Below are 56,081 nucleotides of genomic sequence, written 5' to 3'. Positions count from 1 at the left end.
GCCGTGCCCGCCGCACCCACACCCGCCGGTGGTCAGCTGACCGCGCAGCTGACCGCCGGTGCCGCCGGGTTGCCGCCGGTCGAGGACGCCAGGAAGCCGAAGCCGGCGGAGGCGCCCGGTGTCAGGCCGCCGTTCCAGCTCACGTTCCGTGCGGTGACCGTCGTGCCGGCCTGGGTGACCGTGGCGTTCCAGGCCTGCGAGACCTGCTGTCCGCTGCCGAGGCTCACCGTCGCGGTCCACGCCGTGGTGGCCGCTGTCGTGTCGTTGCGGACGCTCACCTCGCCCTGGAAGCCGCCGGTCCACTGCGAGACGATCCGGTAGGTCGCCGTGCACCGTCCGTTGCCGGGCGGGGGTGTCGACGGTGACGGCGACGGGGTCGGGGTGGCCGAGGGGGTCGGGCTCGGCGACGGGGTGGGCGGGACGGCGCCGCCGAGCACCCGCGCGAGCACGGGTTGGAAGCGGTTGGCCATCTTCCGGAAACCCGCGTCGTTCGGGTGCACCCCGTCGCCGGTGTCCGTGGCCGCGTCGAAGCCGGTCCACTGGTCCACGACGACGATCGGTGACTGGGCGGTGGTGAGAGCGGCGGCCCAGCCGGGGATCCGGTTGTTGAGCGTGACGGTGTCGGCGGGGCAGGTGGCGCAGCCGTGGTGCGGGATGATCTGCGACACGATGATCTTCATGGCGGGGTTGTTCGCCCGCATCTGCCCGACCAGTTTGGTGAATGCGGCGAGGATCGTGTCCATCGACTGCCAGCCGCCCCAGAGGTCGTTCGTGCCGAGGTGCATCACGACGACGTCCGGCCGTGCCGCGCTCAACCAGGGCGGGAGCTGGTTGTTGTCGGCGATGCCGACGGCGGAGAAGCCGCCGTGGCCCTCGTGGTCGCCGTCGTAGGAGAAGCCGTAGTTGCAGCTTCCGCCGTCCGAGGCGCTGCCGACGAAGTCGATGTTCGAGTAGCCGGCGGCCCGCAACTGGTTCCAGAGCAGGGCGCGCCAGCAGCCGGGGCCCGCGGTGATCGAGTCACCGAGCGGCATGATCCTGGTCGCCGCCGCCGCCGCCGTGTGGGGCGCCGACCGCACGGGGGTTCCCGGGAACGTCACCGTGAGCGCCAGGGCCGCGGTGATCGCGGCCAGCACCGCGTACCGAAGGGATTGTCGTGTCATCGGGAGCCGCCCTACGGCGTCACGGTGAGCAGGTGGGCCCGGTAACCCTCGCCGTAGCTGCGGGTGGGGGTGCCGTTGTAGTCCTCGATCAGCACGTTGCCCCCGCTGCACCCCCACGGGTTCCAGGTCCACGCGGTGTAGCCCAGCCGGTTGCGGTCCAGCCAGGTCATCAACCGGTCGATGTAGTCGTGGGCGCAGGTGTCCTGGCCGATCTCGCCGGCGTGCACCGGCACCTGCGCGGCCACCGGCGCGATCTGCGTGTCCCAGCAGGTCTCGGTGACACAGGCGTTGAAATTGTACGAGTGCCACGAGGCGACGATGTTGTTGCGCGGGTCGGTCGGCTTGAAGGCCAGCCACTGGGTCAGGTCGTTGGTCCAGGTCAGGCCCGGCACCAGCAGCACGTTGGTGGCGCCGGTGGCGCGTACCGCGTCGACCAGGTTCTGCATGCCGGCCACCTGGTAGTCGATGCCGGTGCAGGTGCCGCCGTCGCGCAGGCACCGCCACGCGGCCGTCATGTCCGACCAGTTGTTGGCGGCGTCCGGGTAGGGCTCGTTGAACAGGTCGAACAGCACCGCGTCGTTGCCCTTGAACGCGTTGGCCACCCCGGTCCAGAACTGCGGCGTGTACTGCCGGCTGGGCATGGGCTTCTGGCAGGTGGCGTTCACGTCGGAGCAGGCCGAGATGTTGCCGGTGTACTGGCCGTGGGTCCAGTGCAGGTCCAGGATCGGGTTGATCCCGTTGGCGACCAGCAGGTTCGCGTAGTCCTTCACGGCCTGCTGGTAGGCGGCGCCGCTGGGCGAACCGGAGAGGCCCAGCCAGCAGTCCTCGTTGAGCGGGATCCGGACCGCGCGGATGTGCCACGCCTTCATTGCGTCGACCGAGGCCTGGTCGACCGGGCCGCTGTCCCACATGCCCTTGCCCTGCACGCAGGCGAACTCCCCGCTGGCCCGGTTGACGCCGAGCAGTCGGTAGGTCGCCCCGCCGGCCGTCACCAGTCGGTTGCCGGAGACCCGCAGGCTGGGCGCGGCGCCGCCCGGCGGTGGGGTGGTGGGCGGCTTGGTCGTCGGCGGCGTGGTGGTCGGCGGGGTGGTGGTCGGCGGGCCGGTGGGCGTGGTCGGGGAGGGCGTGGTGACCGCGCCGGTGCAGGTCGTGCCGTTGAGCGCGAACGAGGTGGGTACCGGGTTCGCGCCGCTCCACGATCCGTTGAAGCCGATCGTGGTCGACGCGCCGGTGCCCAGCGAGCCGTTCCAGCTCAGGCTGACCGCCGACACCCGGGTGCCGGACTGGGACCAGGTGGCGCTCCAGCCCTGGGTGACCCGTTGGCCGGCGTTGGGGAAGTCGAACGTCAGGGTCCAGCTGGTGAGCGCGGAGCCGAGGTTGGTGACGGCGACGTTGCCGCTGAAGCCGCCGGTCCACTGGCTCTGCACGGTGTAGCCGACCGCGCATCCGGTGGTCGCGGCCGAGGCGGGAAGCGTGACCGCCAGCAGGCTGGTGGCCATCAGGGTGCCGGCTGCCGCCGACGCCAGCAGGGCATGACGACGTGTCATGGATGCTCTCCTAAGCGATAGAGGGGAGCGTCGATGGGAGCGCGCCTCGGAGCTTTGTTTATTAACCTCATTAAGTCAAGCTGATCGATGTCACACCGGTGGCGCGGCGGTCGTGCCCCGGGCGACCACGGTCTCGGTCGCGCACCACCGTTCCGGCACCGACTCGCCGTCGACCAGCCGCAGCACGGACTCGCCGACCAGCTCGCCGAACGTGTGCACATCGAGGCTCATGGTGGTGAGCGCGGGCGATGCCAGGCGGCAGAGGCTGGAGTCGTCCCAGGCGATCAGGCTCAGGTCGCCGGGCACCCGGACGCTCGACTCCTTGGCCGCGTGCAGGCCCGCGACCGCCATCAGGTCGTTGTCGTAGATGATCGCGGTGGGCGGATCGCCCCCGGTCATCAGCTGGGCGGTCAGCCTGGCCCCGGCCTCCTCCGAGTAGTCGCCCTCCACGACGACGGCCTCGACGGCGGCGTCGGCCGCGGCGGTCAGCATCGCGGCCGTGCGGGTCCGGGTGTGCAGGAGCGCGCCGGGCCCGCTGATCCGGGCTATCCGGCGATGCCCGAGATCGGCCAGGTGCGCGAGAGCCGCGCGCATCGATCCGGCGTCGTCGCGGCGGACCGCCGGATTCCCCCGGGTCGGCTCACCCGCCACCACGACGGGCAGGCGCAGCTCCCGCAGCACCGCCGGCCGGGCGTCGTCCACCGACGGGTTCACCAGCACGACCGCGTCGACCAGCCGCTGCCGCGCCCAGCGGCGGTACGCGTCGATCTCGGCGGCGTGGTGGGCGACGACGTGCAGCAGCACCGATCGCCCGTCCGTGGCGAGCCGCTCCTCGATGCCCGCGATGAACTCCATGAAGAACGGCTCCGTGCCGAGCAGGCGGGGTGGCCGGGCGAGCACCAGGCCCACCGCGCTCGTACTCCACGCGTCGTCCACTCCGTCCGCCCCCGATTGCTCAGCTGGCCGATTCGGTGAGCCGGGCCCGCTCGTCGGCCACCTGCTCGATAGGGCGCGGACCGTGGCTCAACGGGACGAGTTCGGTCTCGAGGACCAGGGCGGCGGCGCCGACCGCAGACGCGGTGGCGGCGGACCGGGAGAGCCGTACGTCGACGGTGTGCGTGCCCCGGGCGAAGGACGCGCGCAGTTCGTGCCGGACGATCGGGAGGTAGACCGAGCCGGCGGCGGCCAGGCTCGGCCCGGTCAGCACGAGTACCTCGAGGTCCATGAGGTTCGCCAGCGTCCGGGCGGCGGCGCCGACGTGCCGGGCCGAGCGCTCCAGCAACGCCAGCGCGTGCGGCTCGCCCCGGCGGGCGGCGCGGCTGATCGCGGCGAAGTCGGCGACCACCGACGGTCGCCCGGCGCCCGCGGCGAAACCCACCGCCCGGGCCGCCGCCGGGTCCGACCGGGCGGCGGCGACCACCGCGGCCGGCCCGGCCAGCGCCTCGACGCACCCGCGGGCTCCGCACCAGCACCGTGGACCGTCGGCGGACACGCACACGTGTCCCAGTTCGCCGACGTTGCCGCTGGGGCCCCGGTAGGTGACGCCGCCGATGACCAGGCCGGCGCCGATGCCGGTGCCCATGTAGAGGGCGGCGGCCGAGGTCGCGGCGCCGAATCCGCCCGTCCAGTGCTCGCCCAGCGCCGCCGCCGTCGAGTCGTTGTCCAGCACCACCGGCAGCGCCGTCACCCGCTCCAGCGCGGAACCCAGCGGGAAACCGGTCCACTGCCGCATCGCGGGCGCGAGGCCCACGTCCGGTGGGCCGCCGATGCCCCGGGCGGGACTGACCGGGCCGGGGAACACCAGGCCGACGCCGAGGATCCGGCTCCGCTCCACCCCGACACCGTCGATCAGCGCGGCGATCGCGGCGGCGATCCGGGCGACGACGACCGCCGGACTGTCGGCGCCGGCGCCGGGGCGGGAGATCCGGGCCACCACCGTTCCGCCCAGGTTGGTCAGGGCGTACGTGATGACACCGTGGTCCAGGTGCACGCCGACGGCGTAGCGGGACGCGTGGTCGAGCTGGAGCAGCACCCGTCGCTTGCCCCCGGTCGACTTCGCGTGCCCGGTCTCGACCACCAGGCCCTCGTTGATGAGCTTGCGGACGAGGGTGGAGATCGTCGGCGCGGTGAAACCGGTGACCTTGATCAGGCCGACCCGGCTGATCGTGCCGGCCGCCCGGATCGCATCGAGAACGACTGACTTGCTGCTCGCATGCGGCTTGCTCGCTGCTGGTCCGCTCACTGCTTCTCTGCCACGGCTGTTCGGTCGGCCGAGCAGAGCATACAGGGATCCCGATGTCGTGGGAGAGCCCGCGAGGACAGCGATGACATGCGTCGACGATCACCCCTCGCGGCTCCGGCGAACCCGCGTCGCGGCGGTGGACCGAGCGGGCGCCGCGGCCAGGGACGGCCGCGGCGCCCGCGCTTCGTCAGGCCGGGGCCCCGGTGACCGAGGTGCCGGCCCTGGTGATGCGGTACGTGATCTTCGCGCCGCTCCAGAAGTGGAAGGTGAGGGTGACGGGGCCGTCGTTCACCTCGGCGAAGAACTCCGGCTTCAGGATGATGGTGCCGGCGGTGTAGTCGGGTTGGAAGTGTCCCCAGAACTCCTTGAACGGCGTCCAGTTGGCCGGTCCGGCGGGGCTGCCGTCGGCGTAGGTGGCCTCCATGGTGGCGAGCTGGTCGCCGCGGAACTGGGTGGGGACGGCGAAGGAGCTGGTCGTGCCGGTGGCCGCCGACTGGGTGGGCGGTTCGGAGCTGATGACGTCGATCCGCCAGGGCACGCCCTGGGAGAAGCGGGCCTCGATTGTGGAGTTGACGCCGTACGCCCGGTTGCCGACCAGGCGGGTCAGTGCCGCCGGGGTGAGCGTGAGGGTGGTGCCGGAGACGGTGTAGTCGGTGCCGCTGGTGAGCTGGGTGCCGCCCTGCCAGAGACCGCGGAACGTCAGGCCGTTGAGGTTGAGCGTGAGCGACTTGGCGGTGATCGTGCCGGTGCGTGGCACGTACACCTGGTCGGTGGAGGCGGTGCCGGAGCGGGTGGTCCAGCTCGCCTTGAGCATGTCGTACACGCCCTGGTCGCGCCAGCGCAGCTCGGTGCGGTTCAGGAACTGGCCGGCGTCCCACAGCATGGTGGTGAGGTTGCGGGTGCGGGCGTGGTAGCCGACCGCTTCGAGGAACTTCAGGAACTCGCCTCGTTCGATGATGCCGGGTCGGGTGTGGTCCCAGGAGAGGAGCGCCCACTCGCCGATGATGACGGGAATGCCGCGGGCGACCAGGGTGTCGCGCAGGCGGTCGAAGGTGCCGACCAGGTCCTGCTCCACGTTCGTGTCGTACCGGGTGCCGCCGGCGATGTTCACGCTGAACGGCCACCAGCCGTAGAAGTGCACGGTCGCGGCGAGGTTGGGGTCGTGCAGTTGCTGGAACCCGGCGGCCAGCGCGTCCAGGCGGACCTGTTCGCCGCTGGTGTGCAGGGTGGGCAGGACCAGCAGCCGGGTGGCGTTGTTGCCGCCGGTGGCGCGCACGAGGCGGACGAACTCGGCGTTGAGTTCCCGCGTCGCGGTGTCACCCTGCTCGTCGGTGACGTCGGCGAACTGCGGCTCGTTGATGCTCTCGAAGACCAGCCTCGGGGAGTGGTCGCGGAACGTCGTGGCGATCTGCGTCCACAGCGCCCGGTACCGGTTCGTCACGCCGGCCCGGTCGGTGGGATAGGTGTTCAGCCACTGCCAGGAGTCGTGATGCAGGTTGACCATCACGTAGAGGTCCTCGGCGAGCGCCCAGTCGACGATCTGGCGGACGCGGTTCAGCCACGCCGCGTCGATGGTGTAGTCGGGCGCCGGGCCGTGGTGGTTGCTCCACGTGATCGGGAGCCGGATGCTGCGGTAGCCCTGCGACCGGACGTGCCGCAGCAGCGCCTGGGTGGTGAGCGGATTGCCCCAGGCCGTCTCGTCCGGGATCGCGTCGAGCGTGTTGCCGAGGTTCCAGCCGGGTTGCATGGCGGCCACCGTGGCCGCCGGGTTGCCGGCCGGGGGAGGGGTGGTCGGTGGTGTGGACGGTGACGTCGTGGGCGTCGCGGTGGGGGAGGGGGTCGACGACGGGCTCCCGGTCGGCGACGGCGTGCCGCCGGGGCCGGTGCAGGCGACGCCGTTGAGGGTGAAGCCGGCCGGCGCGGTGTTGGCGCCCGACCACGACCCGTTGAACCCGAAGGACACGGTGGCGTTCGTACCGATGGCGGCGTTGTAGCTGACGTTCGTCGCGGTGACCTGGCTGCCCGACGAGGTGACCGTGGCGTTCCACGCCTGGGTCACCCGCTGCCCGGACGGGAACGTCCACGCCAGCCGCCAGCCGTTGACCGGGTCGCCCAGGTTGGTCACCTCCACCGCGGCGGTGAAACCGCCGGGCCACTGCGACGGCACGGTGTACGCCACGCGGCAGCCGGCGGCGGCCTGGGCGCCCACGGCCACCGTCATCGACGCCACCAGCAGCGCCGCCACGCTGCCGGCGAGCATGCCGAGACGTAGGCGGGCTCTTCGCATGTTCTGCAGACTCATCGCGCTCTCCTGCGGTCGGGAATCGGTCGTGCGGGGCGGTGGGCCGCCGGCGTCCGCAGCGGGCGCAGCCTGACGAGCGAGGACACGGAAGCCTCGGGGGTCATGACGAGCGGCTGGGCGCGCGACGGCGGTCGGGGTCCGTGCGGGCGCCCCGGCGGTCGCGGCGGGGTGGGCTCTCGCGGACGCTGCCCTCTGCCTCCGCCGGTTGCTGCATGGCTCCCGCAGCCGTGGAAACTTTCCAGCCCGGATGGAAAGTTTCGAGCCGGACGCTACGCCTGCCTTCGACCTACGTCAATGTCATGCCGGCTGCTCGGGGTCTGCGCACGGCATCGCGTCGGGCGGCGGACAGGACGGTCCCGGAAACGATCGATGGCCGGCTGGAAATTTTCTCGGCCGGGAGCGACCATGACCGTCGATGCGGATATCCTGGCGACTCGGACAGGTCGGGACCGGCGTGGGAAGGAGTCAGGTTGTCGCACGCCGAGTCGGACGAGGCGCTCGCCGAGCGGGACGACCAGGCCGGCGCTCCGGGCCGGCCCGTGACGATCTCCTACATCGCGGAGACCGCCGGCGTGTCGATCCCGACCGTCTCGAAGGTCATCAACGGCCGCTCCGGCGTGGCGTCGGAGACGCGGGCCCGCGTCGAGGCGTTGATCAATCGGTTCGGATACCGCAGGCCACCGTCCTCCACCCGCAGCAACCTGGTGGAACTCGTCTTCGACCAGCTGGAACACATGTGGGGCGTCGAGGTCATCCGCGGCGTGGAGCAGGCCGCCCGGGAGAATCGGGTGGGCGTCGTGCTGACCGAGTTCGGTCCGGAGCGCAGCGCGGTCCGCTACTGGATCGACGACACGCTCGCCCGCCGGCCGGACTGCGTCATCTCGGTCGCGCAGTTGTCGGGCGAGCAACGCGACCAGTTGCGGGCCCGAGGCATCCCCTTCGTGGTCTTCGACCCCACCGGGGAGCTGCCCGACGGGGTTCCCTTCGTCGGGGCGACCAACTGGGCGGGCGGGCGGTCCGCCACCCGGCACCTGATCGAGTTGGGGCACCGCCGGATCGCCATGATCGTCGGGCGGGACCGGATCCTGTGCTGCCGGGCGCGGCTCGACGGCTACCGCTCCGCGATGGAGGCGGCCGAGCTGCCGGTCGGCGCCGACCTGGTGGAGCGGGCCGAGCTGACCGCCGAGGGCGGCCGGGCCGCCGCGCTACGTCTGCTCGGGCGCGCCGACCGCCCGACCGCGATCTTCGCCAGCAACGACCTGCAGGCGGTCGGGGCCTACCACGCCGCGCGTCAGCTCGGGCTGCGGATCCCGGCCGAGCTGAGCGTGGTGGGCTTCGACGACCTGCCCATCGCCGCGCTGGTCGACCCGCCACTGACCACCGTCCACCAGCCGCTGGCCCAGATGGCGGTGGCCGCGACCGAGCTGGCGCTCGCCCTGGGGCGCGGCGACCGGACGCCGAGCACCGGCATCGAGCTGGCGACCACGCTCACGCTGCGTCGCAGCACCGCCGCACCGGTCACGACTCGGTCAGCAACGGGTGACGCGCCACCGCGCTGATCGCCTCCAGGTCCGAGCGGTCGGGCGCGGGGCTGCGCCACTCGGCGAGCAGCACGGTCGCATCGTCCTGCAGGCAGTCGTCCTGATGTTCGAGGATGGCGTGCACGAGCCGGCGAGCGGTCTCGGGCAGGGGCAACCGGTCGGCGAAGGCCCGGGTGGTGAACTCCACCAGCCGGTCCATCCCGAAGGCCTCGCCGTCGCGCGTGCGGGCCTCGATGATGCCGTCGGTGTAGAGGAGCACGTGGTCGCCGGGTTCGAGAGCCTCCTCCACCACCGTCGGGGGCCGCCGGTCGCCGAGGGTGACCGGGAGGGCGGTCGGGGTGGGCAGGACCTTGGCGACCTTGCCGCCGCGTAGCACGATCCCGCTCGGGTGGCCCGCGGAGATGACCCGCAGGACGCCGGTGCGCTGGTCGAGCTCGGCCAGCACCGCGGTGATCATCCCGTACCGGTCGTGGGCCCGGACCGTGTTGTCGATGAGGTGGTAGGTGTCGGTCAGGTCGAGGCCGGTCCGGCGGGCGTTGCGGTAGGCGGCCAGCGCGATGGAGACGAGCACCACCGCGCGCATCCCGCCGCTGGAGCCGTGCCCGGCGGCGTCGAACAGCGCCAGGTGCGCGATGTCGCCGTTGACCGCGTAGTCGAACGCGTCCCCACCGACGTCGTAGCACGGTTCGAGGATGCCGCTGATGATCAGGTGTCCGGTGGAGAAGGTCAGCGGCGGCAGTTGCGCGCGCAGCATCTCCGCCGCCAGTTGCATGGGCTGCCGTCGCCGGATCAGTTCGATCCGGTCGCTGTAGAGGCTGCGCGTGGTGATCAGCTCGGCGAGCAGCGTCGCTACCGCGCCGCAGTCGTCGAGGCCGTCGTCGTCCGGCGCGGAGTCGGCGACGACCTCCAGCACACCCATGCGTTCGTTGCCGTCGACCACCGGCACCCAGACGCGCACGCCGTCGTCGTCGCCGCTGCCGACGCAGGTCGACGCCGTGCTGAAGGCCCGCCCGGCGAGGGTGCCGTCGACGTCGATCGGCTCGCGGGCCGGCGCGCTGCCGCCCAGCAACGGCAACAGCAACCGCTGCTGGTGATCCACCAGGTAGATCACCAGGACCCGCGCGTCCAGCAGGGGCGCGGCCCGCATCGCCATCTCCGGAAGATCGTCCGGGCGGGCGTGGTGCGACTGCTGCAGCAACTGCCGCAGCGACTCCAGGCTGCTCACGCGCGTCCTCTCCGGCGTCACCCCAGGCGGAGGGGTGGCTCAGCCATTAGACAGGACGACACCGACAGGACGGCAAGCGGTCAGGGTCAGAACGTTCCGACGATCTCGGCGGCCACCCGGGCCAGGGTGTCGCCGCCGGCCGTCTCGTCGAGGAGCCCGGCCACCACCGCGTCGGCGGTCGCCGGGCTGAGCACGCCCTCGGCGTTGCGCCGGAGCCTGGCGGCCACCTCGTCGGCGGTGAGCGGATCGGTCGGATTGCCGCGGGGCGTTGCGCACCGCGGCCGACCCCGTGGCGCCGGGCTGACCCCGTCGGCGCGTAGCCCGTGCGAGGCGCGCGGGCCCCGCACCGGTCAGGTCGGGGAGTGGGGGTCGTTGTACCGGTCGGCGACCTCCTGGCCGGACAGCTTCTGGATGGCGGTCATGATCTCGTCGGTGACGGCCCGCCGGACCGGCCCGGCGCTGCCGCCGGTCTGCCGGGTGAAGCGCAGCGGCGTGCCGAACCGCACGGTGACCCGCCCGGGCCGGGGCAGTCGGGCGCCCACGGGTTGGATCCGGTCGGTGCCGAGCAGGGCGACCGGGACCACCGGGGCGCCGGAGGCCAGCGCGAGCCAGGCGACCCCGGTGCGGCCGCGGTAGAGCCGCCCGTCGCGGGACCGGCTGCCCTCCGGATGGATGCCGAACGCGCGCCCGGCGGCGAGGACGTCGAGCGCCACCCGCAGGGACGCCTGGGCCGACCGGTGCCCGCCCCGCTCCACCGGAATGGCGTCGATCCCGGTGAGGCAGGTCCGGGTCAGCCATCCCTTCACGCCCGGCTGCCGGAAGTATTCGTCCTTGGCCAGGAAGGTGACCGGGCGGGGCGCCACCAGCGGGATCACCACGCTGTCGAGGAAGGAGAGGTGGTTGGCGGCCAGGATCACCGGGCCGTGTCGCGGGACGTTGTCCCGCCCTTCGACCACCGGCCGGAAGGCGAGCCGGCCCAGCGGCGTCAGCAGCAGTCGAGTGCCGGTCTGCGTCAGCACGTGATCCTCCGATCGAGGTGGGCTGCCAGCGCGGCGCGCAGCAGCGGTTCGACGTCGTCGTCGCGCACCATGAGCTGGAGGCTGCCCCACTGCCAGAGCGCGGCGATGCCGTGCAGGTTGGCCCAGAGCGCGCCGGCGACGACCGGCGCCGTGGGTGTGCCGGCCAGGTCGGGTCGGGCCCGGGAGACGAGGTCGACCAGGACGCCGAAGAGGTGGTTGCTGGTGTCCCGCAGCCCGATGCCGTTGCCCCGTAGCAGGTCGTGCCGGAACATCAGCGCGAACATGCCGTGGTTGGCGCGCGCGAACCGCAGGTAGGCGCGGCCCAGGGCGAGCAGTTGGCGGTGCGGATCCGGGTCGGTGTGGTCGATCGTCTCGGCGACCTCCCGCCCGAGCTGCTGGTAGCCCTCGCGCGCGATGGCCGCCAGCAGGGCGAGGTGGGTCGGGAAGTGGCGACGTGGCGCGCCGTGCGAGACGCCGGCCCGGCGGGCGATCTCGCGCAGCGTGAGCGCGTCGGGACCCTCGCGTTCGAGCAGGTCGACGCCGACGCGCACCAGGCGGGCGCGGAGGCTGCTGTCCGGCTGCGGCATGGATCGTGTCTACCACCCCGCGTAGACACTGTCTACGGGTTCGCGCTTTCACTCAGTGAAAGGCCCGCTGCCCGGTGTGGCCACCGCACGGGATGATCCCCGGACATCGACGTTCGTCCACGAGGGGGTCGGCCGCATGGTCTTCGCGCGGAACCAGTGGTACGTGGCGGCCTACGGCAGCGAGGTCGGGCGGGACCTGCTCGCCCGCACGGTGCTCGGTGAGTCGCTGGTGCTCTACCGCACCGGGGCCGGGGAGGCGGTGGCGCTCGCCGACCGGTGCGTGCACCGGCGCTACCCGCTGTCGGAGAGCCGGCTCGACGGCGACACGATCGTCTGCGGCTACCACGGCTTCACCTACGACCCGACCGGCGCGTGCGTCTTCGTGCCGGGTCAGCAGCGCATCCCGCGCACCGCCCGGGTCGCCTCCTACCCGGTGGTGGAACAGGACTCATTCGTCTGGGTGTGGATCGGCGACCGGGAACGGGCCGATCCGTCCACGATTCCCCGCGCGCCGTGGCTGACCGACCCGCGGTACGCGGTGGTGCGGGGGATGGCGCCGCTGAACGCGCGGTACGGCCTGCTGGTGGACAACCTGATGGACCTGTCCCACGAGACCTACCTGCACGGTGGCTACATCGGCACGCTGGAGGTGGCGAACACCCCGATCACCACCGAGGTGGACGACGAGCGGGGCGTCGTCCACGTGAGCCGACACATGGACGACGCCGAGTGCCCGCCGTTCTACGCCCGCTCCACCGGGATCCAGGGCCGGATCACCCGGTGGCAGGACATCGAGTACCACCCGCCCTGCCTCTACCTGCTGCACAGCCGGATCGCGCCGCAGGGCCACCACCCACCCGCCGAGGGGGAGGACACCGGGGCCTTCCACGCCGAGATCGTGTACGCCATCACCCCGTCGACCGAGAACACCACCTACGACTTCTGGGCGGTCGCGCGCGACTTCGCGATCGACGACGAGTCGGTCAGCGAGTACCTCCACCGGAGCAACCACACCGTGGTCATGCAGGACGTCGCGGCGCTCGACATCCTGGAGCGGGTGATCGCCGCCGAACCGGACCGGTACCAGGAGCTGAGCATCAACATCGACACCGGCGGCCTGGCCGCCCGGCGGCTGCTGGCCCGGATGGTCGAAACGGGGAAGGCGGGAGCGGCGCGGTGAGTCCCCGCACCGGGGACCGGGTCTACCGGATCCACTGGATGCCCGGCGCCGACACCCTGCGCGGGATCTGCCACTGCGGCGCCGAGCGCGTCGCCGAGGATCCGGTCGACCTGTGGGAGTGGCTGCTCGCCCACCCGCGGGGGCACCGGGGGGCGACCGTGCCGACGCCCGGCCCGGCGAGCCGGCCGGCGGTGCCGGTGTGACCGGCGACGACCTGGCCGGTGCCGAGCTGGTGGTCGCGGGCCGGGACCGGGTGGCGACCGGGGTCGTCGCGCTCACCCTGTGCCGGCCGGACGGCGGCGAGCTGCCCGGGTGGACGCCGGGCGCGCACATCGACCTGGAGCTGGGCGCCGGGCTGGTACGCCAGTACTCGCTCTGCGGCGAGCCGGCGGACCGCTCCGCCCTGCGGATCGCCGTGCAGCGCGAACCGGACGGGCGCGGCGGCTCGCGGTGGGCGCACGAGCGGTTGACCGTCGGCGCGACGGTCCGGGTACGCGGGCCCCGCAACACCTTCCGGCTGGTCGCGGCGCGGCGTTATCTCTTCGTCGCCGGCGGCATCGGCATCACCCCGATCAGACCGATGGTCGCCGCCGTCGACGACGCCGGCGCCGACTGGCGGCTGGTGTACGGGGGACGCAGCCGCGCCACCATGGCGTTCGCCACCGCCCTGCGGGAGCGGTACGGCGACCGGGTGAGCCTGCACCCGCAGGACGAGACCGGGTTGCTCGACCTGGCCGGGTTGCTGGGCCGGCCCGACCACGGGGTGGTCTACTGCTGCGGCCCGGAATCGCTTGTCGCAGCGGTGGAGGAACGCTGTCGTGACTGGCCGCCCGGCCGCCTGCACGTCGAGCGCTTCACCCCGGTGGTCGACGCTGGCGGTGCGGAGACCACCTTCGAGGTCGAGCTGGCCCTCTCCGGGCGGACCGTGACCGTGCCGCCGGGCACACCGATCCTGCGGGCGGTGGAGGAGGCCGGCGTGCCGGTTCTCTCGTCCTGCCGGGAGGGCACCTGCGGCACCTGCGAGACCCCGGTGCTGGCCGGCGTGCCGGAGCACCGGGACAGCCTGCTCACCGAGCAGGAGCGGGCCGCCGGGGACACGATGATGATCTGTGTCTCCCGGGCCCGTACGCCCCGACTCGTGCTGGAGCTGTGACCGGCGGCGTGTGGACGGCGATGATGGTGGGGTGCGCGCGGAGCCGGGGCGGTCGGTCACCAGCAAGGTGCTGGCGCTGCTCGACGCGTTCGGCCCCGACGGCCCGGCGCTGACGCTGAGCGAGCTGGCCCGTCGCGCCGGGCTGCCGCTGTCCACGGCCCACCGGCGGGCGGCGGAACTCGTCGCCTGGGGGGCGTTGGAGCGCGGCGACGACGGGCGGTACCGGATCGGCCTGCGGCTGTGGGAGGTGGGCTCGCTCGCGCCGAGGGGTCTGGGGCTGCGGGAGGTGGCCCTCCCGGTCATGGAGGACCTGTACGAGGTGACCCATGAGAACGTCCAGCTCGCCGTCCGGCAGGACCTCGAACTCGTCTTCATCGAGCGGATCGCCGGGCGGCACGCGGTGCCCGTGCTCACCCGGGTGGGCGGCCGCTTCGCGTTGCACGCCACCGGCGTCGGGCTGGTCCTGCTCGCCCACGCGCCCACCGAGGTCCAGGAGCGGGTGCTGGCCGCGCCGCTGGAGCGGTACACCGAGCTGACCGTGACCGACCCGGGGCGGTTGCGCCGTCGCCTCGCCGACGTGCGCCGCGCGGGGTACGCGGTCAGCGACCGTCAGGTCACCATGGACGCCCTCTCGGTGGCCGCGCCGATCCGCGGGCCGGAGGGTGTGGTGGCGGCGATCTCGCTGGTGGTCGCGCACGACCGGGCTGATCCGGTGGCCCTGGCGCCGTTGGTCCAGGCGGCGGGCCGGGTGCTCTCCCGGGCGTTCGGCGACTCCCGCCGCGCGGGGCGGCGCCCCACATAGACATATTGCAAAACGTTGACGCTCGGTCAGAATTTGCATTACGTTTCCCCTGCGCCGCCACGGCTCGTGCTCGGATCGGCATCGAGAAAGGGAGCACCCATGTCACTGGACGGCAAAGTCGCCATCGTCACCGGATCCGGCCGGGGTCTCGGCCTCGCCTACGTTCGGGAGTTGGCACGACGGGGCGCGGCGGTCGTGGTCAACGACGTCGACGAGGAGGCCGCGGCCGACGCCGTGGCGGCCGTCCGGGCCTCCGGCGGCCGGGCCGTCGCGGTGGTCGCACCGGTCGGCCCGACCGGGACCGCCGAGGAACTCGTCAGCACGGCCGTCGAGCACTTCGGTCGGCTGGACATCCTCGTCACCAACGCCGGCGTCCTGCGCGACACCGTGCTGTGGAAGATGACCGACGACGACTTCGACACGGTCATCGAGGTGCACCTGCGCGGCACGTTCACCACCGTGCGCGAGGCGGTACGGCACATGCGGTCCGCCGGCCAGGGCGGTCGGATCATCTGCATCGGGTCACCGACCGGCCAGCGGGGCACCTTCGGCCAGACCAACTACGCGGCGGCCAAGGCGGGCATCGTCGGCATGGTCCGTACCTGGGCGCTCGAGCTGGCGCGGGCCGGCATCACCGCCAACACCGTCGTTCCGGTCGCCGCGACCGGGATGACCGCCACCGTCCCCTACTTCGACGCGGCGGTGCGAGCCGAGGCGAACGGCGAGCCGATGCCCACGTTCTTCCGGCACGATCTCGGCTTCGGCACCGCGGACGACGTGGCCGGGCTGATCGCGTTCCTCGGCTCCGACGCGGCCGCCTCGGTGACCGGGCAGGTGATCGGGGTGGGCGGTGACCGCTTGCAGGTGTGGACCCATCCGGAGGCGGCGCTGACCGCGCACCGCGAGGGCGGCTGGACCTACGACGCCCTGGTCGAGGCGTGGCCCTCGACCTTCGCCGGCGCCACGCAGAGCGTCGGTGAACGCTTCCCGGAACTCCCCGCCGAGTTCGTGCCGGCGACCTCCTGAACCGGCCGCCCGGACCGCCCGACGAAGGTTGCCGCCCATGTACCGACCCGCGATCGACCTCGACAGCGTCACGGCGATCGACATGCACGTGCACATCGAGGTCGACGACCACGGTCACGCCGCACTGCCCGAACCGCTCGTGGCGGCGGCGTCGAGATACTTCCGGACCGACGCGCCCCGGCCCGCGGTCGACGCGGTGGCACGGTACTACCGCGAGCGCGACATGGCCGCCGTCGTCTTCACCGTGGACGCGGGCACCCAGCTGAAGCACCCGCCGCTGTCCAGTGTGGACATCGCCCGCGCGGCGAGCGAGCACGCCGACGTGCTCATCCCCTTCGGTTCGGTCGACCCGCGCACCGGCGAGGCGGCCCTCGAACTCGCCGCCCGACTGATCGAGGAGGAGGGCGTACGCGGATTCAAGTTCCACCCCACCGTGCAGGGATTCGACCCCGGCCACGACGAGTACGCGGCGCTGTGGGGTCTGCTGGAGCGCGCGGGCGTCCCGGCGCTCTTCCACACCGGCCAGACCGGCATCGGCGCGGGCCTGCCGGGCGGCCACGGCCTGCGGCTCGGCCTGTCGAACCCGATGCTGCTCGACCCGATCGCGGCCGACTTCCCGGACCTGCAGATCATCATGGCCCACCCGTCGGTGCCCTGGCAGGCCGAGGCGCTCTCGGTGGCCACGCACAAGCACAACACCTGGATCGACCTGTCCGGCTGGAGCCCGAAGTACTTCCCGGCCGAGCTGGTCCGCCACGCCAACTCCCTGCTCAAGGGGCGGGTGCTCTTCGGCACCGACTACCCGTTGCTCACCCCCGACCGGTGGCTGCGCGACGTCGCCGCCACCGACCTCAAGCCGGACGTGCTTCCGGGCATCTTGAAGGACAACGCGGTCCGGCTGCTCGGCCTCGCCCGGTGACGACGAGAGGAAGCGCCATGACGACCACCATCGCCTACGACCAGCTTGCCGACCTGGCCGGCGCCGATCTCGGGCCCACCGCCTACCGGACGGTCACCCAGGGCCAGGTGAACCTGTTCGCGGACGCCACCGACGACCACCAGTGGATCCACGTCGACCCCGAGCGGGCGAGGACCGGCCCGTTCGGCGCGCCGGTCGCGCACGGCTTCCTCACCCTCTCCCTGGCCGTTCCCCTCTGGACCGAGTTGCTGGAGGTCAAGGGCGTGTCCACGAAGGTGAACTACGGCCTCGACCGGGTGCGCTTCCCGGCGCCGGTGGTGGTCGGGTCCCGGGTGCGCATGCGGGCCACCGTCGTCGAGGTCACCGAGGTCCGCGGCGGCTACCAGCTCACCGTCGACCAGACGATCGAGGTCGAGGGCGGGACCAAACCCGCGGTCGTCGCGCGCGGGCTGTACCGCTTCCACGCCTGAAACCCGGGAGGCGATCATGCACCAGCACGGGATCGGCGCCTGGGTGGCCAAGCGCCGGCTCAAGTCCCCGGACAAGGTCGCCCTCATTCACGGCGACCGGTCGACCATGACCTACGGCGAGTTCGCCGACGCCGCCGACCGGATCTCGGCGATGCTGCTCCAGCGGGGCGTCGGCCGGGGCGACGCCGTCGCCTACCTGGGGGAGAACAGCCCCGAGCTCCTCCAGGTGATGTTCGGCGCGGCGCAGGTCGGGGCCGTCTTCGTGCCGGTCAACACCCGGCTCGCGCCACCCGAGATCGCCCACGTCGTCGCGGACTCCGGCGCGCGGCTGCTGATCCACGACCCGGACCTCGCGGCGCCGGTCGCCGCCGCCGTGCCGGCCGCCGGCACCCCGCACGTCATCGTCACCGGCGACGGGACCGCGGACCAGCCGGGCCTGGCCCGACTGGCGCGGGCCGCCGCCGGCTTCGCCGGCCCGGTCGACACCGACCACCGGGACCCGGCGGCGATCATCTACACCTCGGGTACGACCGGCCGCGCCAAGGGCGCCGTGCTGACGCACGGGAACCTCACCTGGGTCGCGCTCAACTGCGTGGTCGACTACGACGTCGTCTCGACCGACGTCGCGCTCATGATCTCGCCGCTGTTCCACGTCGCCTCGCTCGGCATGGGCGCCCTGCCCGTCTTCCTCAAGGGCGCCACCATGGTCCTCGAGAAGGGCTTCGAACCGGGCCGCGCGCTCGCGCGCATCGAGCGGCACGGAGTCACCATGCTCAGCGGCGTGCCGACCACCTACCAGCTGATGGCCGACCACCCGGCGTGGGCCACGACCGACCTGTCGACGTTGGCGAAGCTCACCTGCGGCGGCTCGGCGGTGCCGACCCGCGTCCTCGACGCGTACGAGGCGCGGGGCCTGTCGTTCTCACAGGGCTACGGCATGACCGAGGCCGCGCCGGGCGCCACCGCGCTGCCGCCGGCGATGACCCGCGCCAAGCAGGGCAGCGTCGGCGTGCCGCACTTCTTCACCGACGTGCGGATCACCGACGCGACAGGCGCCGTGGCGCCCCCCGGCGCCGTCGGCGAGATCGAGATCGCCGGCCCCAACGTCTTCCCCGGCTACCACGGGCTGCCGGACGTCACCGCCGAGGCGTTCACGGCCGACGGGTGGTTCCGCTCCGGCGACCTGGGCCACCTCGACGCCGACGGCTACCTCCACATCTCCGGCCGGCTCAAGGACATGATCATATCGGGGGGCGAGAACATCTACCCGGCCGAACTCGAACAGCTGCTCGCCGAGATCGACGGGGTGACCTCGGCGGCGGTCATCGGGGTGCCGGACGAGCGCTGGGGGGAGGTGCCGTGGGCGATCGTGACCGTACGCCGGGGGGCGTCCCTGGACACCGACACCGTGCGGGCACATCTCGACGGCCGGCTCGCGCGCTACAAGCTGCCGAAGAACGTCGTCATCGTGGACGAGTTGCCGCGGACCGCGTCGGGGAAGGTGCGGAAGACCGAGCTGCGGGCCCGCTTCGGCGGGTGACCCCGGGCGCCGCGACGAGGTCGGCGAACTCCGCGGCGGACGCCTCGGCCAGCTTCTCGTGCGTCCGGCGGTAGATCTCCGCCGAGCGGGTGGCCGGCCACTGCGCGTCCATGAACTCGGCCGGCAGCCTCGGGTCGGCGCGCAGCAGCGCGAGCCAGTCCGCCACCAGCATCGTCCGCACGGTCAGCGCGCCGGGCGCCATCGTCGTCGCGGCCGGTTCGTCCCACACCTCGATGAAGGCGAGGTGCTCACGCCGGATCGCCTCGATGTCCCAGGCGGCGCGCACGCTCTCGCCGATCGGGAACCCGTCGAGTTCGCGGGCGTGGAACGCCACCACGGAGTGGGGCGGGAGGTCCTGCCGCAGCGGCTCCAACGAACCGGCGAGGTCGACCTCGCCGGGCGCCAGCCACAACCCGTCCCGCAGCGGCGCGAAGCCCTCCCAGGTCAGGGTCGAGCGCAGCCGGTGCCGCAGCATCCGCTGCCCCTCGGGGATGGAGAAGGTGACCAGGGTCCACCCGCTGCCCTGGGGGTCGAACGGGTGCGGCCCGCGTACCCGGTCCTTCGCCTCGCGCAGCACCGCGGCCCCGTGCTCGGTCAGCGAGAACAGGGTCTCCCGGCCGCTGCGGGCGCGGGCGAGGATGCCGCTGTGCACGAGGCGGTCCAGGGTCGCGCGCGTCGCCGGCGCGGCGACGCCGGCGCCCTCCAGCACGCCGATCAGGGCGCTGGCCCGGATCGGCCCGGTGGCGCCGTCGACGACATGCTCGCCGAAGAACGCGAGCAGCAGTTGCTTCGGCTGACGACTACGCACAGCCCTCCCTCTCGGTGACGCCGTGGTGGTGGCCCCGGTCATCGAGCGGATCGCGGGGCCACCGCCGGTCCGCGCCTGGCCCGCTGGATCTGGTCGTAGACGTGCGTCCGCAGTTCCGTGAAACGGGGCAGGGCGCGGGTCGTGATCTGATCGCGCTCCGGCGGCAGGTCGATCGTGAGGTCCTCCCGGACCCGGGTCGGCGACGTGGACAATACTAGAACCCGCTGGCCCAGATACACCGACTCGTCGATGTCGTGGGTGACGAAGAGGGTCGAGATCCGGCGGGTGGCGTGCAGCTCGCGGACCAGGTCCTCCAGGTCCGCGCGGGTCTGGGCGTCGACCGCGGCGAACGGCTCGTCCATGATCAGGACCTCCGGCTCGTACGCGATGGCCCGCGCGATCGCCACCCGCTGCTGCATCCCGCCGGAGAGCTGCCACGGGTGGCTACGCGCGGCGTGCGCGAGGCCGACCGCCTCGATCGCGTCGGCGACCAGCTTGTCCCGCTCGGCCCGGGAGAGCTTCTTGTGCCGCAGCGGAAGCTCGACGTTGCCGCGCACGGTCAGCCACGGGTAGAGGCTGCGACCGTACTCCTGGAAGACGACGGCCATCGCGGGACTCGGCCCGGTCACCGGCGTGCCGTCCATCTCGACCAGGCCGCTGGTGGGCCGCAGCAGGCCGGCGAGGCACTTCAGCAGCGTGGTCTTGCCGCACCCGGACGGCCCGACGATGCAGACCAGCTCACCGGCGTCCATGGTGAAGCTGATGTCCCCGATCGCCTCCACGTCCCCGGTGGTGGCCGGGTAGACCTTCCGCAGGTGCTCCACCCGCAGCAGGTTGCTCCGATCAGGCACGGTTGGCCTCCCTGACTCCGTGGTACCAGCGCAGGACGCGCCGTTCGACGAGACCGAAAGCGACGGCGAGGAGGACGCCGACGAGACCGAGCAGGAGGATGCCGCTCCACATCTCGGCGATGAGGTAGTTGCGCTGGAAGTAGGCGATCCGGTAGCCGAGCCCGGAGGACGAGGCGAACATCTCCGAGATGACCATGAGGATGAGCGCGACCGAGAGGGCCTGCCGGACGCCGGTCATGATGCGGGGGCCGGCGGCGGGCAGCACGAGGAACCGGAGTCGCTCCCACCAGGTGATCCGGAACGAGGTCGCGGTCTCGGTCATGACGCTGTCCGTCGCCCGGACCCCCTCGATCGTGTTCAGCAGGATCGGCCAGAGCGCGCCGGAGACGATCACCGCCACCTTCATCGTGTCGGTGATGCCGAGCAGGAGCATGACCACCGGGATCAGCACCGGCGGCGGGATGGCCCGGAAGAACTCCAGCAGCGGTTCGAGGAGGTCGCGCAGCCACTGGAGGAGGCCGATCACGGTGCCGGCGGCGACGCCGAGCACGATCGACCCGGCGACGCCGATGCCGAGGCGGTACAAACTCGGCAGCACGTCCTCGACGAAGGCGGGACCGACCCAGGTGTCGACGAAGGCCGCGGCGATCTCCGACGGGCCGGGAAAGAACCCGCTCGTCGCCCTGGTCGCCACCAGCCCCCAGACCACCAGGAGGAGCATCGGCAGCCCGAGCGTGTGGAGGAGACCCGCCGCGACGCGGGATCCGACACCCGGGCCGCGCGGCGCGGCGGCGATCCGGCCGGGGTACGCGGTCACCGCGCCTCCTCGCCCCGGACCGACTGGTGCCAGTACAGCGCCCGGCGTTCGACGAACCGGAAGACGAGGTTCACCGCGAGCCCGAGCAGACCGGTGACCACGACGAGGGCGTACAGGCCGGGGGCGTCCCCGGCGGACCGCGACAGCTCGATCATGCGACCGAGCCCGGGGTTGCCGATCACCATCTCCGCGGTGACGGCGAGGATGAGCGCGACCGCCGCCGCGAGCCGCAGGCCGGTCATGAGGTAGGGCAGGGTGGTCGGCAGGACGAGGTGGGTCAACTGCTCGCGCCGGGTCAGGCCGAAGCCGCGGGCGGTGTCGCGAGCGACCACGTCGACGTCGGCGACGCCGTAGATCACCTGCACGAACACCTGCCAGAACGACGCGTAGACGATGATGACGAGGGCGGCCCGCATCTGGATGCCGAACATCAGCACGGCGAGCGGGATGAGGGCGACCGACGGGATCGGTCGCAGGAACTCGACAGTCGTGTGCGTGGCGCGCCGCAGGAACGGCACCAGGCCGACGACCGTGCCGAGGACGACGGCGGCGACCGTCGCCACGGTCAGGCCGATCGCCCAGGACGTCATGGTGCTGCCCAGTCGGCGCCAGAAGGCGAGGTCGACGAGTTGTTCGGACAGCCGTGCCAGCACGTCGGTCACGTACGGCAGGTACTGCGGGTCGGTCAGGCCCAGGGCCGGGATCGACTGCCAGAGGGCGAGGAACCCGGCCAGGCCGGCGACGCCCAGCAACGCCTTGCGTGACGCGCGCCGGCCGCGGGCGGGAAGGACGACCATGTCGGCTACTGCTGTTGGACGAGGCGGTCGAGGTCGGGCCGCTGGTCGAGCACCTTGTACTTCTGCGCGAGATCGGCGAGCGTCCGCAGGCTCGACCGGTCGACCTCCCACCCGAACGCCGGCAGCCGCACCGACTCCGCGACCGGCGGGGGCAGCTCCAGGTTGTCCTTGATGGCCTGCCGGACGGCCGGCTCGTTGGCCGGGTCCTGGGCCCACTCCAGCGTCTTCTTCATCGCGGCCGAGAAGTCCGCGACCAGTTCGGCGTCCTTCTCGATGCGCTCCTTCGTGGCTATCGTGGTGAGGGTGGCCAGGCCGGGCACGACCGCCTGGTAGGGCTCGACGACGACGGTGTCGCCCCGGCTCCGCAGCTGCGTGACGAAGGGCTCCGGCACCCACGCGGCGTCGATGTTGCCGGCCTGGAGCTGGGCCGGTGCGTCCGGGAAGGCGACCTCGACGAACTTGACCTTGGACGGGTCGCCGCCGTCCTTCTCCACCGCCGCCATGATCGTCACGTCGCCGGCGGCGCCCAGGCTGTTGACCGCGACCCGCTTGCCGGCGAGGTCGGCCGGCCGCTTGACGCCGGACTTCGCCGAGGCCACCACCGCGTTGATGTCGTCGCCGTCGGCGTACGAGGAGGCGTAGTTGCCGATGATGACGACGCCCAGATTCCGCAGATCGGCCCGGAACGGGCCGAAGGGCTGGCCGATCGCGAAGTCGATGTCGCCGTTGGTCAGGGCGGGAATGGCCTGCGCGCCGCCCTGGGCGGGCAGCACCTCGACCTTCAGGCCGCGTTCGGCGAAGATGCCCGCCTTGATGCCGCCCCACAGCGCGGCGGTCTCGGTGATGGGCAGCGCCGCGACCCGGACCGGACGCAGTTCGCCCGAGTTCTGGTCGGACGGGGCGGACGCGTCGGAGTCGGTGCATCCGGTGAGGGCGATCACGGTGGCGGCGATCAGCCCGAGAGCCATGACCTTCTTCATTGACGGAACCCTTCCTGGGCGGGGGTGGTGGGTGCGTCGGAAGCCGGCGGATGCCTCGGATCTACAGGTGCACTACCGCTGGGTGGGGGCACGCCGCTGTGCTGGAAATGGTCAGTCACGTCGATATCGAAAGTCAAGAAATTCTGACGCCCGTCATGGATAAGTTAAACGATGGCGGTCAGACCTCGGGTCGGCCCACGTAGTTCTCGGCCAGGCTGGTGGCGTAGGCGCGGGAGGTGGCGACGTACCTCAACGTGGCGGTCTGCAGCTTCGTCTCGTACGGGTCGTCCCGCTCCAGCCGGTGCAGCATGGACGTCATCCACCAGGAGAAGTGCTGGGCCCGCCAGACCCGGCGCAGCGCCGTGGCCGAGTAGCTCTCCAGCAGGTCCGTGCGCCCCCGGTCGTACCAGGCGGCGAAGGCGTCCCCGAGCAACGCGACGTCGGCGAGGGCCAGGTTCATGCCCTTCGCCCCGGTCGGCGGCACGATGTGCACCGCGTCCCCGGCCAGGAACAGCCGCTCCCACCGCATCGGCTCGACCACGAAGCTGCGCATCGGGGTGACGGACTTCTCCAGGATCGGCCCCTCGTTGAGCGACCAGCCCGGCACCGTCTCCAGCCGGACCCGCAGCTCCGCCCAGATCCGTTCGTCCGGCCACGCGTTGACGTCCTCGTCCGGAGCGACCTGCAGGTACAGCCGGGAGATCTCGGGTGAGCGCATGCTGTGGAGCGCGAACCCCCGCTCGTGGTGGGCGTAGACCAGTTCCTCCACCGCCGGCGCGGCGGCGGCGAGCACGCCCAGCCAGGCGAAGGGGTAGGTCCGTTCGTACGTGGTCAGCACCCCGTCGGGCACGGCGCCGCGGCTGACCCCGTGGAACCCGTCGCAGCCGGCCACGAAGTCGCAGCGCAGCTCCTCGTCGCGTCCGTCCCGGCGAAGGTGGACGACCGGCGAGTCCGAGTCGAGACCGTCCAGGCGTACGACCTCGGCCTCGAAGAGGATCGAGCCACCGGCCGCGAGCCGGGCGGCGATCAGGTCCTTGACCACCTCCTGCTGCCCGTAGACGGTGATCGCCCGGCCGGTCAGCTCGGTCATCGGCACCCGGTGCGACTCGCCGGCGAAGCGCAGCTCGATGCCCTCGTGCCGCAGTCCCTCCCGCCGCAGCCGCTCGCCGAGGCCGGTGCGGTGGAGCAGGTCGACCGAGCCCTGTTCCAGGACTCCCGCCCGGACCCGGTGCTCGACGTGGTCGCGGCTGCGGCTCTCCAGCACCACGGACTCGATCCCGCGCAGGTGCAGCAGGTGCGACAGCATGAGTCCCGCCGGCCCGGCGCCGACGATGCCGACCTGGGTACGCATCTTTCGCTCCTCCGCGTCTCAGAACGGGTACCGCGCGATGGTGCCCCGCACGGTCACCCACTGGGTCTCGGTGAACGCCTCGACGTTCGCCGCCGGCCCGCCGAACCGGGACCCGGTGCCGGAGGCGCCGACCCCGCCGAACGGCGCGACCGCCTCGTCGTTGACGGTCTGGTCGTTGATGTGCACGTTCCCGCTGGGAATCCGGTCGGCCAGCGCCAGCGCCCCGGTCACGTCACGGCTGAGGATGCCCAACGACAGGCCGTACTCGGTCTGCGCGGCCAGCGCCACGGCCTCGTCCCGGTCGGCGAAGGTGATCACCGGCGCGACCGGGCCGAAGACCTCCTCGGCGTACGCCGGGGTGGCGGGGGTGACGTCGGCCAGCACGGTGGGCCGGTAGAACAACCCCTGGTAGGTGCCCCCGGCCGCCAGCCGGGCGCCCGCGTCGACGCTCGCCGTGACCAGTGAGTGGATCTTGTCGCGCTGGTGCTCGTCGATGATCGGGCCGAGCGCCACCTGCTCCTTGGCCGGGTCGCCGACCGGCAGCTGGTTCGCCCTCTCGGTCAACTGCTCGACGTACCGCTCGGCCAGGCTCTCGTGCACCAGGTGCCGGCCGGTGGTCATGCAGATCTGCCCCTGGTGCAGGAAGGACCCCCAGGCGCCGGCGGAGACCGCGAGGTCGAGGTCGGCGTCGTCGAGCACGATCAGGGCCGAGTTGCCGCCGAGTTCGAGGTGCGCCCGCTTGAGGTGGCGGGCGGCGGCCTCGCCGACCCGGCGGCCGGCCGCGGTCGAGCCGGTGAAGCTGATCACCCGTACGTTCGGGTCGGCGACCAGCGCCTCGCCGGCCTCGACCCCGCCCGGAAGCACGTGCAGCAGCCCGTCGGGCAGGCCGGCCTCCTGGAAGACCCGGGCGATCGAGACGCCGCCGCAGACCGCGGTACGGGTGTCCGGCTTGAGCACCACGGCGTTGCCCAGGGCCAGCGCCGGGGCGACGGAACGGGTGGCCAGGATGAGTGGGAAGTTGAACGGCGCGATGACGCCGACGACGCCGACGGGCAGCCGGCGGGCCAGACTGAGCCGTGGCTGCGCGCTCGGGATGATCTCGCCGAGCGGGTGCGAGGCCAGCGCCGCCGCCTCGTAGCACTCCTGCGCCGCGGTGTCGGTCTCGACACCGGCCTTGGGCGGAACGGACCCGGCCTCCCGCACGATCCAGTCGCCGATCTCGTCGGCGTGCCGCTCGAACAGTTGCCCGGCCCGCCGCAGCACCGCGGCCCGTTCGGGGTAGCCGGTGGCTGCCCAGGCGCGCTGGGCGGCGGCGGCGCGGGCGCAGGCGCGCGTGACGTCGTCGGCGTTCGCCACGCCGACCTCGCCGATCTCCTCCCCGGTGGCGGGGGACCGCACCGGGGCGGTGCCACCGGCCGACGCGATCCAGTCACCACTGTGGAGCGTTCCGTGCCAGATGGAGGGGTCGAGCAGGGTCATGGTGGTCCTCCTGGGAGCGTGGGGGGTCCGCTCGGAAGGGTCTCCGACTGTTCGCTGACCGAACGGCTGTTCTCTTCTTGAACCTGGCACGTGACCCGGCCCGCGTCAACGGCGTTGACGGATGTCGCTCTCCGCCGTTACGTTCGATGTCAGCACGGCAGTCCGCATCGCGAACACGGCGGGGGAGGCGCATGGCGAAGCTCGTCCCGCTCGCCGACGCGGTGGCGGACCTGGTCCGCGACGGCGACGTGGTGGCCCTGGAAGGTTTCACCCACCTCATTCCGTTCGCCGCCGGTCACGAGATCATCCGTCAGGGACGGCGGGATCTCACCCTGGTACGGATGACCCCCGACGTCGTCTACGACCAGCTCATCGGCGCCGGGTGCGCCCGCCGCCTGGTCTTCTCCTGGGGCGGCAACCCGGGTGTGGGCTCCCTGCACCGCTTCCGGGACGCCGTGCGGCACGGCTGGCCGCGTCCGCTCGAACTGGAGGAGCACAGTCACGCGGGCATGGCGAACCGCTACGTGGCCGGGGCGTCGGGGTTGCCGTTCGCCGTCCTGCGCGGCTACACCGGCACCGACCTGCCCCGGCACACGACCACCATCCGGTCCATCACCTGCCCCTTCACCGGGGAGACCCTCACCGCCGTTCCCGCCCTGCGTCCCGACGTGACCGTGGTGCACGCCCAGCGCGCCGACCGGGCCGGCAACGTGCAGATGTGGGGCATCACCGGGGTGCAGAAGGAGGCGGTGCTCGCCGCGCACCGGTCGCTGGTCACCGTCGAGGAGATCGTGGACGAGCTGTCGCCCGTCCCCGGCCAGGTCGTCCTGCCCGGATGGGCGGTCACCGCGGTGGCCGAGGTTCCCGGTGGCGCGCACCCCTCGTACGCCCAGGGCTACTCGACGCGGGACAACGACTTCTACCGGGCCTGGGACGCCGTCAGCCGGCGCCGTGACACCTTCCGTGCCTGGCTGGACCAGCACGTGCACCGGGTGGGCGCCCCGTGAGCGAGGCGGACTGGACCGCGGACGAGATGATGACCGTCGCCGCGGCCCGACAACTGCGCGACGGCGCCGCCTGTTTCGTCGGGATCGGGCTGCCCAGCACCGCGGCGAACCTCGCCCGGGCCACCCACGCCCCGAACCTGGTGCTCGTCTACGAGTCCGGCTGCCTCGGCGCGAAGCCGGACCGGCTTCCGCTGTCCATCGGGGACGGGGTGCTCGCCGACACGGCCGACGCGGTGGTGTCGGTGCCCGAGGTGTTCAACTACTGGCTCCAGCCCGGCCGGATCGACGTCGGCTTCCTCGGCGCCGCGCAGCTCGACCGGTACGGCAACATCAACACCACGGTCATCGGCGCCGACTACGACGCCCCCGAGGTCCGGCTGCCCGGCGCCGGCGGCGCCCCGGAGATCGCCGCCTCCTGCGGCGAGGTCGTGGTGATCGTCCGGCAGAACCCGCGGACGTTCGCCGCGCGGGTCGACTTCGTCACCTCGGTCGGGTACGGATCGGGCCCGGGCGACCGCGAGCGGCTCGGCCTGCGGGGCGGCGGTCCCCGCCTGGTGGTCACCGACCTCGGCGTGCTCGAACCCGATCCGGTCACCCGCGAGCTGACGCTCACCCGGTTGCATCCCGGCGTGACCCGGGAGCAGGCGCGGGCGGCCACCGGCTGGGACCTCGCCGTCGCCGAGCCGCTGATCACCTGCGAGCCGCCGACGGCGCGCGAACTCGCGGTGCTGCGGGCGCTGGAAGCGACCAGACACCGGGCGCCGTGAGCCCGACGGGAGAGGACACATGACCCAGCACACCGTCCACCAGTCCGGCGGCCGCCTGGTGCTGCCGCGCTACCGGCGCGACGACGTCGACGCCCATCCACCCCTGCTCAGTCCCGGCTACCGGTCGACCGTGGCGCGGGCGCCGAAGCACCCGCTGGCCTACCTGCCGCAGCGACTGACCGAGGTCACCGGGCCGCTGCTGGGGGAGGGGCGCCTCGGCGAGCTGGACCACGACCTGACCCGCCAGCACGACGGCGAGCCGCAGGGGCAGCGGATCATCGTGCACGGTCGCGTCCGCGACGGCGACGGCCGGGCGGTGCCCCACACTCTCGTCGAGATCTGGCAGGCCAACGCCGCCGGCCGGTACCGCCACGCGTCGGACACCTGGCCGGCGCCGCTCGACCCCCACTTCGACGGGGTCGGCCGGGCACTCACCGACGGCCAGGGACGGTACCGGTTCGTCACCGTGCAGCCCGGCGCCTACCCCTGGCGCAACCACGACAACGCCTGGCGGCCGGCGCACATCCACTTCTCGCTGTTCGGCCGCGCGTTCACCCAGCGGCTGGTGACCCAGATGTACTTCCCGGGCGACCCGCTCTTCTTCCAGGATCCGATCTTCAACGCGGTCCGCGACCCGGACGCCCGCCGGCGGATGGTCGCCCGGTACGACCACGCCACCACCGCACCGGAGTGGGCGCCGGCGTACGAGTTCGACATCGTGCTGCGCGGCCGGGAGAGCACCCCCTTCGAGGACGGGGACGACGATGAGTGAACGCCTCGGCGTGACGCCGTCGCAGACGGTCGGGCCGTACCTGCACATCGGTCTGCGCTGGCCCGACGGCCCGTACGTGGTGCCCGAGGGCACCCCGGGCGCGTTCTGGGTCCGCGGCCGGATCGTCGACGGCGCCGGAGCGCCGGTGGTCGACGCGATGGTGGAGAGCTGGCAGGCCGACCCGGACGGCCGGTTCGACCATCCGGACGACCCGCGCGGAGCCCGGCCGCCCGCGCTCCCGGGCTTCCGGGGCTTCGGGCGCGGCGAGACCGACGCCCAGGGCTGCTACCGGCTGCTGACCGTCAAGCCGGGTGCGCTGCCCGACCCGGACGGCGGCGTCGAGGCACCCCACCTGACCCTGTCGGTGCTGGGGCGGGGGCTGCTGCACCGTCTCGTCACCCGGCTCTACTTTCCCGACGAGCCGGCGGCGAACGCCGCCGATCCGGTGCTGCGCGGCGTCGACCCGGACCGCCGGGACACGCTGCTGGCGAGCGCCGCCCCGGACGGACTCCGCTTCGACATCCACCTGCAGGGTGACCGTGAGACCGTCTTCTTCGCCGTCTGACAGTCTGCTCGGCGGCCTCTCCGGCACCCCCGACGTCGACACGGAACTCAGCGACGCGTCCCTGCTCCAGGCGATGCTCGACGTGGAGGCCGCGCTCGTCCGGGCCGCGGCCGACGCCGGCGTCCTGCCCGAGGCGGCGGCCGACGCGATCGTCGTGCGGTGCCGCGCCGAGCGCTACGACCCGGCGGCGCTCGGCCGGGCCGCCGACGCCGCCGGCAACCCGGTCGTCCCGCTCGTGCGCCGGCTGACCGCCGCCGTGCCCGAGCACGCCCGGGCCTGGGTGCACGTCGGCGCGACCAGCCAGGACGTCCTGGACACCGCGCTGGGGCTGGTGGCCGTGCGGGCGCTCGGGCCGCTGCTGCGTCACCTCGACGCCGCCGTGGACGTCGCCGCCCGGCTGGCCGAGACCCACCGGGACACCGTGATGGTCGCCCGGACCCTCGGCCAGCAGGCGGCGCCCACCACGTTCGGGCTCAGGGCCGCCGGCTGGTTGACCGGTCTGGCCGAGGCCCGGGACCGACTGCGGCAGGCGGGCGCCGCCCAGCCGGCGCAGCTCGGTGGCGCGGTCGGCACCCTGGCCGCGTTCGGCCCGGCCGGCCCCGAGGTCGCCGAGCGGTTCGCGGCGCACCTGAGCCTGCCCGTCGGCCCGCTGCCCTGGCACACCCGCCGCCAGCCCCGGCTCGACCTGGCCGCGGCCCTCGGTGGGCTCCTCGCGGCCGCCGGCAAGGTGGCGCTCGACGTCGGACTGCTCGCCCAGACCGAGATCGGCGAGGTCACCGAGGGTGGCGACGGGCGCGGTGGCTCCTCGGCCATGCCGCACAAGCGCAACCCGGTGGACTCGGTCCTCGTCAGCGCCGCGGCGCGACGCGGTCCGGGTCTCGTCGCCACCCTGTTCGCCGCGGCGGTGCACGAGCACGAGCGGGCCGCCGGCGCCTGGCACGCCGAGTGGGAGCCCCTGCTCGACCTGCTGCACCTGGCCGGCGGCGCCGCCGGCCGCTGCGCCCGGATGCTCGCCGGGTTGCGGGTGCGTCCGGAGCGGATGCGGGCGAACCTCGACGCGACCGGCGGTCTCGTGCTCGCCGAGGCAGTCGCCGCGCGCCTGGCGCCCGCCGTCGGTCGCGACGTCGCGCACGACCTGGTCACCCGGGCCGCCGGCGAACCGTCGTTCCGCGCCGCCCTGCTCGCCGAACCCGGGATCCGCGCCCACCTGTCCGAGGCGGAGGTCGACGAGGCGCTCGACCCGTACCGCTGGCTCGGCTCGGCCGGCCGGTTCGTCGACCGTGCCCTGGCCGCCGCCCGGGGAGCCGACCAATGACCTCCCGGCTGCACACCAGCGTGGACGGCCCGGCCGGCGCGCCGGTGCTGCTGCTCGGCAGCTCGCTCGGCACCGCCGCCGAGATGTGGCAACCCCAGGTCCCGGCGCTCGCCGAACGGTTCCGGGTGATCCGGTACGACCACCTGGGCCACGGCCGCTCGGCGGTGCCGCCGGGGCCGTACTCGCTGGGTCTGCTGGGCCGGGAGCTGCTGCGCACGCTTGACGGTCTCGGCGTGCCGTGGGTCCACTACGCGGGGCTGTCGCTCGGCGGCATGGTCGGCATGTGGCTCGCCGCGCACGCGCCCCACCGGGTGCGGCGGCTGGCGTTGCTGTGCACGTCGGCGTCGCTCGGCCCGCCCGGGCAGTGGCGGGAGCGGGCGGCGACGGTACGGGCGGCCGGCCTGCCGGCGATCGCCGACGCGGTGGTGGCCCGCTGGTTCACCCCGGGCTTCGCGGCGGCCCGGCCGGACGTGGTCGCCGATTTCCGCGCCCTGCTGACCGCGACGCCCCCCGCCGGATACGCCGCCTGCTGCGAGGCGATCGCCGCCATGGACCTCCGCCCCGATCTCGGCCGGATCGGCGCGCCGACGCTGGTGATCGCGGGAGCGGACGACCCGGCCACCCCGGTCGAGCACGCCCGCCGCATCGTCGGGCGCATCCCGCGGGCCCGGCTGGCCGTGGTCGGCGCGGCGGCGCACCTGGCCAACGTCGAGCAACCCGAGCGGGTGTGCCGACTCCTGCTGGACCACTTCGACGAGGAACCGGGTGACCGATGAACGACCGCGAGCGGCACGAGGCGGGCATGACGGTACGCCGGCAGGTGCTCGGTGATCCGCACGTCGACCGCGCGATCGCCGGCACGGACGAGTTCACCGCCGACTTCCAGGACCTCATCACCCGCTACGCGTGGGGGGAGGTGTGGAGCCGGCCGGGCCTCGACCGGCGTACCCGTAGTTGCGTCACCCTCGCCGTGCTCGCCACCCTGCACCACGACGAGGAGTTGGCGATGCACGTCCGGGCCGCGCTGCGCAACGGACTGAGCGCGGAGGAGGTGGCGGAGGTCCTGCTCCACGTCGGCGTCTACGCTGGCGTACCGGCGGCGAACCGGGCGTTCAGGGTGGCCGGGGAGACCTTGCGGCGGGAGGCCGGGTGAGCGTGCGCGACGAGGCGGCGAGGTCGCCGGAGTTCGTCCAGTCGATGGAGCGCGGACTCGCGGTGATCCGGGCGTTCGACGCCGACCACCCGCAGCTCACGCTCAGTGAGGTGGCCAGGAGGACCGGGTTGACCCGGGCCGCGGCGCGCCGGTTCCTGCTCACCCTGGTCGAGCTGGGCTACATGCACACCGACGGCCGGCTCTTCTCGCTGCGGGCGCGGATCCTCGAACTCGGCTACGCGTACCTGTCGAGCCTGAGCCTGCCCGAGGTCGCGCGCCGGCACATGGAGGCGCTTGTCGCGCAGGTGCGCGAGTCCTGCTCGATGTCCGTGCTCGACGGCGACGAGGTGGTCTACGTCGCCCGCGTCCCGACCAAGCGGATCATGACCGTGGGGATCAGCGTCGGGACCCGCTTCCCCGCGTACGCCACGTCGATGGGCCGGGTGCTGCTCGCCGCGCAACCGGCGGACTGGTTGGGCGACTACCTCGCCACCGCCGAACTGCGTCCGTTGACCCGGCGCACCGTCACCGACCCGGTGAAGCTGCGCACCGTTCTGACCAGGGTCGCCGCCCAGGGCTACGCGATCGTGGACCAGGAGTTGGAGGAGGGGCTGCGGTCCCTGGCCGCGCCGGTCCACGGCGAGAACGGGTCGGTGGTGGCGGCGGTGAACGTCTCCGCGCACGCCACCCGAGGGTCGTTCGAGGTGATCCGGCGGGATCTGCTCCCACCGCTGCTGGCCGCCGCGAGGCGGATCGAGGAGGACCTGCGGGCCGGTCCGAGCCGGACGTGGGCGGCGGCGGGGGCCGTCACCGGGTGACCAGACCGTGGGCGGGGTCGTAGCGGACCGGGATCGGGTCGGCGAGTTCACCGACGAACTCGCCGTCGACGTGGTCGACGAAACCGATCAGGGACCAGCCGCCGGCGTCCGGGACCAGCCGCGGCGCGTACAGGTGCGGCAGCGCCACCGGCCGGGCCGCCGCCACGTCCCAGGGACCCCGGACCGTCGGTGCGTCCACCACCCAGAGCTGGTGCGTCGATCCTCGACCGGCCGCGACCGCGTTGGTGCAGAAGAGCAGCAGCGGCTGCCCGTCCACCACGGCGACCTGCGGCACCTCCAGGTGGCCGAAGCCGGCCGGCGCGGACAGCGGCGGCCGGACCGTCCAGTCGAGCAGGTCCGGTGAGGTGGCGTGGCCGAGGACGCCCCGCTCGTCGGCGGCTCCCTGGTTGGCGCGGGCGGTGACGAGCATGTGCCAGCCGTCGCCGTCGGGGTCGGGGAAGACCCAGGGATCGCGCCAGGCCTGCTCGTACCACATCTCCCGGTCGAGCACCTCGTACCAGGCGGGGTCCGCCTCCACGACCGGACCGTCGCCGTGCCGCCGCCAGGTGACCAGGTCGTCGGAGACGGCCGACCCGATCCGCTGGACCAGCCCGTCCTCGGCCCGGCCGACGCCGGTGTAGAACAGGTGCCACCGCCGGTCCGGGCCGCGGACCACGCAACCGGTCCAGGTGGCCAGGTCGTCCCAGCCGGGCGCGTCCGCGGGCACGAGCGCGTCGGCGACCAGCCGCCAGGAGCGCAGGTCGGTGGAGACGGCGTGGCCGATCGAGGCGCGCCGGTGGCGGCGGTGCGGATCGAGCAGGGCGCGGGAGGCACGCAGGAAGAACACGTGCCACGAACCGTCGTCGTCCTGGGCGTACCAGCTGTCCCACACCCAGTGGTCGGGCAGACGTAGCATGGCGGGAAAGCTATCAGTGAATCGGTTTAGCGGCTACCGCCCGATCGTCAGCCGGCAGGCGCGGCGACGGAGCGGCGGCGGCGCAACGGCATCGGCACGTACGCCGGCTCGTGACCGTCGCCGTCCAACAGCCACTCCACCGCGCGGCGTCCCATCTGCTCGTGCGGCAGCGCGGCGGTGGACAGCTTCGGGCGCAGCCAGGTGGCGATCGGATCGTCGTCGAAGGAGATCACCGAGAGGTCGTCCGGGATGTTCAGGCCGGCCTCGCCGAGCGCCTGGTAGGCGCCGAAGGCGAGCCGGTCGTTCATGCAGATGACGGCGCTCGGCCGGACCGGCCGGCGGAGGAGCGCGCGGGTCGCGGCGTAGCCGTGTTCCGGCTGCCACTCGGGGCAGAAGCCCTCGGTCAGCAGCGAGACGCCGGCGGCGGCCAGCGCGCCCCGGATGCCGCGCAGCCGGGCGGCGGCGGCCAGCGAGATCTCCGGGTCGCGCTCCTTGTCCCGGTTGCGGCCGATCAGGGCGATCCGGTCCCGGTGGCCGGCCGCGAGCAGGGTCTCGGCGACCGTGGCGCCGGCCCGTTCGTCGTCCGGCAGCACGCACGGCAGTTGCTCCCCGCCGGTGGCGTTGAGCAGCACCACCCGGCCGCCGAGGATCGCCGGCGGGACCGTCAGCCGGCGGGTCGCCATGGCCGCGTAGATCACGCCGTCGACCTGGCGGTCGAGGATCGCCTCGATCGCGTACCGCTCGAAGGCCGCGTCGCCCTGGGTCTCGGTGATGAGCAGGACGTGGTCGCGCTCGCGGGCCGCGTCCAGCGCGCCCCGGATCAGGCCGCCGGCGAAGCGGGTGGTGGCGACGATGTCGGAGACGAACGCGATGGTGGCGGTCTTGCGGGTACGCAGGCTGCGGGCGGCCACGTTGGGCCGGTAACCCAGTTCCTCGGCCGCGGCGAAGACCCGTTGGTGCGCCTCGGCGGAGAGCCGGGTGCCCTCCCGGCCGTTGAGCACCATCGACGCGGCGGTCTTGGACAGTCCGGCGCGCTCGGCGACGTCCGCCAGGGTGGCGCGGTTGTGGCCCATCAGTCCTCCGATCCCGGCGATCCGTCCGCCGCTGCCCATCATGATGCGTCCGGTCGCGGCACCCGTCGCCGGTCCCCCGGAGGCCCGCTCGTGAACGCGTCGTGTCCGGACCGTTGCCGACTCCTTCTTGACAGCCTCAGCTCACCCACGCATGCTCTGCTAAATCAGTTTAGCGAAGCCGTTCCGCCGTGACATAGGAGGCCCGACGTGCCGGAGTTCCCGAGGATGACCCGCCGCCGGTTCGCAGTGCTGGCGCCACTGCTCGCCGTCGGCCTGGCCGCCACCGCCTGCAGCCCGCCCGGCGGGGAGCAGACGACGCCGAACGACGCCGCCGCCGACGTCAGCACCGAGCTGGGGTCGGAGAAGATCACCCTGGAGATGTACGCCGAGACCGGCTTCCCGCTGGCCAAGGCGCTCGCCGACGAGTTCACCAAGCAGCACCCCAACGTCACGTTCAACGTCCGCGAGGACCAGTTCACCGTCATCGTGGAGAACGCGCCCCGGGTCCTCGCCTCGGACAACGCGCCGGACATCATCCGGCTGCCCACCATGGTCGATCTGGTCAAGGACGGGCTGCTGAAGAACATGGACCCCTACTACAAGGCGTACGGGTGGGACAAGTTCCCGGCCTCGCAGCTGGTCCAGCTGCGGATCGCCGAGGGCGGCGTCCGGGGCGAGGGCTCCCTGTACGGCATGGGGCTGGGCTACAGCGTGACCGGCGTGTTCTACCACAAGGACCAGGCCGCGAGGATCGGCATGACCGAGCCGCCGGCCACCATCGCCGAGTTCGAGGAGCTGCTGGCCAAGGCGAAGGCCGCGAACCTCCAGCCGATCATGCAGTTCAACAAGAACACCGCCGGCATCAACTTCCCGCACCAGGCGTTGCAGAACCAGTACGGCGACCCGACCCGCATCGCCGACTGGATCTTCCAGAAGCCGGGTGCCACCTTCGACACCCCGGCCGCGTTGAAGGCCACCCAGACCATCCAGAAGTGGGCCCGGGCGGGCTACTTCCCGAAGGACGCGAACGCCGTCGACTACACCGCGATGATGGGCGAGTTCGGCAAGGGCAACGGCACGTTCATGTTCAACGGTGACTGGGAGTCGGCGAACCTGGACAAGCAGCTGCCCGGCAAGGTGGGCTTCTTCCTCTTCCCGGGCGAGGCCGCCGACGCCAAGCGGGTGGCGATGTCGGCGCCGAACACCTTCGGCGTCGGCGCCAAGGCCAAGCACCCCGACGCCGCCGCGTTCTTCCTCAACTGGGTGCACACCAACGACAAGGCCCGGGAGATTTCGGTGAACGTCGGCGGCTCGTCCCCGGGCGGCCCGGCCGACCTGCCGCTGCCGTCGGTGAAGGAGGGCACCGTGCTGGCCGAGACGCTGAAGGCCGCGCAGCAGCTCGGCGCCGACAACGGCGCGGTCGACTTCACCGCGAACGCGACCGGCGGCATCTTCGCCTCGGCCATCACGCCCGAGATGCAGAAGCTGATCGCCGGCCAGCAGACGCCCGAGGGGTACGTGAAGGCGGTCCAGGCCGAGTATCAGAAGGAACTGTCCCGATGACGTCCACGCTCGGTTCAGCCGTGCGGCCCCACCAGAAGCGGTGGGGCCGCACGGCCCGGTGGAGGGGGTGGCTGTGGGTCCTGCCCGCGCTGCTCATGTACGGGTTCTTCGTGCTGCGCCCGCTCCTGCTCACCGTGCAGTACTCGCTCTACCGCTGGAACGGCATCGGTGCGGCGCGGTGGGTGGGGCTGGACAACTACGTCACCGTCTTCACCGACCGGGACCTCCTGAAGATCATCGCGAACGCGTTCATCCTGATCATCTTCTTCAGCTTCGTCCCGGTGGTGCTGGGCCTGGTGGTGGCCAGCCTGGTCCGGCGGATCGCCACCGGCCCGGCCGGCGCGATGGTGCGTACCGTGCTCTTCCTGCCCCAGGTGATTCCCCTGGTGGCGGCCGGCATCGCCTGGAGCTGGATGATGTCCGGCAGCGGCCTGGTCAACCAGGTGCTGCGGGCCGTCGGACTGGGCTCGATCACCCGGCCCTGGCTCGGTGAGTTCGACACCGCGCTGCCGGCGGTGGGCGTGATCGGCGCCTGGGTGATGCTCGGCCTCTGCACCATCCTGCTGGTCACCGGCATGAGCAAGATCGACCCGTCGCTCTACGAGGCGGCCCGGATGGACGGCGCCGGCTCGATCCGGGAGTTCTTCGCGGTGACCCTGCCCAGCCTGCGCCAGGAGATCGGCATCTGCCTCACGGTGACCGTCATCGCGGCGCTGGCCAGCTTCGACATCGTCTACATCTCCACCAGCGGCGGTCCGGGCATCGAGACGACCGTGCCGGGCCTGGAGATCTACCGGCTCGCCTTCTCCCAGCGGCAGGTCGGGCTCGCCTCCGCACTGGGCGTGGTGCTGATGCTGCTGGTCCTGGTGTGCGTGCTGCCGATCCAACGGCTGACCCGGGGAGAGAAGCCATGAACCTGACCGGTCGCGGTGAGCGGCTGACCGGACGGATCTTCCTGATCGCGCTGGTCGTCGTCACCCTGTTGCCGTTCCTCAGCATGCTGTCCGCGGCCCTGCAGCCGCGCGGCACCGTACCCACCGGCCTGGCCTGGCCGTCGGATCCGCAGTGGGGCAACTTCGCCGACGCCTTCACCGCCGCGAACATGGGCGCCCTGCTGAAGTCCAGCATGCTGATCGTGGCCGGGGTGGTGCCGTTCGCCGTGCTGATCGCGACCATGGCCGGCTTCGGCCTCGGCCACCTGCGGGTGCCCGGCGGCCACCTCGCCTTCGGACTGCTGCTGCTCGGCCTGACCCTGCCCTTCGAGGCCGTGGTCACCCCGCTCTACTACCAGATCCGCGACCTGGGCCTGCTCAACACCCGATGGGCGATCATCCTGCCGCTGATCGGCCTGTACATGCCGTTCGCGGTGTTCTGGATGCGGGCGCACTTCATCAACGTGCCGCGGGAGCTGTCCGAGGCGGCGCGCGTCGACGGCAGCAACACCTGGCAGCTGTTCTGGCGGGTGCACGTGCCGCTGGCCCGACCGGCCGTCGCGTCGCTGACCATCCTGCTGTTCCTCTGGACCTGGAATCAGTTCCTGCTCGCCATCGTGCTGGTGGACGACGCCACCAAGCGGACGATGGCCGGCGCGCTCGGCGCCTTCCAGGGACAGTGGGGGACCGACCTGGTGTTGCTCTGCGCCGGTTCGCTGCTCATCATGACCCCGACTCTCATCGTGTTCGTGATCTTCCAGCGGCAGTTCATCAAGGCCCTGCTCCAGGGCTCCGTGAAGGGATGACGAGTTGACCGACCCGCAGATCCACGGGCACGCCGACGACGGCTTCGGCCGGGTCGCCGACGTGTTCCGGGCCAACTTCACCAGCCGGGGAGAGGTGGGGGCCGCGGTCGCCGTCCACGTCGCGGGCCGCCCGGTCGTCGACCTGTACGGCGGGCTGGCCGATCCCCGGTCCGGCCGGCCGTGGACCGCCGACACGCCCGCGGTCGTCTTCTCCGTCACCAAGGGGATCATGGCGATCTGCGCGTACCGGCTGGTGCAGGAGGGCCGGCTCGACCTGGACGCGCCGGTCACCCGCTACTGGCCCGGGTTCGGTCGGCAGGGCAAGGGTGAGATCCCGGTCCGTTGGCTGCTCACCCATCAGTCCGGGCTGCCGGCGCTGGACCCGCCGTTCACCCGGGCCCAGGTGCTCGCCTGGGACCCGGTGATCGAGGCGATCGAGGCGCAGGCCCCGCTGTGGCGACCGGGCACCGCGCACAGCTACCACGCGATGACCTACGGCTGGCTGGTCGGCGAGGTGATCCGCCGGATCACCGGGGAGCTGCCCGGCGCCTGGTTCGCCCGCACCATCGGCGAGCCGCTCGGCCTGCGTACCTGGATCGGCCTGCCGCCCGCCGAGCGCGACGCGGTCGCCTGGATGCTGGCCCCGACCGGCGTTCCCGGGCCGGCGGACCACCCGGTCGCCGAACGGGGCATCACCATGGGCGGCGCGTTCGCGTTCCCCGCCGACGACACCGGCCTGGTCAGCTTCAACGACCCGGCCATCCAGGCCGCGCAGGTCCCCGGCGCGGGCGCGGTCAGCACCGCGGCGAGCCTGGCCCGCCTCTACGCCGCCTGCGTCTCGGAGGCCGGCGGGCCGCGCCTGCTCAGCGCCGCGTCCGTCGACGACGCCCTCACCGTCCGCGCCGCCGGCCAACAGGTGTACGGGCACCCGGACGCCGGCCACCGCTGGGGGACCGGGTTCCTGGTGCACTCGGCGCCGCGCCCGATGGCCGGCGAACGCAGCTTCGGCCACGACGGCGCCGGCGGGCATCTGGCCTTCGCCGACGACACCCACCAGCTCGGCTTCGGCTACGTGGTGAACCAGATGGGCGGCGTCGACGACGAGCGGGCCAACCTGCTCAGCGCGGCGGTGCGCGACTGCGTGTCCTGACCTCGACGCCTGTGACATCGGGTGTGAGCCGGCTTACCTCTCGGCGAGACGGGAATCAGTCCCGTGGGCAGGGGCCTGAACCCAGGTGTGACTGTTACGCCGAATTCCCCCTCGACGCCGGGTGACCTGATGAGCCGCGGGCAGCGACTGCGGCTCGTCCTGGTCCTCGGGTCGCTGATCGCGGTGGGTCCCCTGACCATCGACATGTACCTGCCCGCGCTGCCCGCGATCGTCGCGGACTTCGCGACCAGCTCGGCGGCGGTCCAGCTGACCCTCACCGGCACGCTCGCCGGGCTCGCCGTCGGCCAACTGCTGATCGGGCCGCTGTCGGACGCCGTCGGGCGGCGACGCCCGCTGATCGCCGGGCTCGCGCTGCACATCGTGGCGTCGTCGCTCTGCGTTGTCGCGCCCGACATCGCCGTGCTCGGCGCGCTGCGGGTGGTGCAGGGCCTCGGCGTCGCCGCCACCGCGGTGGTCGCGATGGCCGTGGTCCGCGACCTGTTCAGCGGCGCCGCGTTCGCCACCCTGCTCTCCCGGCTGCTGCTGGTGATGGGCGCGGCGCCGATCCTCGCCCCGACCCTGGGCGGGGGAGTGCTGCGCTGGACGGACTGGCGCGGAGTGTTCGTCGCCCTGGCCCTCTTCGGGGTGCTGCTCGTCGTGGTCGCCTCGATCGGCCTGCCGGAGACCCTTCCGCCCGAGCGCCGCCGACGTGGCGGTGTCGTCGCGACGATCTCCCTGTACGGGTCGCTGCTGCGCGACCGCGTGTTCGTGGGCCTGGTCCTGGTGGCCGGCCTGGCCATGGCGGCGCTGTTCGCGTACGTGGCCGGCTCGTCGTTCGTCCTGCAACAGGGCTACGGGCTGGACGAGCAGCAGTTCGGGCTCGCGTTCGGGGCGGGCGCGGTGGGGCTGATCGCCGCGACGCAGTACAACGTGCGGTTGCTGCGCCGTCACCCGCCGCAGCGGATCCTCGTCGCCGCGCTGGGCGTGGGGACACTGGCCGGGCTGGCCCTGGTGGGGTTCGCCGCGACGAATCTGGGCGGGCTGCCCGCCCTGCTGGTGTCGCTGTGGGTGGTGCTGGCGGCGGCGGGGCTGGCGATGCCGAACGCCCCGGCGCTGGCGCTGTCCCGGCACGGCGAGGCGGCCGGCACGGCGTCCGCCCTGCTCGGCGCCGTCCAGTTCGGCGTGGGCGCGGTGGCCGCGCCGCTGGTCGGCGTGCTGGGCACCGGGGCGGTGGCGATGGCCCTGGTGGTGGCCGGCGGGATGGTGGCGGCGCTGGCCGTGCTGCTGGTCGTCGTACGTCCGGCCCGGCTCGCCGGCCTGGAACCGGCGCCGGCGGTCGTGGTCGCGCACTGACGACGGGGGACGGGGCCCGGCGGTCGGCCGGGCCCCGTCGCCTCCCGTGCTCTCAGCCCTTGCGCCACCGCTGGTTGGGGGTGCCCGAGCAGTCCCACAGCTGGAGCCGGGCGCCGTCGGCGGCGTTGCGGTCCTTGATGTCCACGCACCTGTTCGACTGGGGGTTGACCAGGTCCCCGGCCGCGGTGAGGGTGAACTGCTGGGCCCCGGTGCCGTTGCAGGCGTAGAGCTGGACGATCGCGCCGTTGGCCGTCGCGCCGCCGTCGACGTCCATGCACTTGCCGTTCTGGCTGCGTACCGCCGAACCGTCGAACGTCCACTTCTGCGCGTTGGTGTTGTTGCAGGTCCACATCTGCAACGGGGCGCGGTCGACGAAGTTCGAGTTGGGCACGTCGACGCACTTGTTGTTCAGGCTGCTGACGATCGCGGTCGAGGTGCTGGTGGCGCCGCCGCCGAACGGGCTGAGGATCAGCCCGGCGGCGCGGGGGTCGCCGTCGTGCACCAGCGACTCGAACGCGCCGACGTCGTCGAAGGCGAACGCGTACGCCTTGCCGTCGGCCATGTTGGCGTGGATCAGCCGGGCGTACTGGTTGGTGGGGGAGTTGCGGTAGAACGCGGCGGCGTCGGTGCTGGGCTGGGTGTCGACGGTGCCGAGGGTGCCGCGGTTCAGCGCGGCGCAGAGCGTACGCGAGATCGGGCCGACCACCTGGTCGTTCGGCGCGGGCAGGTCGCCGTCGCAGCCCCAGACGCTCGCCGACGAGGGCCGGCGGAACGAGGCGACCGCCTGGCCGTTGCCGTTGGTGAAGGTCATCGTGTCGCCGGATGTCCGGCCGAAGTACCGGACGTTCGGCTGGTCGGTGAAGGGCGCCACGGTGAGCGTCCTCGTGGTGTAGGCGTTCCAGGCGGCGGCGATGTAGGAGTCGAGGTAGGTGGCGCTGAGCAGCCCGGCGCCGGCCGCCTTGCCGGGGGCCAGCACGCGCAACACGGTGCCGTCGGAGCGGGTCTGGACGGTGTTGGCCCAGCCGGACTGGGCCCGGATGCCGTCGATGACCGCGTTGCGCCCGTTCGCCACCACGTCGCCGGTCCGTCTGGTGACGCCGTTGGCGCCGGTCACGGTCACCGCGTGCGGCACCGCGAACATGTCCACCTGCGAGCTGTTGAGCCAGAGGCCCGCGTCGTTGTAGGTGAACTCGCTCCAGTCGAAGAGGATGTCGCGGTTGGCGTCGCCCGCCGCCCAGGGGGCGGGCTGGACGAGGCCGTCCGGGGTGAGCAGGAACGACAGCTTCTGGCCGAGGGCGAAGTAGACCCGGCCGGAGAAGCCCCGGGGGAACTGGATGGTGGTGCTGCCGCCGTTGCCGGGACCGGGGATGGAGGCGTCGGGCGCGGGCGACGGCGGGATCTGCCCGCCGGTCCAGGGTACGAAGGCGCCGGCCGCGGTCACGTAGCCGAGCCGGCCGGTGGACAGTTGGGTGCCGATGACGTAGAGGTGCACGGCGTCGGCGCGTCCGGTGGTGTTGGTGACGGTGACGGGGAGCAGGTTCGGGCCGACCGCGTGTGCGGGCGCGGCCAGGGGTGGGCCGCTGCCCAGCGCGACGAGCAGGGTGGACGCGGTGGCGAGCAGCCGTTTCCGGAGACGCATGGGACACCTCGTGGTGGTGGAAGGTGGGAGAGAGCGCTCTCTCAGCGTCTAATCGGAAACAATGTTTGTCAATATGTCATGGTCGGCGGATTGTTCGGCCGGCGCCGGGCGAACGCGTCCAGGCGACCCCAGCGGCCGGGCACGTCCAACAGGGCGATGTGGTCGAACGTCGCCGGCGCTGCGCCGGCCCGCGGACCTGCTCGTCGGGCGGCGCCGGGGAGATCGTCGGATAATGGGTCGATGACGAATCCCGATCTCGATCCCGAGGTGTACCCGCCGCTCGACCCACGTGAGGACGTGCCGGACGATCCCGGCGAACTCCTGCCGGACGCCCCGGACGAGCTGCCGGAGGCGCCGGTCGAGCCGATGCCCGACGACGGGGAACCAGGCGGCGTGCCCGAGCCGGCCTGACCCGCCGATCAGCGATCCGGCCCAAGGCATCGTCGACGCCCGGGTGATCGTGACCTGTCCCGGCCGCAACTTCGCTGCAGGAATACATGCGGCACACCGAGCTGACCGACGAGGTCTTCCCGCACGGCTACCACTTCGACGGCGGCTACCTGCATCCGGCCGAGACGCCCGGCCTCGGGGTGGACATCGACGAGGAGGCCGCGGTCCGCTACCCGTACGCGCCGGCCTGCCTGCCGGTGAACCGGCCGACCGACGGCACCGTGCACCCCTGGTGACCGCGTCCGCGGGTCAGTAGATCCGGCGGCCGTGCGCGTCCGGCACCCCGGACTTGCGGAAGAAGTAGGTGTTCACCTGGTCCCGCCACTCGACGGCGCTGCGGAACTGCTCGTCGAGGCGCTCGGCCACCCGGTCGTGGACGGCCTGGTCGAGCGCCCCGGCCAGCAGCCGCCACCGTTCCCGCATCGCGGCCACCTCCTCGACGCCGGCGAAGTGCGTGTCGTAGATGTGCTGGATCACCGTGCGGCCACCGCGCAGCACGTGTCCGTAGGGCACGTGGTGGAAGAAGAGCAGCAGCTCGTCGGGGCACCGCTCACGCGACTCGTACACCTCCGACCACGGCTCCGGATACTGACCGGTGAAACCCGTCCCGGTCGCCCGGGTGCGGTCCACCCCGACACCGTCGCGATCGGCGAAGTGGTAGGTGCCCCACGGGGTGTACTCGTACCCGTCCACGTCCGGTCCGTAGTGGTGCCCGGGCCGCACCATGAAACCGACGCCGAGCGGCGCGGTGTAGCGCTCGTAGGTGCGCCAGGAGTCGTCCATGATCGCGTGCAGCGTCCGCCGCACCAGCTCCGGATCGCCGGTGGTGACCGGCAGCCAGGTCAGCTCGATCCATTCGTCGAGGATCGCGCCGGGGTCCAGCCGCGGATCCCAGGCGAGGCGGCCGAAGGCGTACAGGTTCGCCTGGGCCAGCGGGTGCCCGGTCCAGAACGGGTCGTCGCCCACGTTGGCCACGGCGACCAGGCCGCCGCCGGCGATCACGTCCGCGACCGTGTCGCCGGCCGCGCCCCACGGCGCGAACCGCAGCACCTCGCTCCACCAGGGGCCGAGATGACAGACGTGTCGTTGCTGGCCGGTGTACTCCTGCGTCACCTGCAACTCCACCGCCAGCCGGGTGGCCGGCATGGCGGCGAGCACCGGCGACACCGGCTCACGTGCCTGGAAGTCCAGCGGCCCGAACTTCACCTGCAGGACCACGTTGTCCCCGAACCGCCCGTCGAGGGGCGCGAAGTGGTCGTGGGCGGCCCGGGCCCGATCGGTCGACCGGTCCCGCCAGTCCTGCCGGTGGTCGTAGACGAACGCCCGCCAGCGCACCACGCCCCCGTACGGGGCGAGCGCCCGGGCGAGCAGGTTCGCGCCGTCCGCGTGGTCACGCCCGTACGCGAACGGGCCCGGCCGGCCCTCCGAGTCGGCCTTCACCAGATAGCCACCGAAGTCGGGGATCCGCTGGTAGACCCGCCGGGTGGTGGCGGCCCACCAGGCCCGCACCCGTTCGTCCAGCGGGTCCGCCGTGGGCAGGCCGCCGAGCACCAGCGGAGCGGCGAAGGTCACCGAGAGATGCACCCGGATGCCGTACGCGCGGAGCACGTCGGCGATCTCGGCCACGTCGTCGAGCCGGTCGGTCAGCAGCCGCGCCTCGGTGTCGTGCACGTTGACGTTGTTCACCGTGACCGCGTTGACGCCGCAGGCGGCGAGCAGGCGTGCGTAGTCCCGGATCCGGTCCGGCTCACGCCGCGCGACGCCGTCCTGCCAGAAGACGGAGCCGCCGGCGTAGCCCCGCTCGACCTGGCCGCTCACCGGATGCACGGCCACGTTGTCCCAGTGGTCGAGTATCCGCCGGGCCAGGGCGGGTTGGTGCCGCCGCGCCGGACGGTCGTCGTCGAACGCCGCCGTGCCGAGCCGGACCACGTGGAACAGCCCGTACAGCAGGCCGGCCGGCGCGTCGGCCAGCACCACCGTCACGCCGTCCACCCGGGCCAGCAGGAACCCCTCGTCGCCGAGCGACCCGTCGCCCGTGCCGTCCACGGCCGGCGTCGCGCCGAGGCGGGCCGCCTCCGCCGCCGCGTTCGCGATCGGGCCGGCGGCGCGTGACGCGAGCACCAGGTCGGCGTCGACGTCCCAGGGCGGGGAGTGCCAGACCCGCCCGCCGTACCGGGCGCAGGCCTGCGTCACCTCGTCCAGGACGGTGCCGACCAGCGGACCGCCGCCGTGCACGAGCACGTCCCGGGCGCCGAGGGCCCGGAACGCCGCCGGCGGCAGCCAGGCCGCGTGCCAGGTCGACGCGCCGGCGTCGGAGGACGCCCGACCGGTGAGGGGAACGCTCATGTGGTGAACTCCGTCCGGATGCTGTCGACCATCGGATCGCCGATCCGCAGGAGCGCCAGCACCAGGAGCGCGGCCAGCAGGGCGAGTACCGCCTCGGAGAAGACCGCGGTGACGCCGGCGGCGGCGGCCAGCAGCACCGCGTTGCCGACCGTGACGCCGGGTTTGCGCACCAGGAAGTACACGGCCAGCCGGAGCGTGTCGCGGGTGCGGAAGGTGAACAGCGAGACGATCACCAGGGCGTTGACCCCGACCAGGACCACCCCCGCTCCGACCAGCACCAGCGGGACCGCCCACCAGCCGGGGACGCCCGCGGCGGTCAGGTTGGCCAGGTTCACCGCGATGACGGTCAACCACAGCAGCGTCGGCGCCCAGACGCGTAGCACGTCCGCCAGGTTGGCCCGGTAGGCCCGGCGGAACGCGGCGGCGGGACGCAGGTCGGTCAGGTCCGGGCGTTGGTGACGCAGGGTGTGCAGCGCGGCCGAGACCGCCGGACCGACCGGCAGCAGCGCGACCGCGACCAGCGGGAGGTTGCTGCTGTCGCGGTCGAGCAGCACGAGCGCGGCCAGGCCGGGCAGGACGCTCAGCAGGAGCAGCAGCTCGACCACGAGCAGGGTGTGCACCGTCGCGGCGGCCCGCGACAACGGCCCGTCGCCGAACTCCCGCCGGCCGGTCACGACCGCGTCCCGGCGGGACCGGTCGGCGCCGGGTCGAGCAGCCGGTCGTCCCACCACGGCGGGGTCTCGTCCACCACCGGGGTCAGCTCGACCAGGGTCACCTCGTGCCGGGTGAGCGTCAGGTCGAGGTCGACCCGCCCGGCGGTGACCGGCAGGGCCCGGTGGCTACGGGCCGGCTCGGCAGCCTCCCGCAACGCGTCGAGCTGCCGGGGCCGGGGCGAGTGCGGGCTGCCCAACTCCCGCCAGGCCGCCCAGGCGTTGCCGGCGTCCTCGCTCACCGACGAGCGGAGCAGGAACGCCGAGACCGTGCCCGGCCGGCCGATCGGGACCGACAGCGCCACGGTGTGCCGCTCGGGCGCCGGCTCCCGGCCGGTGACGTCAACCGGGGCCCAGGCCAGCACCGCGACCCGGCCGTCGGGGTGCCGGGTGACGAGGTGGTCCGTTCCCCGTGCCAGCACCTCGTCGCCGAGCCGGGCCATGAACGCGTACAGGTGGTAGGTGGGCTTCTTGACCTGCCGGTGGGTGAGCAGGCCGAAGCCGCCGTGCAGCAGCGCGGTCGGCACCCCCTGCTCCTCGAACACGTCGCTGAAGGTCCAGTACGAGAACGAGTCGACCAGGTCCCCGCCGCCGGCCAGCACCGGCGCGAGGTAGGCGGCGTGGAAGGCCGTGTCGTGGATCGGGTTGTCCGGTCGGTAGGAGGAGTTGAACTCGGTGATGTGCACCGGGAGGTCGGCCAGCGCGGTGCCGGCCAGGCGCCGGCGGGGCGCGGCGAACTGCTCCAGCAGCTCGGTGGCCGGGGCCAGGGTCTGCCGGGTGCCGAACGGCACGTGGCGGGCCGGGCCGGAGGTGTAGGCGTGCCGGCTGACGAAGTCGACCGGCACCCCGCGGTCGGTGACGAAGTCGGCGAACGGCTCCAGCCACTCGTCGGCGCCGGGGGAGATGGCCGGCCCGCCGACCTGGAGCGCCGCGTCGACGTCCTTCACCGCGTGCGCCGACACCTCGTACAGGCGGTGGTAGGCGGCCTGGTCGGCGCCCCGCCAGAACTCGGTGAGGTTGGGTTCGTTCCACACCTCGATCGGCCAGCCGCGCACCTCGTCGAGGCCGTACCGGTCGACGAGGTGGGCCACCGTGCCCCGGACCAGCTCGCCCCACTCCGTGAAGGAGTGGGGCGGCGTCACGTTGCCCCGCCACCAGAACACCGTCTGGTCACCCGAGGCGAGCGTCGAGGGCATGAAACCCAGCTCCACGAACGGCCGGATGCCCAGGTCGAGGTAGGCGTCGACGACCTGGTCGACGTACGTGAAGGCGTGCCGCACCCGGCGTTCGCCCCGGTACTCGTAGGGGCGGTGCACGCCGACGCCGTCGCTGAGCAGCCCGTGCCCACGGATGTGGCGGAAACCGATGTCCCGCTGCACCAGCGCGAGCGAGTCCTGGTAGTCGCGCCGCAGGGCCAGGTCGAACCGGCCGGTGCCGACGCAGGTGCGCCAGGCGTCGGTCAGCCGGCCGACGGGCCGCTCGGGAACGGTGCCGCGCATCGCCGGTCAGCCGTGGTTCTTGCGGTACCGCTCGTACGCCTTGTTGGCCAGCTCGGCGTACGCCTCCGCGTTCTTGGCCTTCAGCTCGGCCACGTAGGCGTCCCACTCGCTCAGCGGCCGTTGGCCCAGGGCGAACTTCAGCGTGTTCGCGGTGACGTGGTCCTTCAGGGCGGTCGCCCACAGCGTGGTCTGCTCGCGCTCCTCGTCGCTCAGCGGCGCCGGCGGCGGGGTGACCCACGGCGCCGGCTTGCGGGCGTTCATCTCCTTCTGGAACTCCAGCTCCTCGGGGGAGAAGAACGACTGCACCAGGTCGAGCTTGCCGCCGTAGGCGAAGACGCCGTTGTAGAAGCCGAAGTCCTTCTGGAGGTGCTTGGTGCCCTTGGGGTTGAGCCCGAGGACGTTGACATCGGGGGTGAGGGTGCGCTTGCCCGAGGCGTCCCTGGTGTACGTGGTCCCCTCGACGCCCCACTTGGCGAACTCCTGGCCGGCGTCGGAATACCAGAGCCAGTCGATGAACTGCATCATGGCGACGAAGTTCTTGCCCTCCCGCGCCTTGCTGGAGATCATCACGCCGTTCTCCAGCCGGCTCGCCGGGTTGACCGGGCCGGCCGGACCGATCGGAAACATGATCTTCCCGAAACGGGCGCTCGGGTTGAGCTTCGCGCTGTCCGGGCGGTAGTCGTTGACGATGGACTGCGCGTTCGCGCTGATCACGAACGACTTGCCGCTGGCGAGCTTCTGCCGGGCCTCGTCGTCGGTCTGGGTGAACGTCTCCGGGTCGAGCAGCCCTTCGGCGACCAGCTTGTGGAGGTACTCCACCACCTGACGCCACCGGTCCGAGCCGCCGGTGAAGACGAACTTCCCGGCGCTGTCGTCCCAGCTCGTCGGCTGGTAGTTCCAGCCGGCGCCCTGGAGGCCGTACGCGAGGGAGAGCATGTTCAGCAGGTTGCCGGCCGGGTTGGGCTTGCCGAACCGGTCGGAGAGGGGGTAGAGGTTCGGGTGGGCCGCCTTCATCGCCTTGAGCATCGTGTAGACCTCGTCCCACGAGGTCGGCGACGGGATCTTCAGCTGCTCCAGCACGTCGGTGCGGACCGCGAACGTATAGTCCTGCCAGGGCTTCTCGTGCAGGCCGGGCAGGAGATAGAACTTGCCGTCCTCCTGCCGGAGCGTGTCCATCTCCGGCTGGAGGTTCCACTTCTCCAGCTTCTCCTTGAAGTGCGGCATCAGGTCGAGGTAGTCGCTGACCGGCAGGATGGCGCCGGAGGAGACGTACTGGTTCTCCTGCGGGTGGTAGGTCTTCGGGATGATGAGCGGGGCGTCGCCGGAGCCGACCAGCACGCTGCGCTTCTGCTCGTAGTCGCTGAGCGGGACGGCCACCGGGTCCAGCTTGACGTTCGTGCGCTTGGCCAGCTCGCTCCAGAACAGCCACTCCGGCTTGAGCGGATAGTTCGGGTGGTTGTTGTAGAGGATCGAGAAGGTGAGCGGCTCGGTGGCCTTGAACTGGTCCCCGACGCCGTACTTCTCCATCGCGCCCGTGCGGTTGCGGTCGAGATCCTTCTTGTCGGGGGCGTCGTCGCCGCAGCCGGCCAGGGAGACGACGGCGGCTGCGCCGGTGGCGAACAGCACCTGACGTCGGGACAGCTGGACCATGGGGTTCCCTTCGGTGGTGGGTGGGGTGGCGCGTGCCCGGCTATCCCTTCACGGCGCCGAGCATGATGCCGGAGACGAAGTAGCGCTGGATGAAGGGATAGACCGCGAGGATCGGCAGGACCGTCAGCACGATGGTCACGGACTGGATGGTGGCGGCGGACTGCACGACGTCGCTGGCGCTGCCGAGGCCACCGCCGGTCTGGGTGGCGTCGGTCGCGCCCGCGATGAGGTTGCGGAGGTATACGGTCACCGGGAGCAGTTCCTGGCGGTCCATGTAGAGGAACGCGGCGAACCAGGAGTTCCAGAACGAGACGGCGTAGAAGAGCACCATGGTGGCGACCATCGCCTTGGACAGCGGCAGGACGATCCGCAGCAGTGTGCCGTACGTGTTCAGCCCGTCGACCGCGGCGGCCTCCTCCAGCTCGACCGGCAGGCTCTCGAAGAACGCCTTCATGACCAGCAGGTTGAACACGTTGATGGCGTTGGGCAGGGCGATCGCCCACACGGTGTTCTTCAGCCCGAGGCTGGTGACCAGCACGTAGTTGGGGATCAGACCGCCGGTGAAGAACATGGTGAACACCGCGATCCCGACCAGCGCGGTCCGGCCTCGCAGGTGTCTCTTCGACAGCACGTACGCGTAGCAGGTGGTCAGCACGACGGAGATGAGCGTGGCGACCACCGTGTAGACGACCGTGTTGCGGTAGCTGACCCAGAACGTCGGGTCCGACGTCACCACCCGGTAGGCGGTGAGGTTGAACCCGCGTGGGACGAGGTTGACCTCGCCCGCGACGATGTACGCGTTGTCGCTGAGCGAGCGCGCCACGATGGTGAGGAACGGGTACAACGTCACCACCACGACGACGGTCAGGACGACGCCGTTGACCGCCTGGAAGACCCGGTAGCCCCGGCTGGGCCGGGGACCACGTGGTCGGATCGCCCGTCCCCGTGCACGGGCGTCCGTGCTCACCACAGGCTCGTCCCCACCGTGCGCCGGGAGACGGCGTTCGCCGACAGCACCAGCGTCAGCCCGATCACGGCCTCGAACAGGCCGATCGCGGCGGCGTAGCTGAGGTTCCCGGAGACGATGCCCACCCGGTAGAGGTAGGTCGAGATCACGTCCGCGGTGGGATAGGTGAGCGGGTTGTACAACAGCAGGATCTTCTCGAAGCCGACCGCCATGAACGTGCCGATGTTGAGGATCAGCAGCGTCATCATGGTCGGCCGGATCCCGGGCAGCGTCACGTGCCAGGTCTGCCGCCACCGGTTGGCGCCGTCGATCCGGGCCGCCTCGTAGAGGTCGCCGTCGACGGTGGTGAGCGCGGCGAGGTAGAGGATGGTGCCCCAGCCGACGGTCTGCCAGACCTCGGAGGAGACGTAGATCGTCCGGAACCATCCCGCCTGCTGCATGAACTGGACCGGTTCGGCGCCGGCGGCGCCGAGGAGCTGGTTCACCGTGCCGTCCACCGACAGCAGCTGCATGACCATGGCGGCCACGATCACGATGGACAGGAAGTGCGGCAGGTAGGACACCGACTGGACGAATCGCTTGAGGGCGCGGCTGCGTACCTCGTTGAGCAGCAGTGCGAGCACGATCGGCAGCGGGAAGCAGAACAGCAGCGTGAGCGCGCCCAGCACGAGCGTGTTGGTGAAGACGCTCCAGAACGTGGGATCGGTGAAGAACAGCCGGAAGTACCGGAGCCCGGTCCAGTACTCGCCGAAGACGCTGCCGCCCGGCTGGAAGCGCCGGAACGCGATCACGTTGCCGAGCATCGGCAGGTAGCGGAACGTCAGGAAGAACAGTAGCGGCAGGACGGCCAGCGAGTAGAGCTGCCAGTCCCGGCGCAGGGCCCGCCGCCAGGGCGGGCGTCCGCGCCGGCGTCCGGGCGGGCGGGTCGTCCTCGGCGACGCGCCGGGCCGCGCGTCCGAGGGCGGCCGGACGGTTTCGGACAACACCCGCACCCCTCCTGTCCGGAGCGCGCGACCGAAAACTTCCGGTAATGCCCCGTAAGCTTTTCGGGAACTTATGGGTATCGTTCTACCCGTGTCAAGGGCATCGAACGATCTCGCTCTCGACCGGCTCCGGTGTTACACGCCGACCGTCGTCGAGCCGGCCGACTTCGACCAGTTCTGGCGTGCCACTCTCGCTGTCGCCGCCGGCACCCCGGCCCTCGTCGACGTCCGGCCGGAGCCCACCGACCTGCGACTGGTCGACGTGTGGGACGTGACGTTCGCCGGCTACGACGGCGAGCCGGTCCGAGCCTGGTACACCCGCCCCGCGGGCCGGTCCACGCCCCTGCCGGCGGTGGTGGAGTACGCCGGCTACGGCCGGGGCCGGGGCCTGCCGGGCGAGCGGCTGACCTGGCCGGTGGCCGGGTACGCCCACCTGCTGGTGGACAACCGGGGCCAGGCCGGGCTGTTCGGCCGCGGGGACACCCCGGACCCGCACGACGCTCCCGGTGGCCCCAGCCCCGCCACCCGCGGCATCCTGGCCCCGGACAGCTACCACTACCGTCGCCTGATCACCGACGCGGTCCGGGCGGTCGACGCCGTCCGCGCGCTGCCCGGGGTGGACACCACCCGCGTCGCCGCGGTGGGCAACAGCCAGGGTGGTGGGCTCGCGCTCGCGGTGGCCGGCCTCGTCGACGGCCTCGCCGCGCTGCTGGTCACCGCCCCGTTTCTGTGCGACGTCCAGCGCGCCGTCGAACTCACCGAGGCTTCCCCGTACGGCGAGATCGCCCGCTACCTGGCGGTGCACCGCGAGGCGGAGGAGGCGGTTCGGCGCACCCTGTCCTACGTCGACGGGGTCACCTTCGCCCGCCGGGCCACCGCGCCGGCGCACTTCGGGATCGGCCTGCGGGACGACGTCTGTCCACCGAGCACCGGCTTCGCGGCCTACAACCAGTACGGGGCCGCCGCCGGCGACCGGTCGGCCACGCCGGCGCGGGAGATGCACACCTACCCGTTCAACGGCCATGAGGGCGGGGAGGCGGTGCACGTCCGGCGGCAGTTGCGCTGGCTCGACGCGGTGCTCCGGTCCACCGCCCCGGCGGCCGGCTGACCACGGGCCGGTCCACCGGCTGACCACGCGCGGCGGCGGGCTGCGTGACGGCCGCCGGTGTCGGTAGGGTCTCCCCGTGGACCTGGCCGACACCGCCGCCCGGCTCGGGGTGCCCGTCGAGGAGGTCGAGCGCGTGCACCGGCTCGCCGGTGACCTGCCGTCGGCGCCGCTGCCCGACCGGGCCGACGCGCCCGCGCTCCTGCACCGGCTCGGGGTGCCGCCGGACGACGTCGACGAGATCATGGCCGGCTGGCCCGATCCCGACTCTCCGCAGTGGACCGCGGAGCTGCGCTGGCTGCTGGACCGCTCGATCGCCCTGGTCCGCGCCGACCTCGGCGGCCACGACTGGCTGCCGCCCGGCCCGGCGCTGCCGCGCGAGCGCGGTCCCGCCTGGCGGCACCTATACGCGTACGCGTACCTGGCCCTGGTCGACGTCGTCCGGGAATACCACCGTGACCACGGCATCGACGACGACGTGTCCTGGACGACGCTCGCCGACCTGGGCCGCAACCTCGTGGTCGACCGGCGGATGGGTGGCGAGGGCTGGCCGGTCATGCAGAGCTGGCTGACGCTGCACGCGCGTGGCGGCCTCTACGAGCTGGGCCGGTTGCAGTACCAGCGCGGCGAGACCATCGGCCTGCACATCCCCGAGGCGGGCCCGATGACCCCGGGGGCGGTCGACGCCTCGCTCGACGCGGCCCGGGCGTTCTTCCCGCGCCACTTTCCCGACGAGCGCCACACCGACTTCTCCTGCGGCTCCTGGCTGCTCGATCCACAACTGCGGGAATACCTGCCCGAGGAATCCAACATCGTCCGGTTCCAGCGGCGGTTCACGCTGGAGCCCTACCAGGAGCCGGAAGGCATCGACGCCGACGTCGAGGTGCTGCGGTTCGTGTTCCGCAGCCTGACCACGCCGCTGGACCGGCTGCCCCGTAGCACCGTGCTCCAGCGCGCGGTCGTCGACCACCTGACGGCCGGCCGCCACTGGCGCTGGCACGTCGGCCGCTTCCCGATCTAGGTCCCGCCGGCGGCGGTGGCGCCCGATCAGCGCCGCCGCGCAGGCCGGCGCCACCGGGCCGGACGCCGCGCCCGCCCACGGTTGCCCACCCGGTCGGCAACACCACGTGGGCCGCCCGGCCGGACGGAACGACCGGCCGGGCCGGCGCGTCGGAGAACGGGTCCACCGAGGACCCGACGCCACGCGACCGACGGCGGCGGGCCCGCCACCCGGCCTCGCGGCGGACCGCGCGCAACCACGAGAGGGACATGTCATGGGGGACTGGAACGGCATTCGGGTGTGGGACGGAGGCGACGTCGGGCAGGTCCGGGCGCGGCTCGCCGCCGGGGCGGACCCGGCCGCGCCGGGCGGTCCGGGCGGCCGGACGATGCTGCACGAGGCGGCCCGGTTCGCCGCGCCGGAGGTGTTGGCGGCGCTGTGCGAGGCGACCCGCGACCTCGACACGCTCGCCGACGGGCGGTCCGCGCTGTGGGTGGCGGTCCACGCGGGGCGCACCGACAACGCGCGGGTCCTGTCCACCGCCGGCGCCGATCCGTGGATGCCGATGATGTCCGGCTGGTCCCCGGGTCGGCTCAGCCTGGCCGGTCCCGGGTCCGAGCTGTTCCCCGGCGGGCCGGCGGGGGTGCGGCTGACCCCGGACGAGGCCGCGACCACGGCGGCGGCGGGACCGCTGCGGGCCGCGTTGGACGGGTTCGACCTCGTCGGCACCGGGCTGCTCTGCGTCGCCGGACCGGACGCCGCCGATGCGGTCCGACGCCTGGGCGGCGCCTCGGTGCCGGAGGAGGAACTGCTGGCGTACTACGACGTCGGGGTGGACGACGAGTGCGACGAGGACGACGAGGACGCCTGGCGCTGGCTCGAGGACATCCACGACCCGCTGCTCGTCGGCGTCACCGAGGTGCCGGGCGGGTGCGTGCTCACCCAACCGTGGGGCTACCGGCCGCAGACGCCGGTCGTCGGCCGGGCGCTGTCCGCCGGGACCGTCGCCTACGGGGTGTACGCGAACCCGAAGAGCGGCAACCAGGGCAGCGTCTTCACCGACGGGCGGATCACCGGCTGGGACCTGCACCCCGGTGGCGACCCCGCGGAGGACGCCCCGAGCGACGAGATCCTGCTCAGCCACCTCCACCGGGGCAACCCGGCCGCCTACGCCTGCGCCTTCGTCGGGCTGCGGCCGGCCGACGCCCGCCCGGTCACCGGCCCGCCCGACACCTGGGTGCTGCTGCCCGAACGCGACTACTGGCAGCAGTGAGACGTCCGGGGCTATCGGCGCAGCGACGACGGCAGGTCGGCCAGCCAGCGGTCCAGCTCCGCCGGCGTGCGGAACAGCAGCACCGGCGGCCCGGCCGGGTCGGCCTGCCAGGCGCGCATCCGCCGGCGGGCCCGGCCGAACGCGGAGGCGTGCCACACCAGGATCGAGTCACGGGACAGCACGCTACGCAGCGACTCCCGGTTGCCGTTGCAGATCTCCTCACCGCTGACCAGCCGGCCGGCGGTGCGCCGCAGCAGCCGCCGGAAGGAGAGCCCGCGCGGATAGTCCAGGCCGACGACCAGTTCGGCGCGGGCCAGCACGACGTCCCGCCAGCCGTGGTAGGCGCCGTCGAGGATCCACCGGTCGCGCCGGCAGACCGCCTCGATCCGGCTGCGTTGCTCGGCCACCGGCACCTCCACCCAGCCGGGCCGCCACAGCAGGTCGTCCACCGGGATCCACGGCAGCGCGAGCCGTTCGGCCAGCCTCGCCGCCAGGGTGGACTTTCCGGCGCCGTACACCCCGTAGACGAGGATGCGGGCCGGTGCGGTCATCAGCTCCGCGCCTTGCCCCGGGTGGTCCGCCGGCGGGCCTCGTCGTCGCCGCCGGCCAGCCGGGTGAAGGTGAGCATGTTCGCCAGCGCGACGCCGACGACCGCGAAGCCGACCTGGAGCGCGAGCACGATCCAGTCCCACCGCAGCACCCACAGTCGCACCGGCGCGTCGTCGGCGATGCCGGCCCAGCGGGCGACCACGGTGCCGAGCACCGCCGCGCCGACGCCGATGAGGAACGTCGCGAAGATGCCGATCCGCTGCCGGCCGGGCAACACCAGTCGGCCGAGCAGGCCGATGAGGGCGCCGATGAGCACCGCGCCCAGATAACCACTCACGATCATTGTCGTCACTCCCTCCCCGGGTGCCGGCAATCATGCCCAACACGCGCACCCTCGGAAACCCGGGCGACGTCGGAGTACCCCGGCCACCCGCCGCTGCCACCCGGCCACCGGGTGCGAGCGCGTCGCCCGTACCGGGTCCGGCCGGCGATAGGATCACGGCACCCCGCCGACGCCCCCACCCCGCCGGAGCCCCGCTGTCCGCGCATTCGATCACCCGCTTCGCCCGGCCGGTCCGCCGGGGGTTGGCGGTCGTGTTCCTGCTCGTCGTGGCCGGGCTGCCCGCCGGTTCGTCGACGGCCGGCGGCACCGGGTCGGGAACGCTGCGGGTGCTCCAGATGAACCTCTGCAACAGCGGCCGGGCCGGCTGTTGGACCGGCCGGGCCGTACCACGGGCCGCCGAGGTGATCGCCGCCGAACTGCCCGACGTGGTCACCCTGAACGAGATCTGCCGCGACGACGTGGACACGCTGGAGCGCGTGCTCGCCGCCGTCCACCCCGGCGGTCGGGTCGTCTCCGCCTTCCAGGCCGCCGGTGACCGCCCCAGCGGCTCCGCGACGCGCTGCGACAATGGCCAGCCGTACGGGATCGGGCTGCTGGCCCGTCTCGACGCCCGCAGCGCCCGGCCCGAGGTGCGCCGCGGGACCTACCCGGCGCAGGACCTGGCGGACCCCGAGGAGCGGGTCTGGCTCTGTCTGCACGCCGCCGCCGTGCTGCACGCCTGCACCACCCACCTGGCGAACACCGACGGCGCCGTCGCGCTGGCCCAGTGCGGGCAGCTGCTCGGCGCGGTGGTGCCCGCGATCGCCCGGGACGACGGGTACGCGCCGACGGTGCTGGGCGGTGATTTCAACCTGCGGGCCGGCGGCGCGCCGGACGTGCGCTCGTGCGTGCCTCCGGACCACCGGCGGATCGACGACGGCGCGCGGCAGCAGATCATGGCGACGAGCGACCTCGTCATCTGCTGCCACCGGGCGGTGGACATGCGCGGGTCGACCGACCACCCGGGGCTGCTGGCCATCCTGACGCTGCGCGGCGGGCCGCCGGCCGGGGGGTCGACGGTCGCGCGGTGAGCGCAAGGCCGGCCTACGGGAGTCGGGCCACCAGCGTGGGCGGCGCCACCGCGCGGTACGCGTCCTGGAGCACCTCGGCCAGCTCGGCCTCGTCGATGCCGGTGTCGAGGCGTACGCCGACCCAGCCGCGATGCCCGACGTAGGGCGGGCGGAAGTAGGCGCGCGGGTCGGCCGCGACCAGTTCGACCGCGGAGCCGGCCGGCGCCGCGCACCACAGGTGCGGGAACTCGTCCTGGTGATGGCCGTCGGGCCAGACGGTGGCGAACGACTTCTTCCCCCGGACGAACCAGGTCGGGGTGCCGTGGCTGAGCCGTTCGCTGACCTCGGGCAGCGCCAGGCACACCCGCCGGATGGTCTCCACCATGTCGGTCATCGACCCACCGTACGGCACGGGCCGGGTCGGTCAGCGCAGCTTGGGGTCGAGGGCCTCGCGGACCGCCTCGCCGAGCATGACGAAGCTCAGCACGGCGGCGACGAGGAACGCGGAGGGGAAGAACAGCAGGAACGGCGA

At 72.7% G+C, this 56,081-nt stretch carries 55 protein-coding genes and 1 pseudogene; 28 read left to right on the top strand and 28 right to left on the bottom strand.

The genetic code is table 11. The features are described from left to right. Positions 1–32: 32 nt before the first annotated feature. The 5 genes from ACGFI2_RS25585 to ACGFI2_RS25565 all read right to left on the bottom strand — a co-directional run bounded on the left by ACGFI2_RS25585 (position 33) and on the right by ACGFI2_RS25565 (position 7,251). On the bottom strand, positions 33–1,160 hold the full coding sequence (locus ACGFI2_RS25585) for a cellulose binding domain-containing protein (protein WP_393521474.1): 1,128 nt from the start codon (positions 1,158–1,160) through the stop codon (positions 33–35). A gap of 11 nt (positions 1,161–1,171) precedes the next feature. Further along, the gene (locus ACGFI2_RS25580) at positions 1,172–2,707 is read right to left on the bottom strand and encodes a cellulase family glycosylhydrolase (RefSeq protein ID WP_393521472.1); all 1,536 of its coding nucleotides are present in this window, start codon (positions 2,705–2,707) and stop codon (positions 1,172–1,174) included. Between the two features lie 90 nt (positions 2,708–2,797). Then, on the bottom strand, positions 2,798–3,643 hold the full coding sequence (locus tag ACGFI2_RS25575; RefSeq protein WP_393521470.1) for a LacI family DNA-binding transcriptional regulator: 846 nt from the start codon (positions 3,641–3,643) through the stop codon (positions 2,798–2,800). Positions 3,644–3,662: 19 nt separating this feature from the next. After that, positions 3,663–4,949, bottom strand: a complete 1,287-nt coding sequence (locus ACGFI2_RS25570; RefSeq protein WP_393521468.1) for an ROK family protein — start codon at positions 4,947–4,949, stop codon at positions 3,663–3,665. A 187-nt stretch (positions 4,950–5,136) separates the two neighbouring features. Next, the gene (locus ACGFI2_RS25565) at positions 5,137–7,251 is read right to left on the bottom strand and encodes a cellulase family glycosylhydrolase (RefSeq protein WP_393521466.1); all 2,115 of its coding nucleotides are present in this window, start codon (positions 7,249–7,251) and stop codon (positions 5,137–5,139) included. Positions 7,252–7,721: 470 nt separating this feature from the next. On the opposite strand from ACGFI2_RS25565, the gene ACGFI2_RS25560 reads away from it, so the two are divergent. Next, on the top strand, positions 7,722–8,810 hold the full coding sequence (locus ACGFI2_RS25560; RefSeq protein WP_393521464.1) for a LacI family DNA-binding transcriptional regulator: 1,089 nt from the start codon (positions 7,722–7,724) through the stop codon (positions 8,808–8,810). Here ACGFI2_RS25560 and ACGFI2_RS25555 read toward each other — a convergent pair. From ACGFI2_RS25555 to ACGFI2_RS25540, 4 genes are all read right to left on the bottom strand, one after another. Next, a complete protein-coding gene (locus tag ACGFI2_RS25555) occupies positions 8,770–10,017 on the bottom strand; it encodes a PP2C family protein-serine/threonine phosphatase (protein ID WP_393521462.1) in 1,248 nt (415 codons plus the stop codon). The genes ACGFI2_RS25560 and ACGFI2_RS25555 overlap by 41 nt on opposite strands. 86 nt (positions 10,018–10,103) lie before the next feature. Then, entirely contained in the window at positions 10,104–10,244 is a 141-nt protein-coding gene (locus ACGFI2_RS25550; RefSeq protein WP_393521460.1) for a hypothetical protein, read from the bottom strand. 123 nt (positions 10,245–10,367) lie between these two features. Then, positions 10,368–11,036 carry a lysophospholipid acyltransferase family protein gene (locus ACGFI2_RS25545; protein WP_393521458.1) on the bottom strand — a complete coding sequence of 223 codons (669 nt, stop codon included), beginning with the start codon at positions 11,034–11,036 and terminating at the stop codon, positions 10,368–10,370. Further along, the gene (locus ACGFI2_RS25540; RefSeq protein WP_393521456.1) at positions 11,030–11,623 is read right to left on the bottom strand and encodes a TetR/AcrR family transcriptional regulator; all 594 of its coding nucleotides are present in this window, start codon (positions 11,621–11,623) and stop codon (positions 11,030–11,032) included. The genes ACGFI2_RS25545 and ACGFI2_RS25540 overlap by 7 nt, the downstream gene beginning before the upstream one ends. Positions 11,624–11,759: 136 nt before the next feature. Between ACGFI2_RS25540 and ACGFI2_RS25535 the strand changes: the two genes are divergently transcribed. From ACGFI2_RS25535 to ACGFI2_RS25500, 8 genes are all read left to right on the top strand, one after another. Further along, positions 11,760–12,803: a Rieske 2Fe-2S domain-containing protein gene (locus ACGFI2_RS25535; RefSeq protein WP_393521454.1), complete on the top strand. Its 1,044-nt coding sequence runs from the start codon at positions 11,760–11,762 to the stop codon at positions 12,801–12,803. Next, positions 12,800–13,006 (top strand): hypothetical protein, encoded by a 207-nt coding sequence (locus tag ACGFI2_RS25530; protein WP_393521452.1) that lies wholly within the window; start codon positions 12,800–12,802, stop codon positions 13,004–13,006. Before ACGFI2_RS25535 ends, ACGFI2_RS25530 begins: the two co-directional genes overlap by 4 nt. Next, positions 13,003–13,956 carry a PDR/VanB family oxidoreductase gene (locus tag ACGFI2_RS25525; protein WP_393521450.1) on the top strand — a complete coding sequence of 318 codons (954 nt, stop codon included), beginning with the start codon at positions 13,003–13,005 and terminating at the stop codon, positions 13,954–13,956. The genes ACGFI2_RS25530 and ACGFI2_RS25525 overlap by 4 nt, the downstream gene beginning before the upstream one ends. A 31-nt stretch (positions 13,957–13,987) precedes the next feature. After that, the gene (locus ACGFI2_RS25520; RefSeq protein WP_393521448.1) at positions 13,988–14,758 is read left to right on the top strand and encodes an IclR family transcriptional regulator; all 771 of its coding nucleotides are present in this window, start codon (positions 13,988–13,990) and stop codon (positions 14,756–14,758) included. Between the two features lie 99 nt (positions 14,759–14,857). After that, a complete protein-coding gene (locus ACGFI2_RS25515) occupies positions 14,858–15,784 on the top strand; it encodes an SDR family oxidoreductase (RefSeq protein WP_393521446.1) in 927 nt (308 codons plus the stop codon). A 37-nt stretch (positions 15,785–15,821) separates the two neighbouring features. Next, positions 15,822–16,703, top strand: coding sequence for an amidohydrolase family protein (locus tag ACGFI2_RS25510; RefSeq protein ID WP_393521444.1), 882 nt, complete (start codon positions 15,822–15,824; stop codon positions 16,701–16,703). A gap of 17 nt (positions 16,704–16,720) precedes the next feature. Further along, the gene (locus ACGFI2_RS25505) at positions 16,721–17,173 is read left to right on the top strand and encodes a MaoC family dehydratase (protein WP_393521442.1); all 453 of its coding nucleotides are present in this window, start codon (positions 16,721–16,723) and stop codon (positions 17,171–17,173) included. A 16-nt stretch (positions 17,174–17,189) separates the two neighbouring features. Next, a complete protein-coding gene (locus ACGFI2_RS25500; protein ID WP_393521440.1) occupies positions 17,190–18,713 on the top strand; it encodes a long-chain fatty acid--CoA ligase in 1,524 nt (507 codons plus the stop codon). Here ACGFI2_RS25500 and ACGFI2_RS25495 read toward each other — a convergent pair. The 7 genes from ACGFI2_RS25495 to ACGFI2_RS25465 form a co-directional block, all read right to left on the bottom strand. Continuing rightward, positions 18,637–19,521, bottom strand: coding sequence for a PaaX family transcriptional regulator C-terminal domain-containing protein (locus ACGFI2_RS25495; RefSeq protein WP_393521438.1), 885 nt, complete (start codon positions 19,519–19,521; stop codon positions 18,637–18,639). The genes ACGFI2_RS25500 and ACGFI2_RS25495 overlap by 77 nt on opposite strands. Before the next feature lie 38 nt (positions 19,522–19,559). Beyond that, the gene (locus ACGFI2_RS25490) at positions 19,560–20,372 is read right to left on the bottom strand and encodes an ABC transporter ATP-binding protein (protein WP_393521436.1); all 813 of its coding nucleotides are present in this window, start codon (positions 20,370–20,372) and stop codon (positions 19,560–19,562) included. Next, positions 20,365–21,189 carry an ABC transporter permease gene (locus ACGFI2_RS25485; RefSeq protein WP_393521434.1) on the bottom strand — a complete coding sequence of 275 codons (825 nt, stop codon included), beginning with the start codon at positions 21,187–21,189 and terminating at the stop codon, positions 20,365–20,367. The genes ACGFI2_RS25490 and ACGFI2_RS25485 overlap by 8 nt, the downstream gene beginning before the upstream one ends. Continuing rightward, positions 21,186–21,986: an ABC transporter permease gene (locus tag ACGFI2_RS25480; protein ID WP_393521432.1), complete on the bottom strand. Its 801-nt coding sequence runs from the start codon at positions 21,984–21,986 to the stop codon at positions 21,186–21,188. Before ACGFI2_RS25480 ends, ACGFI2_RS25485 begins: the two co-directional genes overlap by 4 nt. A 5-nt stretch (positions 21,987–21,991) precedes the next feature. Continuing rightward, a complete protein-coding gene (locus tag ACGFI2_RS25475) occupies positions 21,992–22,966 on the bottom strand; it encodes an ABC transporter substrate-binding protein (RefSeq protein WP_393521430.1) in 975 nt (324 codons plus the stop codon). Positions 22,967–23,144: 178 nt separating this feature from the next. Then, positions 23,145–24,317: a 4-hydroxybenzoate 3-monooxygenase gene (locus tag ACGFI2_RS25470; protein WP_393521428.1), complete on the bottom strand. Its 1,173-nt coding sequence runs from the start codon at positions 24,315–24,317 to the stop codon at positions 23,145–23,147. Between the two features lie 18 nt (positions 24,318–24,335). Beyond that, positions 24,336–25,796, bottom strand: a complete 1,461-nt coding sequence (locus ACGFI2_RS25465; protein ID WP_393521426.1) for a benzaldehyde dehydrogenase — start codon at positions 25,794–25,796, stop codon at positions 24,336–24,338. A 191-nt stretch (positions 25,797–25,987) separates the two neighbouring features. Between ACGFI2_RS25465 and ACGFI2_RS25460 the strand changes: the two genes are divergently transcribed. The 8 genes from ACGFI2_RS25460 to ACGFI2_RS25425 are packed head-to-tail and all read left to right on the top strand — an operon-like array spanning position 25,988 to position 32,193. Beyond that, the gene (locus tag ACGFI2_RS25460) at positions 25,988–26,803 is read left to right on the top strand and encodes a CoA transferase subunit A (RefSeq protein ID WP_393521424.1); all 816 of its coding nucleotides are present in this window, start codon (positions 25,988–25,990) and stop codon (positions 26,801–26,803) included. A gap of 26 nt (positions 26,804–26,829) precedes the next feature. After that, entirely contained in the window at positions 26,830–27,570 is a 741-nt protein-coding gene (locus tag ACGFI2_RS25455; protein WP_393521561.1) for a CoA-transferase subunit beta, read from the top strand. A 19-nt stretch (positions 27,571–27,589) separates the two neighbouring features. Further along, positions 27,590–28,342, top strand: coding sequence for a protocatechuate 3,4-dioxygenase subunit beta (gene pcaH / locus ACGFI2_RS25450; protein WP_393521422.1), 753 nt, complete (start codon positions 27,590–27,592; stop codon positions 28,340–28,342). Then, a complete protein-coding gene (gene pcaG, locus ACGFI2_RS25445) occupies positions 28,335–28,907 on the top strand; it encodes a protocatechuate 3,4-dioxygenase subunit alpha (protein ID WP_393521420.1) in 573 nt (190 codons plus the stop codon). The genes pcaH and pcaG overlap by 8 nt, the downstream gene beginning before the upstream one ends. Beyond that, entirely contained in the window at positions 28,882–30,222 is a 1,341-nt protein-coding gene (gene pcaB, locus ACGFI2_RS25440) for a 3-carboxy-cis,cis-muconate cycloisomerase (RefSeq protein ID WP_393521418.1), read from the top strand. Before pcaG ends, pcaB begins: the two co-directional genes overlap by 26 nt. Then, positions 30,219–30,998 carry a 3-oxoadipate enol-lactonase gene (gene pcaD / locus ACGFI2_RS25435; RefSeq protein WP_393521416.1) on the top strand — a complete coding sequence of 260 codons (780 nt, stop codon included), beginning with the start codon at positions 30,219–30,221 and terminating at the stop codon, positions 30,996–30,998. The genes pcaB and pcaD overlap by 4 nt, the downstream gene beginning before the upstream one ends. Further along, positions 30,995–31,375 carry a 4-carboxymuconolactone decarboxylase gene (gene pcaC, locus ACGFI2_RS25430; RefSeq protein WP_393521414.1) on the top strand — a complete coding sequence of 127 codons (381 nt, stop codon included), beginning with the start codon at positions 30,995–30,997 and terminating at the stop codon, positions 31,373–31,375. The genes pcaD and pcaC overlap by 4 nt, the downstream gene beginning before the upstream one ends. Beyond that, positions 31,372–32,193 carry an IclR family transcriptional regulator C-terminal domain-containing protein gene (locus tag ACGFI2_RS25425; protein WP_393521413.1) on the top strand — a complete coding sequence of 274 codons (822 nt, stop codon included), beginning with the start codon at positions 31,372–31,374 and terminating at the stop codon, positions 32,191–32,193. Before pcaC ends, ACGFI2_RS25425 begins: the two co-directional genes overlap by 4 nt. On the opposite strand, the gene ACGFI2_RS25420 is transcribed toward ACGFI2_RS25425, so the two are convergent. Together ACGFI2_RS25420 and ACGFI2_RS25415 are read right to left on the bottom strand one after the other, a co-directional pair. Further along, entirely contained in the window at positions 32,183–33,109 is a 927-nt protein-coding gene (locus tag ACGFI2_RS25420) for a glycosyl hydrolase family 32 (RefSeq protein WP_393521411.1), read from the bottom strand. The two genes, ACGFI2_RS25425 and ACGFI2_RS25420, sit on opposite strands and share 11 nt — an antisense overlap. Before the next feature lie 47 nt (positions 33,110–33,156). Further along, the gene (locus ACGFI2_RS25415) at positions 33,157–34,182 is read right to left on the bottom strand and encodes a LacI family DNA-binding transcriptional regulator (protein WP_393521409.1); all 1,026 of its coding nucleotides are present in this window, start codon (positions 34,180–34,182) and stop codon (positions 33,157–33,159) included. A gap of 207 nt (positions 34,183–34,389) precedes the next feature. Here ACGFI2_RS25415 and ACGFI2_RS25410 point away from each other — a divergent pair, with 207 nt between their 5' ends. The 5 genes from ACGFI2_RS25410 to ACGFI2_RS25390 all read left to right on the top strand — a co-directional run bounded on the left by ACGFI2_RS25410 (position 34,390) and on the right by ACGFI2_RS25390 (position 39,986). After that, positions 34,390–35,745, top strand: coding sequence for an ABC transporter substrate-binding protein (locus ACGFI2_RS25410; protein WP_393521407.1), 1,356 nt, complete (start codon positions 34,390–34,392; stop codon positions 35,743–35,745). Then, entirely contained in the window at positions 35,742–36,659 is a 918-nt protein-coding gene (locus tag ACGFI2_RS25405; RefSeq protein WP_393521405.1) for a carbohydrate ABC transporter permease, read from the top strand. Before ACGFI2_RS25410 ends, ACGFI2_RS25405 begins: the two co-directional genes overlap by 4 nt. After that, positions 36,656–37,483, top strand: a complete 828-nt coding sequence (locus tag ACGFI2_RS25400) for a carbohydrate ABC transporter permease (RefSeq protein WP_393521403.1) — start codon at positions 36,656–36,658, stop codon at positions 37,481–37,483. The genes ACGFI2_RS25405 and ACGFI2_RS25400 overlap by 4 nt, the downstream gene beginning before the upstream one ends. Positions 37,484–37,487: 4 nt before the next feature. Next, complete coding sequence (locus ACGFI2_RS25395) at positions 37,488–38,633, top strand: serine hydrolase domain-containing protein (RefSeq protein WP_393521401.1); 1,146 nt, start codon at positions 37,488–37,490, stop codon at positions 38,631–38,633. A 129-nt stretch (positions 38,634–38,762) separates the two neighbouring features. Further along, positions 38,763–39,986, top strand: coding sequence for a multidrug effflux MFS transporter (locus ACGFI2_RS25390; RefSeq protein WP_393521399.1), 1,224 nt, complete (start codon positions 38,763–38,765; stop codon positions 39,984–39,986). 52 nt (positions 39,987–40,038) lie between these two features. On the opposite strand, the gene ACGFI2_RS25385 is transcribed toward ACGFI2_RS25390, so the two are convergent. After that, entirely contained in the window at positions 40,039–41,625 is a 1,587-nt protein-coding gene (locus tag ACGFI2_RS25385; protein WP_393521397.1) for a beta-1,3-glucanase family protein, read from the bottom strand. Positions 41,626–41,865: 240 nt separating this feature from the next. On the opposite strand from ACGFI2_RS25385, the gene ACGFI2_RS25380 reads away from it, so the two are divergent. Continuing rightward, positions 41,866–42,036 carry a hypothetical protein gene (locus tag ACGFI2_RS25380; RefSeq protein ID WP_393521395.1) on the top strand — a complete coding sequence of 57 codons (171 nt, stop codon included), beginning with the start codon at positions 41,866–41,868 and terminating at the stop codon, positions 42,034–42,036. A 74-nt stretch (positions 42,037–42,110) separates the two neighbouring features. Then, a pseudogene (locus ACGFI2_RS25375) lies at positions 42,111–42,311 on the top strand (bifunctional D-altronate/D-mannonate dehydratase); the annotation flags it as partial. 13 nt (positions 42,312–42,324) lie between these two features. Here ACGFI2_RS25375 and ACGFI2_RS25370 read toward each other — a convergent pair. The 6 genes from ACGFI2_RS25370 to ACGFI2_RS25345 are packed head-to-tail and all read right to left on the bottom strand — an operon-like array spanning position 42,325 to position 50,233. Next, the gene (locus ACGFI2_RS25370) at positions 42,325–44,421 is read right to left on the bottom strand and encodes an alpha-glucuronidase (protein ID WP_393521393.1); all 2,097 of its coding nucleotides are present in this window, start codon (positions 44,419–44,421) and stop codon (positions 42,325–42,327) included. Beyond that, positions 44,418–45,095, bottom strand: a complete 678-nt coding sequence (locus ACGFI2_RS25365; protein ID WP_393521391.1) for a hypothetical protein — start codon at positions 45,093–45,095, stop codon at positions 44,418–44,420. Before ACGFI2_RS25365 ends, ACGFI2_RS25370 begins: the two co-directional genes overlap by 4 nt. Continuing rightward, positions 45,092–46,630: a xylan 1,4-beta-xylosidase gene (locus ACGFI2_RS25360; RefSeq protein ID WP_393521389.1), complete on the bottom strand. Its 1,539-nt coding sequence runs from the start codon at positions 46,628–46,630 to the stop codon at positions 45,092–45,094. Before ACGFI2_RS25360 ends, ACGFI2_RS25365 begins: the two co-directional genes overlap by 4 nt. A gap of 6 nt (positions 46,631–46,636) precedes the next feature. Next, entirely contained in the window at positions 46,637–48,280 is a 1,644-nt protein-coding gene (locus ACGFI2_RS25355; protein WP_393521387.1) for an extracellular solute-binding protein, read from the bottom strand. A 40-nt stretch (positions 48,281–48,320) separates the two neighbouring features. Next, positions 48,321–49,247, bottom strand: coding sequence for a carbohydrate ABC transporter permease (locus ACGFI2_RS25350; RefSeq protein WP_393521385.1), 927 nt, complete (start codon positions 49,245–49,247; stop codon positions 48,321–48,323). Further along, entirely contained in the window at positions 49,244–50,233 is a 990-nt protein-coding gene (locus tag ACGFI2_RS25345; RefSeq protein ID WP_393521383.1) for an ABC transporter permease, read from the bottom strand. The genes ACGFI2_RS25350 and ACGFI2_RS25345 overlap by 4 nt, the downstream gene beginning before the upstream one ends. A gap of 70 nt (positions 50,234–50,303) precedes the next feature. On the opposite strand from ACGFI2_RS25345, the gene ACGFI2_RS25340 reads away from it, so the two are divergent. The 3 genes from ACGFI2_RS25340 (at position 50,304) to ACGFI2_RS25330 (ending at position 53,608) form a co-directional block, all read left to right on the top strand. Beyond that, entirely contained in the window at positions 50,304–51,338 is a 1,035-nt protein-coding gene (locus ACGFI2_RS25340; RefSeq protein WP_393521381.1) for an acetylxylan esterase, read from the top strand. 76 nt (positions 51,339–51,414) lie between these two features. Beyond that, the gene (locus tag ACGFI2_RS25335; protein WP_393521379.1) at positions 51,415–52,356 is read left to right on the top strand and encodes an acyltransferase domain-containing protein; all 942 of its coding nucleotides are present in this window, start codon (positions 51,415–51,417) and stop codon (positions 52,354–52,356) included. Between the two features lie 253 nt (positions 52,357–52,609). After that, the gene (locus tag ACGFI2_RS25330; protein WP_393521377.1) at positions 52,610–53,608 is read left to right on the top strand and encodes a hypothetical protein; all 999 of its coding nucleotides are present in this window, start codon (positions 52,610–52,612) and stop codon (positions 53,606–53,608) included. Between the two features lie 11 nt (positions 53,609–53,619). Here ACGFI2_RS25330 and ACGFI2_RS25325 read toward each other — a convergent pair whose 3' ends face one another. Together ACGFI2_RS25325 and ACGFI2_RS25320 are read right to left on the bottom strand one after the other, a co-directional pair. After that, on the bottom strand, positions 53,620–54,159 hold the full coding sequence (locus ACGFI2_RS25325) for an adenylate kinase (RefSeq protein WP_393521375.1): 540 nt from the start codon (positions 54,157–54,159) through the stop codon (positions 53,620–53,622). Further along, a complete protein-coding gene (locus ACGFI2_RS25320; protein WP_393521373.1) occupies positions 54,159–54,500 on the bottom strand; it encodes a GlsB/YeaQ/YmgE family stress response membrane protein in 342 nt (113 codons plus the stop codon). Before ACGFI2_RS25320 ends, ACGFI2_RS25325 begins: the two co-directional genes overlap by 1 nt. Positions 54,501–54,751: 251 nt before the next feature. Here ACGFI2_RS25320 and ACGFI2_RS25315 point away from each other — a divergent pair, with 251 nt between their 5' ends. Then, on the top strand, positions 54,752–55,570 hold the full coding sequence (locus ACGFI2_RS25315; protein WP_393521371.1) for an endonuclease/exonuclease/phosphatase family protein: 819 nt from the start codon (positions 54,752–54,754) through the stop codon (positions 55,568–55,570). Positions 55,571–55,583: 13 nt separating this feature from the next. Here ACGFI2_RS25315 and ACGFI2_RS25310 read toward each other — a convergent pair whose 3' ends face one another. Then, entirely contained in the window at positions 55,584–55,943 is a 360-nt protein-coding gene (locus ACGFI2_RS25310) for an MmcQ/YjbR family DNA-binding protein (RefSeq protein WP_393521369.1), read from the bottom strand. Positions 55,944–56,081: the final 138 nt, after the last annotated feature.

Origin of the sequence: Micromonospora sp. NPDC049282 (genome assembly GCF_043197045.1) — a bacterium.
In the GTDB taxonomy this organism is placed as follows: Bacteria; Actinomycetota; Actinomycetes; order Mycobacteriales; family Micromonosporaceae; genus Micromonospora.
Note: the sequence above shows the minus strand (reverse complement) of the source record. Positions and strands in the feature narration are given on the sequence as shown.

Bases quoted from the DNA above. Each gene is read 5' to 3' on its own strand.
- ACGFI2_RS25535 (WP_393521454.1), top strand. From the start codon at position 11,760: ATGGTCTTCGCGCGGAACCAGTGGTACGTGGCGGCCTACGGCAGCGAG.
- ACGFI2_RS25325 (WP_393521375.1), bottom strand. From the start codon at position 54,159: ATGACCGCACCGGCCCGCATCCTCGTCTACGGGGTGTACGGCGCCGGA.
- ACGFI2_RS25580 (WP_393521472.1), bottom strand. From the start codon at position 2,707: ATGACACGTCGTCATGCCCTGCTGGCGTCGGCGGCAGCCGGCACCCTG.
- ACGFI2_RS25500 (WP_393521440.1), top strand. From the start codon at position 17,190: ATGCACCAGCACGGGATCGGCGCCTGGGTGGCCAAGCGCCGGCTCAAG.
- ACGFI2_RS25415 (WP_393521409.1), bottom strand. From the start codon at position 34,182: ATGGGCCACAACCGCGCCACCCTGGCGGACGTCGCCGAGCGCGCCGGA.
- ACGFI2_RS25585 (WP_393521474.1), bottom strand. From the start codon at position 1,160: ATGACACGACAATCCCTTCGGTACGCGGTGCTGGCCGCGATCACCGCG.
- ACGFI2_RS25540 (WP_393521456.1), bottom strand. From the start codon at position 11,623: ATGCCGCAGCCGGACAGCAGCCTCCGCGCCCGCCTGGTGCGCGTCGGC.
- ACGFI2_RS25320 (WP_393521373.1), bottom strand. From the start codon at position 54,500: ATGATCGTGAGTGGTTATCTGGGCGCGGTGCTCATCGGCGCCCTCATC.
- pcaG (WP_393521420.1), top strand. From the start codon at position 28,335: ATGAGTGAACGCCTCGGCGTGACGCCGTCGCAGACGGTCGGGCCGTAC.
- ACGFI2_RS25455 (WP_393521561.1), top strand. From the start codon at position 26,830: ATGATGACCGTCGCCGCGGCCCGACAACTGCGCGACGGCGCCGCCTGT.
- ACGFI2_RS25310 (WP_393521369.1), bottom strand. From the start codon at position 55,943: ATGACCGACATGGTGGAGACCATCCGGCGGGTGTGCCTGGCGCTGCCC.
- ACGFI2_RS25420 (WP_393521411.1), bottom strand. From the start codon at position 33,109: ATGCTACGTCTGCCCGACCACTGGGTGTGGGACAGCTGGTACGCCCAG.
- ACGFI2_RS25360 (WP_393521389.1), bottom strand. From the start codon at position 46,630: ATGCGCGGCACCGTTCCCGAGCGGCCCGTCGGCCGGCTGACCGACGCC.
- ACGFI2_RS25380 (WP_393521395.1), top strand. From the start codon at position 41,866: ATGACGAATCCCGATCTCGATCCCGAGGTGTACCCGCCGCTCGACCCA.
- ACGFI2_RS25475 (WP_393521430.1), bottom strand. From the start codon at position 22,966: ATGAAGAAGGTCATGGCTCTCGGGCTGATCGCCGCCACCGTGATCGCC.
- ACGFI2_RS25515 (WP_393521446.1), top strand. From the start codon at position 14,858: ATGTCACTGGACGGCAAAGTCGCCATCGTCACCGGATCCGGCCGGGGT.
- ACGFI2_RS25470 (WP_393521428.1), bottom strand. From the start codon at position 24,317: ATGCGTACCCAGGTCGGCATCGTCGGCGCCGGGCCGGCGGGACTCATG.
- ACGFI2_RS25505 (WP_393521442.1), top strand. From the start codon at position 16,721: ATGACGACCACCATCGCCTACGACCAGCTTGCCGACCTGGCCGGCGCC.
- ACGFI2_RS25400 (WP_393521403.1), top strand. From the start codon at position 36,656: ATGAACCTGACCGGTCGCGGTGAGCGGCTGACCGGACGGATCTTCCTG.
- ACGFI2_RS25385 (WP_393521397.1), bottom strand. From the start codon at position 41,625: ATGCGTCTCCGGAAACGGCTGCTCGCCACCGCGTCCACCCTGCTCGTC.
- pcaH (WP_393521422.1), top strand. From the start codon at position 27,590: ATGACCCAGCACACCGTCCACCAGTCCGGCGGCCGCCTGGTGCTGCCG.
- ACGFI2_RS25510 (WP_393521444.1), top strand. From the start codon at position 15,822: ATGTACCGACCCGCGATCGACCTCGACAGCGTCACGGCGATCGACATG.
- ACGFI2_RS25355 (WP_393521387.1), bottom strand. From the start codon at position 48,280: ATGGTCCAGCTGTCCCGACGTCAGGTGCTGTTCGCCACCGGCGCAGCC.
- ACGFI2_RS25480 (WP_393521432.1), bottom strand. From the start codon at position 21,986: ATGGTCGTCCTTCCCGCCCGCGGCCGGCGCGCGTCACGCAAGGCGTTG.
- ACGFI2_RS25465 (WP_393521426.1), bottom strand. From the start codon at position 25,796: ATGACCCTGCTCGACCCCTCCATCTGGCACGGAACGCTCCACAGTGGT.
- ACGFI2_RS25565 (WP_393521466.1), bottom strand. From the start codon at position 7,251: ATGAGTCTGCAGAACATGCGAAGAGCCCGCCTACGTCTCGGCATGCTC.
- ACGFI2_RS25405 (WP_393521405.1), top strand. From the start codon at position 35,742: ATGACGTCCACGCTCGGTTCAGCCGTGCGGCCCCACCAGAAGCGGTGG.
- ACGFI2_RS25340 (WP_393521381.1), top strand. From the start codon at position 50,304: ATGGGTATCGTTCTACCCGTGTCAAGGGCATCGAACGATCTCGCTCTC.
- ACGFI2_RS25370 (WP_393521393.1), bottom strand. From the start codon at position 44,421: ATGAGCGTTCCCCTCACCGGTCGGGCGTCCTCCGACGCCGGCGCGTCG.
- ACGFI2_RS25390 (WP_393521399.1), top strand. From the start codon at position 38,763: ATGAGCCGCGGGCAGCGACTGCGGCTCGTCCTGGTCCTCGGGTCGCTG.
- ACGFI2_RS25330 (WP_393521377.1), top strand. From the start codon at position 52,610: ATGGGGGACTGGAACGGCATTCGGGTGTGGGACGGAGGCGACGTCGGG.
- pcaD (WP_393521416.1), top strand. From the start codon at position 30,219: ATGACCTCCCGGCTGCACACCAGCGTGGACGGCCCGGCCGGCGCGCCG.
- pcaC (WP_393521414.1), top strand. From the start codon at position 30,995: ATGAACGACCGCGAGCGGCACGAGGCGGGCATGACGGTACGCCGGCAG.
- ACGFI2_RS25460 (WP_393521424.1), top strand. From the start codon at position 25,988: ATGGCGAAGCTCGTCCCGCTCGCCGACGCGGTGGCGGACCTGGTCCGC.